This is a genomic window from Roseivirga spongicola, assembly GCF_034376045.1.
Classification (GTDB): Bacteria; Bacteroidota; Bacteroidia; order Cytophagales; family Cyclobacteriaceae; genus Roseivirga; species Roseivirga spongicola.
Genome location: NZ_CP139724.1, coordinates 4,408,162 through 4,465,832, shown reverse-complemented (window position 1 = coordinate 4,465,832; position 57,671 = coordinate 4,408,162). Strand labels below are relative to the sequence as shown.

General features: G+C 39.2%; 58 protein-coding genes and 1 tRNA gene (2 of these 59 only partly in view). 34 read left to right on the top strand and 25 right to left on the bottom strand.

The genetic code is table 11. From position 1 onward, the window contains the following. The 4 genes from T7867_RS19595 to T7867_RS19580 form a co-directional block, all read right to left on the bottom strand. A protein-coding gene (locus T7867_RS19595) for a UDP-2,3-diacylglucosamine diphosphatase (protein WP_068220178.1) crosses the window boundary here: on the bottom strand, nucleotides 1–409 show its 5' end (the start). 434 nt of this gene lie to the left of the window's left edge; the window shows 409 of its 843 coding nt (coding positions 1–409); its start codon is at nucleotides 407–409; the stop codon falls past the left edge of the window. A 134-nt stretch (nucleotides 410–543) separates the two neighbouring features. Beyond that, the gene (locus T7867_RS19590) at nucleotides 544–780 is read right to left on the bottom strand and encodes an acyl carrier protein (RefSeq protein WP_068220180.1); all 237 of its coding nucleotides are present in this window, start codon (nucleotides 778–780) and stop codon (nucleotides 544–546) included. Between the two features lie 49 nt (nucleotides 781–829). Then, nucleotides 830–2,179: a sensor histidine kinase gene (locus T7867_RS19585; protein ID WP_068220183.1), complete on the bottom strand. Its 1,350-nt coding sequence runs from the start codon at nucleotides 2,177–2,179 to the stop codon at nucleotides 830–832. Further along, entirely contained in the window at nucleotides 2,169–3,545 is a 1,377-nt protein-coding gene (locus tag T7867_RS19580) for a sigma-54-dependent transcriptional regulator (RefSeq protein WP_068220186.1), read from the bottom strand. Before T7867_RS19580 ends, T7867_RS19585 begins: the two co-directional genes overlap by 11 nt. Nucleotides 3,546–4,123: 578 nt before the next feature. Here T7867_RS19580 and T7867_RS19575 point away from each other — a divergent pair. The 3 genes from T7867_RS19575 to T7867_RS19565 all read left to right on the top strand — a co-directional run bounded on the left by T7867_RS19575 (nucleotide 4,124) and on the right by T7867_RS19565 (nucleotide 7,576). Next, complete coding sequence (locus tag T7867_RS19575) at nucleotides 4,124–5,371, top strand: efflux RND transporter periplasmic adaptor subunit (protein ID WP_273512507.1); 1,248 nt, start codon at nucleotides 4,124–4,126, stop codon at nucleotides 5,369–5,371. A 50-nt stretch (nucleotides 5,372–5,421) separates the two neighbouring features. Continuing rightward, a complete protein-coding gene (locus T7867_RS19570) occupies nucleotides 5,422–6,117 on the top strand; it encodes an ABC transporter ATP-binding protein (protein ID WP_221405990.1) in 696 nt (231 codons plus the stop codon). Nucleotides 6,118–6,229: 112 nt separating this feature from the next. After that, nucleotides 6,230–7,576, top strand: coding sequence for a TolC family protein (locus tag T7867_RS19565; RefSeq protein ID WP_322299703.1), 1,347 nt, complete (start codon nucleotides 6,230–6,232; stop codon nucleotides 7,574–7,576). Here T7867_RS19565 and T7867_RS19560 read toward each other — a convergent pair. The 4 genes from T7867_RS19560 to rsfS all read right to left on the bottom strand — a co-directional run bounded on the left by T7867_RS19560 (nucleotide 7,569) and on the right by rsfS (nucleotide 11,713). Then, a complete protein-coding gene (locus tag T7867_RS19560) occupies nucleotides 7,569–8,369 on the bottom strand; it encodes a hypothetical protein (protein WP_322299702.1) in 801 nt (266 codons plus the stop codon). The genes T7867_RS19565 and T7867_RS19560 overlap by 8 nt on opposite strands. Continuing rightward, a complete protein-coding gene (locus tag T7867_RS19555; protein ID WP_288341875.1) occupies nucleotides 8,359–9,120 on the bottom strand; it encodes a UDP-2,3-diacylglucosamine diphosphatase in 762 nt (253 codons plus the stop codon). The genes T7867_RS19560 and T7867_RS19555 overlap by 11 nt, the downstream gene beginning before the upstream one ends. 92 nt (nucleotides 9,121–9,212) lie before the next feature. Beyond that, nucleotides 9,213–11,297 (bottom strand): ATP-dependent zinc metalloprotease FtsH, encoded by a 2,085-nt coding sequence (ftsH, locus tag T7867_RS19550; protein WP_273275427.1) that lies wholly within the window; start codon nucleotides 11,295–11,297, stop codon nucleotides 9,213–9,215. A 62-nt stretch (nucleotides 11,298–11,359) separates the two neighbouring features. Beyond that, complete coding sequence (gene rsfS / locus T7867_RS19545) at nucleotides 11,360–11,713, bottom strand: ribosome silencing factor (RefSeq protein ID WP_068220813.1); 354 nt, start codon at nucleotides 11,711–11,713, stop codon at nucleotides 11,360–11,362. A gap of 55 nt (nucleotides 11,714–11,768) precedes the next feature. Between rsfS and T7867_RS19540 the strand changes: the two genes are divergently transcribed. The 3 genes from T7867_RS19540 (at nucleotide 11,769) to T7867_RS19530 (ending at nucleotide 14,854) form a co-directional block, all read left to right on the top strand. Then, complete coding sequence (locus T7867_RS19540) at nucleotides 11,769–12,530, top strand: biotin--[acetyl-CoA-carboxylase] ligase (RefSeq protein WP_322299701.1); 762 nt, start codon at nucleotides 11,769–11,771, stop codon at nucleotides 12,528–12,530. A gap of 62 nt (nucleotides 12,531–12,592) precedes the next feature. Further along, the gene (gene ahcY, locus T7867_RS19535) at nucleotides 12,593–13,900 is read left to right on the top strand and encodes an adenosylhomocysteinase (protein WP_273275432.1); all 1,308 of its coding nucleotides are present in this window, start codon (nucleotides 12,593–12,595) and stop codon (nucleotides 13,898–13,900) included. Between the two features lie 252 nt (nucleotides 13,901–14,152). Further along, the gene (locus tag T7867_RS19530; protein ID WP_322299700.1) at nucleotides 14,153–14,854 is read left to right on the top strand and encodes an O-methyltransferase; all 702 of its coding nucleotides are present in this window, start codon (nucleotides 14,153–14,155) and stop codon (nucleotides 14,852–14,854) included. Here T7867_RS19530 and T7867_RS19525 read toward each other — a convergent pair. After that, on the bottom strand, nucleotides 14,851–16,506 hold the full coding sequence (locus T7867_RS19525) for an ArnT family glycosyltransferase (protein WP_322299699.1): 1,656 nt from the start codon (nucleotides 16,504–16,506) through the stop codon (nucleotides 14,851–14,853). The genes T7867_RS19530 and T7867_RS19525 overlap by 4 nt on opposite strands. Before the next feature lie 57 nt (nucleotides 16,507–16,563). Between T7867_RS19525 and T7867_RS19520 the strand changes: the two genes are divergently transcribed. After that, entirely contained in the window at nucleotides 16,564–17,316 is a 753-nt protein-coding gene (locus T7867_RS19520; RefSeq protein WP_068220216.1) for a class I SAM-dependent methyltransferase, read from the top strand. Here T7867_RS19520 and T7867_RS19515 read toward each other — a convergent pair. Continuing rightward, the gene (locus T7867_RS19515; RefSeq protein ID WP_322299698.1) at nucleotides 17,305–18,384 is read right to left on the bottom strand and encodes a glycosyltransferase family 4 protein; all 1,080 of its coding nucleotides are present in this window, start codon (nucleotides 18,382–18,384) and stop codon (nucleotides 17,305–17,307) included. The genes T7867_RS19520 and T7867_RS19515 overlap by 12 nt on opposite strands. A 115-nt stretch (nucleotides 18,385–18,499) precedes the next feature. Here T7867_RS19515 and T7867_RS19510 point away from each other — a divergent pair, with 115 nt between their 5' ends. Further along, a complete protein-coding gene (locus T7867_RS19510; RefSeq protein WP_322299697.1) occupies nucleotides 18,500–19,285 on the top strand; it encodes a glycosyltransferase family 2 protein in 786 nt (261 codons plus the stop codon). Then, nucleotides 19,282–19,845, top strand: coding sequence for a DUF3109 family protein (locus T7867_RS19505; RefSeq protein WP_273275443.1), 564 nt, complete (start codon nucleotides 19,282–19,284; stop codon nucleotides 19,843–19,845). Before T7867_RS19510 ends, T7867_RS19505 begins: the two co-directional genes overlap by 4 nt. A gap of 29 nt (nucleotides 19,846–19,874) precedes the next feature. Here the strand turns inward: T7867_RS19505 and accC are convergent, their stop codons facing one another. The 10 genes from accC to pdxA all read right to left on the bottom strand — a co-directional run bounded on the left by accC (nucleotide 19,875) and on the right by pdxA (nucleotide 28,137). Beyond that, a complete protein-coding gene (gene accC, locus T7867_RS19500; protein ID WP_068220815.1) occupies nucleotides 19,875–21,218 on the bottom strand; it encodes an acetyl-CoA carboxylase biotin carboxylase subunit in 1,344 nt (447 codons plus the stop codon). A gap of 43 nt (nucleotides 21,219–21,261) precedes the next feature. Continuing rightward, entirely contained in the window at nucleotides 21,262–21,747 is a 486-nt protein-coding gene (gene accB, locus T7867_RS19495) for an acetyl-CoA carboxylase biotin carboxyl carrier protein (protein WP_068220227.1), read from the bottom strand. Between the two features lie 13 nt (nucleotides 21,748–21,760). Next, on the bottom strand, nucleotides 21,761–22,324 hold the full coding sequence (gene efp, locus T7867_RS19490) for an elongation factor P (RefSeq protein ID WP_273275449.1): 564 nt from the start codon (nucleotides 22,322–22,324) through the stop codon (nucleotides 21,761–21,763). Nucleotides 22,325–22,346: 22 nt separating this feature from the next. Next, complete coding sequence (locus tag T7867_RS19485) at nucleotides 22,347–23,345, bottom strand: beta-ketoacyl-ACP synthase III (protein ID WP_322299696.1); 999 nt, start codon at nucleotides 23,343–23,345, stop codon at nucleotides 22,347–22,349. A gap of 167 nt (nucleotides 23,346–23,512) precedes the next feature. Beyond that, entirely contained in the window at nucleotides 23,513–23,704 is a 192-nt protein-coding gene (gene rpmF, locus T7867_RS19480; RefSeq protein ID WP_068220236.1) for a 50S ribosomal protein L32, read from the bottom strand. A 23-nt stretch (nucleotides 23,705–23,727) separates the two neighbouring features. Then, on the bottom strand, nucleotides 23,728–24,270 hold the full coding sequence (locus T7867_RS19475) for a YceD family protein (protein WP_288341862.1): 543 nt from the start codon (nucleotides 24,268–24,270) through the stop codon (nucleotides 23,728–23,730). Nucleotides 24,271–24,373: 103 nt separating this feature from the next. Further along, nucleotides 24,374–25,003 (bottom strand): carbonic anhydrase, encoded by a 630-nt coding sequence (locus T7867_RS19470; protein ID WP_322299695.1) that lies wholly within the window; start codon nucleotides 25,001–25,003, stop codon nucleotides 24,374–24,376. A 1-nt stretch (nucleotide 25,004) separates the two neighbouring features. After that, entirely contained in the window at nucleotides 25,005–26,645 is a 1,641-nt protein-coding gene (locus T7867_RS19465) for a SulP family inorganic anion transporter (RefSeq protein ID WP_322299694.1), read from the bottom strand. An 83-nt stretch (nucleotides 26,646–26,728) separates the two neighbouring features. Beyond that, complete coding sequence (locus T7867_RS19460; protein ID WP_322299693.1) at nucleotides 26,729–27,022, bottom strand: hypothetical protein; 294 nt, start codon at nucleotides 27,020–27,022, stop codon at nucleotides 26,729–26,731. Between the two features lie 92 nt (nucleotides 27,023–27,114). After that, nucleotides 27,115–28,137, bottom strand: coding sequence for a 4-hydroxythreonine-4-phosphate dehydrogenase PdxA (gene pdxA, locus T7867_RS19455; RefSeq protein WP_322299692.1), 1,023 nt, complete (start codon nucleotides 28,135–28,137; stop codon nucleotides 27,115–27,117). A gap of 80 nt (nucleotides 28,138–28,217) precedes the next feature. Here pdxA and rsmA point away from each other — a divergent pair, with 80 nt between their 5' ends. The 11 genes from rsmA to T7867_RS19400 all read left to right on the top strand — a co-directional run bounded on the left by rsmA (nucleotide 28,218) and on the right by T7867_RS19400 (nucleotide 42,784). Then, complete coding sequence (gene rsmA / locus T7867_RS19450) at nucleotides 28,218–28,994, top strand: 16S rRNA (adenine(1518)-N(6)/adenine(1519)-N(6))-dimethyltransferase RsmA (RefSeq protein ID WP_288341855.1); 777 nt, start codon at nucleotides 28,218–28,220, stop codon at nucleotides 28,992–28,994. Next, complete coding sequence (gene mgtE, locus T7867_RS19445) at nucleotides 28,985–30,349, top strand: magnesium transporter (RefSeq protein WP_068220256.1); 1,365 nt, start codon at nucleotides 28,985–28,987, stop codon at nucleotides 30,347–30,349. The genes rsmA and mgtE overlap by 10 nt, the downstream gene beginning before the upstream one ends. 1 nt (nucleotide 30,350) lies before the next feature. Further along, nucleotides 30,351–31,298 (top strand): NAD(P)-dependent oxidoreductase, encoded by a 948-nt coding sequence (locus T7867_RS19440; RefSeq protein WP_068220259.1) that lies wholly within the window; start codon nucleotides 30,351–30,353, stop codon nucleotides 31,296–31,298. Between the two features lie 132 nt (nucleotides 31,299–31,430). Continuing rightward, a complete protein-coding gene (gene greA / locus T7867_RS19435; RefSeq protein WP_068220262.1) occupies nucleotides 31,431–31,907 on the top strand; it encodes a transcription elongation factor GreA in 477 nt (158 codons plus the stop codon). A 6-nt stretch (nucleotides 31,908–31,913) separates the two neighbouring features. Further along, nucleotides 31,914–32,309 carry an HIT family protein gene (locus T7867_RS19430; RefSeq protein WP_322299691.1) on the top strand — a complete coding sequence of 132 codons (396 nt, stop codon included), beginning with the start codon at nucleotides 31,914–31,916 and terminating at the stop codon, nucleotides 32,307–32,309. 89 nt (nucleotides 32,310–32,398) lie between these two features. Next, complete coding sequence (locus tag T7867_RS19425) at nucleotides 32,399–32,968, top strand: RNA polymerase sigma-70 factor (protein ID WP_322299690.1); 570 nt, start codon at nucleotides 32,399–32,401, stop codon at nucleotides 32,966–32,968. Nucleotides 32,969–33,139: 171 nt separating this feature from the next. Continuing rightward, a complete protein-coding gene (locus tag T7867_RS19420) occupies nucleotides 33,140–34,261 on the top strand; it encodes a FecR family protein (RefSeq protein ID WP_322299689.1) in 1,122 nt (373 codons plus the stop codon). A gap of 143 nt (nucleotides 34,262–34,404) precedes the next feature. Next, nucleotides 34,405–37,899: a TonB-dependent receptor gene (locus T7867_RS19415; RefSeq protein WP_322299688.1), complete on the top strand. Its 3,495-nt coding sequence runs from the start codon at nucleotides 34,405–34,407 to the stop codon at nucleotides 37,897–37,899. Between the two features lie 11 nt (nucleotides 37,900–37,910). Further along, nucleotides 37,911–39,284 carry a RagB/SusD family nutrient uptake outer membrane protein gene (locus T7867_RS19410; protein WP_322299687.1) on the top strand — a complete coding sequence of 458 codons (1,374 nt, stop codon included), beginning with the start codon at nucleotides 37,911–37,913 and terminating at the stop codon, nucleotides 39,282–39,284. Nucleotides 39,285–39,301: 17 nt separating this feature from the next. Then, a complete protein-coding gene (locus tag T7867_RS19405; protein WP_322299686.1) occupies nucleotides 39,302–40,828 on the top strand; it encodes a BspA family leucine-rich repeat surface protein in 1,527 nt (508 codons plus the stop codon). Between the two features lie 75 nt (nucleotides 40,829–40,903). Further along, a complete protein-coding gene (locus T7867_RS19400; RefSeq protein WP_322299685.1) occupies nucleotides 40,904–42,784 on the top strand; it encodes a PI-PLC domain-containing protein in 1,881 nt (626 codons plus the stop codon). A 200-nt stretch (nucleotides 42,785–42,984) separates the two neighbouring features. Here T7867_RS19400 and T7867_RS19395 read toward each other — a convergent pair whose 3' ends face one another. From T7867_RS19395 to T7867_RS19380, 4 genes are all read right to left on the bottom strand, one after another. Further along, a complete protein-coding gene (locus T7867_RS19395) occupies nucleotides 42,985–43,923 on the bottom strand; it encodes a fasciclin domain-containing protein (protein ID WP_322299684.1) in 939 nt (312 codons plus the stop codon). 244 nt (nucleotides 43,924–44,167) lie between these two features. Further along, entirely contained in the window at nucleotides 44,168–44,722 is a 555-nt protein-coding gene (ruvC, locus tag T7867_RS19390) for a crossover junction endodeoxyribonuclease RuvC (protein WP_068220311.1), read from the bottom strand. 22 nt (nucleotides 44,723–44,744) lie between these two features. Next, nucleotides 44,745–45,461: a CPBP family intramembrane glutamic endopeptidase gene (locus T7867_RS19385; RefSeq protein WP_322299683.1), complete on the bottom strand. Its 717-nt coding sequence runs from the start codon at nucleotides 45,459–45,461 to the stop codon at nucleotides 44,745–44,747. 17 nt (nucleotides 45,462–45,478) lie between these two features. Further along, nucleotides 45,479–45,901, bottom strand: a complete 423-nt coding sequence (locus T7867_RS19380; protein WP_068220317.1) for a helix-turn-helix domain-containing protein — start codon at nucleotides 45,899–45,901, stop codon at nucleotides 45,479–45,481. Between the two features lie 148 nt (nucleotides 45,902–46,049). Between T7867_RS19380 and T7867_RS19375 the strand changes: the two genes are divergently transcribed. The 13 genes from T7867_RS19375 (at nucleotide 46,050) to T7867_RS19315 (ending at nucleotide 56,179) form a co-directional block, all read left to right on the top strand. Beyond that, nucleotides 46,050–47,144 (top strand): glycosyltransferase, encoded by a 1,095-nt coding sequence (locus T7867_RS19375; RefSeq protein WP_322299682.1) that lies wholly within the window; start codon nucleotides 46,050–46,052, stop codon nucleotides 47,142–47,144. 8 nt (nucleotides 47,145–47,152) lie between these two features. Then, a complete protein-coding gene (locus T7867_RS19370) occupies nucleotides 47,153–47,407 on the top strand; it encodes a hypothetical protein (protein ID WP_068220818.1) in 255 nt (84 codons plus the stop codon). A 2-nt stretch (nucleotides 47,408–47,409) separates the two neighbouring features. After that, nucleotides 47,410–48,636: a GAF domain-containing SpoIIE family protein phosphatase gene (locus T7867_RS19365; RefSeq protein ID WP_068220326.1), complete on the top strand. Its 1,227-nt coding sequence runs from the start codon at nucleotides 47,410–47,412 to the stop codon at nucleotides 48,634–48,636. Beyond that, on the top strand, nucleotides 48,623–49,246 hold the full coding sequence (locus tag T7867_RS19360) for a polysaccharide deacetylase family protein (protein WP_322299681.1): 624 nt from the start codon (nucleotides 48,623–48,625) through the stop codon (nucleotides 49,244–49,246). Before T7867_RS19365 ends, T7867_RS19360 begins: the two co-directional genes overlap by 14 nt. After that, on the top strand, nucleotides 49,243–50,337 hold the full coding sequence (locus tag T7867_RS19355) for a glycosyltransferase (protein ID WP_322299680.1): 1,095 nt from the start codon (nucleotides 49,243–49,245) through the stop codon (nucleotides 50,335–50,337). Before T7867_RS19360 ends, T7867_RS19355 begins: the two co-directional genes overlap by 4 nt. A gap of 1 nt (nucleotide 50,338) precedes the next feature. After that, a complete protein-coding gene (locus T7867_RS19350; protein ID WP_322299679.1) occupies nucleotides 50,339–51,106 on the top strand; it encodes a TatD family hydrolase in 768 nt (255 codons plus the stop codon). Continuing rightward, nucleotides 51,099–52,160 (top strand): asparaginase, encoded by a 1,062-nt coding sequence (locus T7867_RS19345; RefSeq protein ID WP_068220337.1) that lies wholly within the window; start codon nucleotides 51,099–51,101, stop codon nucleotides 52,158–52,160. Before T7867_RS19350 ends, T7867_RS19345 begins: the two co-directional genes overlap by 8 nt. Nucleotides 52,161–52,252: 92 nt before the next feature. Beyond that, nucleotides 52,253–52,341, top strand: a tRNA-Ser gene (locus T7867_RS19340). 153 nt (nucleotides 52,342–52,494) lie between these two features. After that, entirely contained in the window at nucleotides 52,495–53,292 is a 798-nt protein-coding gene (locus T7867_RS19335; RefSeq protein WP_068220340.1) for a MotA/TolQ/ExbB proton channel family protein, read from the top strand. A 24-nt stretch (nucleotides 53,293–53,316) separates the two neighbouring features. After that, entirely contained in the window at nucleotides 53,317–53,679 is a 363-nt protein-coding gene (locus tag T7867_RS19330) for a hypothetical protein (protein ID WP_068220343.1), read from the top strand. Between the two features lie 4 nt (nucleotides 53,680–53,683). Then, nucleotides 53,684–54,346: an ExbD/TolR family protein gene (locus T7867_RS19325; protein ID WP_068220345.1), complete on the top strand. Its 663-nt coding sequence runs from the start codon at nucleotides 53,684–53,686 to the stop codon at nucleotides 54,344–54,346. A gap of 1 nt (nucleotide 54,347) precedes the next feature. Continuing rightward, on the top strand, nucleotides 54,348–54,809 hold the full coding sequence (locus T7867_RS19320) for an ExbD/TolR family protein (protein ID WP_068220348.1): 462 nt from the start codon (nucleotides 54,348–54,350) through the stop codon (nucleotides 54,807–54,809). A 77-nt stretch (nucleotides 54,810–54,886) separates the two neighbouring features. Further along, nucleotides 54,887–56,179 carry an MFS transporter gene (locus T7867_RS19315; RefSeq protein ID WP_068220821.1) on the top strand — a complete coding sequence of 431 codons (1,293 nt, stop codon included), beginning with the start codon at nucleotides 54,887–54,889 and terminating at the stop codon, nucleotides 56,177–56,179. 251 nt (nucleotides 56,180–56,430) lie between these two features. Here T7867_RS19315 and T7867_RS19310 read toward each other — a convergent pair whose 3' ends face one another. Beyond that, complete coding sequence (locus T7867_RS19310) at nucleotides 56,431–57,204, bottom strand: AMP nucleosidase (RefSeq protein WP_273512569.1); 774 nt, start codon at nucleotides 57,202–57,204, stop codon at nucleotides 56,431–56,433. A 32-nt stretch (nucleotides 57,205–57,236) separates the two neighbouring features. Here T7867_RS19310 and T7867_RS19305 point away from each other — a divergent pair, with 32 nt between their 5' ends. Beyond that, on the top strand, nucleotides 57,237–57,671 hold the 5' portion of the coding sequence (locus T7867_RS19305; protein ID WP_068220355.1) for a type I restriction enzyme HsdR N-terminal domain-containing protein. Its footprint extends 21 nt past the window's final position; 435 of the gene's 456 nt are visible here — the first part of the coding sequence; its start codon is at nucleotides 57,237–57,239; its stop codon lies beyond the right edge, outside the window.

The window sequence follows — 57,671 nt, the reverse complement described above, 5'->3', positions numbered from 1 at the left end:
CTCCTAACTTTGCAATCCACTTAAATTGAGAAGTTACCGAATCGAAAACATCGCCATGAGTAATGTAGTACTTCTTGCCGTTAGACTCATAAATCATGTCTCTGGCAATCTTCAAGTTGCCTACAGTGAAGGGTAGAACCTGATCTAGGAAGTCATCATGATTGCCTCGGATGTAAGTGATTTTGGTGCCGTCTTCCTCAATCATTTTGAGGATTTTGGTGAAGAAGCGCGTGTGCTTACGTTTCCACTTACCTGATTTACGAAGCTGCCATCCGTCTATGATGTCTCCGTTCAGGATAAGGTTTTTGCACCGATATTGCTTCAGAAACCTAACCAGCTCCTTGGCTTTGGAGCCTTTGGTTCCGAGGTGCACATCGGACACAATAATGGTTTTACACTCGTTCTTCACTGTCTGGGTATTTGGGGTTCGGGTTAATACAATATCACCCTTTTGTGTGACCCCTCTGTGACCAGTGAATTATTAGAATGTAATAATTAGGTAGAGTAAAAAATACTAAGGTAAAACTGGCTTAATACCAGAAATTATTTGGTTTGCTCTTCTATATATTTGACAGCCTGGCCAACGGTTTGAAGCTTCTCTGCATCACTATCGGGAATTCGTATATCAAAAGTTTGTTCAAACTCCATTACGATCTCCGCATAGTCTAGCGAATCAATTCCTAAGTCTTTTATAAAGTTGGCATCGAGGGTGGCCTCTGTAGGTGCAATTCCAATTTTTTCAACAAGTATTTGAGTAACCTTTTCTAGCGTATTGCTCATTCGATTAGTGGTCAATTAGATGGCGGAAGTTAAGCCATTTCAATAAAAACTAAAACCTTAAAGTAAATTCTGTCCCCTCTTGAAGTACTGAACGGACGGTGATTGCACCTCCATGCTTTCTCATTATTTGTTTAGATAATGACAAGCCAATCCCCGAACCTTGTTTTTTAGTAGTAAAGAATGGAATAAATATTTTGCCTAAAGCTTCTTCATCTATACCAGATCCATTGTCTCTGATTTTCATAGTTGGTCTTCCGTATTCGTTTACAAAAGCGTTAATAATGATCATTTTTTCCTCTTCATTCTCGTTTAAGGCATGCATAGCATTCTGTACTATATTTATTAATACCTGATCTATTAACTCTTTGTCTACATGAATTTTCAGGTCTTTCGGATTAATATTCACGACAAACTGAATACCTCGAGTTTCCATTTCATGAGCCAGAAGCACTTTGATATGGTCTATTACCTTACTGAATTCAATTTCCTGAATTTTAGGCTCTGGAATTCTGGTGAGATTTCTGAAGTCTGACACAAAACGGATTAGTCCTTCGCTTCTGCGCTTAATAGTTTGCACCGCTAGGTAAATATCTTCCAGTTCCTCTTTTTCTATAGGTACATCATCTTCAATGTTATCTACCAGATTTACTTCAACGGTATTTGCCAAAGAGGAGAGAGGGGTAACGGAATTCATGATCTCATGGGTCAGTACCCTAATCAGGTTCTGCCAAGCGTCCATTTCTTTTTCTTCCAGTTCTGACTGAATGTTTTGAATAGATACTAGTTTGAATTCCTCACCTCTTAAAACCAACTCTATCACATAAATGGAGAGCTGAGTTCGGGTACCTTCGTTGGTAAGTTCAATTAGCGCACTACCTCCAGTTTTAAGCTTAACTAGAGATTCAACGAGTTTAGGACTTACTTTGCTCAGCTCAAAGATGCTATTTAATGAGTCTACACCAATCAGTTTTTTGGCCGCACTGTTAATAATCTGAATTTCTCCTAGCTTATTGAATGTAACAAGACCAATGGCTACGTGTTGTACTATTGTTCTGAAATAGTGATAGTTAGCCTCTTTTTCGGCCCTGATTTCCCTAAACTTTCTAATTACTGTATTGAACTCATTATACAGCTCATTCATAGATTTACCTCTCCCTGAAGAGGGGTAAGTTGTTGTGAAGTCATCGTATTTGATTGAGCTCAAAAACGAGGCTATCTCTCTGTTCGTCTTATCCAGTGTTCTCACCAGAAAGTAAATCTGGACAATAATAAGGCCTGCAATAAAAACGGAGTTCACAGTATTAGGAACCTCATATATGATATAGGCCAAAAGAAAGATAGAGAGAACCAGTAGTGCTACTCTAATAAGAATGACAAATCTTAAGTTTTTAAAGCCCATGCTTTTCTAGTCTTCTATACAGAGAAGCTCTGGTTAGGCCCAATTCTTTGGCAGCTTTAGAAATGTTTCCTGAATGCTTGTTGATGGCTCTGAGAATTACATTTTTCTCAACATCATCTAGGTTTAAGTTGTCGGCTGCTTCATTCTGATTATCTGCTTTCTGAACCAAAAAGAAGAAGTCGTCAGGCATAAGTACATTGCCTTCACTCATGATAATGGCTCTTTCTATGGCATGCTGCAATTCTCGGATGTTTCCGGGCCACGAGTACTTAGAAAGCTTTTTATAAGTAGAAGGAGCTATTTTCTTCTGTGGCTTTCTGTATTTCTCTGAGTATATTTTTACGAAGTGGTCAGCCAACAGGTTAATGTCATCTTGACGCTCTCGTAAAGGAGGTAAATGAATTTCTACAGTATTAATTCTGTAAAGTAAATCTTGTCTGAAAGTGTTTTCAGCCACCATGTCGTATACAGGCATGTTAGTGGCGCAGATCAGTCTGATATTGACATCTATAGGTTTGTTAGTTCCTATTCGTGTTACTTGTCTGCCTTGTAATACCGTTAATAACTTGGATTGAAGCGGCATGCTCAGGTTTCCTATCTCATCTAGGAAGAGAGAGCCTCCTTGGGCTACTTCGAACCTTCCTGCTCGGTCTTCTTTAGCGTCAGTAAAGGCACCTTTTTTATGTCCGAATAGCTCCGATTCAAAGAGCGTTTCAGTAATAGCACCCATATCAACACCTACAAAAACATTGTCTTTTCGGAGCGATCGTTTATGAAGTGCTCTGGCCACTAGTTCCTTACCTGTTCCGTTTTCCCCTAGAATTAAGACGTTTGCATCTGTTTGAGCTACCTTATCTATAATGCTAAAGACATTCTTCATTGCAGGGCTATCACCAATGATATCACTGAACGGTTTGTTAATATCATCTTCTAACTGCTTTTTGGCACTCTTAAGCTTTTCTACCTCTTTATAGCTTTGTTTAAGTTTTATGGCCGATGAAAGTGTAGCTATTAACTTTTCGTTTTGCCAAGGCTTTAATACAAAGTCTGTAGCACCTTCCTTTAGTGCTTTAACTGCCATTTCTACATCTCCGAAAGCTGTGATTAGAATTACTACCGCTTTTGGGTCGGCTTCAAGAATTTGTTGCAACCAATAAAACCCTTCCTTACCACTAGTAGTATCATGGCTAAAATTCATATCTAAAAGAATAACATCGTAAGTTCCATTATTCATTAAGAATGGAATCTTCTTTGGGTTTTTCTCTATTATGACCTCTTTGGCATGCTTCTTCAATAGTAGTTTAGCCGCAATGAGTACATCTTCATCGTCATCGATGATCAAAATTTTTCCTAATTCTTTCTCCACAAGCTTGGGTTTTGCTGTTTATCAACTGAAATAGTGCCAATAGGCATTACGGCTCAATTTAGAAGATTCTGTCTAAAAACTGTCCGAATTAGTACATAAATAAGCACGATATCGTACAGCTAATTGCAGTGCTCATAAAGCCTTCTTCCTTTTTATATAAAGAATGATTTTGAATTAAATTAAGGAGAAGTTTGCTAAAAGTAAGTACAAACATATAAATATGACCCATTGTGTATTAAAGACACACTTATGTTGAAAATAGGTTTTGCAGATGAACTGAAAGTCATTATATTGCACTCGTTGTTTTGAATTAATTGTAAAGATTAATTCAGATATTTTGAGTTTTTGACCTTTGGGCTCAGTGCTGACCACGCTGAGCCTTTTTTTATGCTTAAGGTTTTCATGGAGACTCTAAAAGTGTTCGATTCCGTTCAATCCTTGTTTTAATACTGTACACTTGCTGGTAGTCTAATTAATGTCAGTTGAGTCTATTCTGTTGATTTTTAGTGGTTTATAAAAGTGGCATCCTTGTTGTCAACTGCAGGACGGATTAGAAAACACGACTAGACTAAATAGCAATGGACAGAAAGATTAAGAAAAAGACATGGACTACTAAACGAATAGTAACCATTCTTGGAAGTGGGGGTATCCTTTTTCTGATACTCTACGTGTTCGTCTTTGCAGACAATGCGTCAAAACTCAACGTAGACTTAGAAAAAATCAGTGTGGGTGATGTGGTTGAAGGCCCATTTCAAGAATACATTCCTTTAGAAGGTACCGTACAACCCAAGACAACTATTTTCCTCGATTCTAAAGTGAGTGGAAATGTAGAAGATAAGTTCCTTGAAGGAGGGGTTCAGGTTAAAAAAGGAGATACAATCTTAAAGTTGGAAAATAGAGCCTTGGAAATGAGTTACATTCAAGAGCAAACCCAGACCAATAGATTAAGGAATGACATTGAAAACACGAACAATAGGTTGCAACAACAGCTATTCACTTCTCGTGCTCAAGTAATCAATATCGATTTTGATATTGATGAAGCAAAAGATCAGTTTACTAGAAATGAGCAGCTTTGGAAGGATAAAGTAATTTCAGAACAAGACTACCTAAATTCTAAAAGAAGGTATAATAGACTTAAGGCATCAAGAGAGAATATAGTCAAGCAAATGGAATTCGATTCCATCAATGCTGTTAGTCAGGTAACACAAAACGAACAAAGGTTAATTACTTCAGAGGAGAGTTTGAAAATAGTTCAAGGTCAGCTACAAGATCTATGGGTCACTGCTCCAATTGATGGATTACTTTCTACGGTGAATGCTGAGATTGGTCAGTCTATTGGTCAGGGTACTACTATCGCCCAAATAGATGATTTAGATGGATTCAAAATTGCTGCTAATGTAGATCAGCACTATTTGCCTAGAGTTTATGAGGGCCTGGTAGGTACTTATGATTTCGCTGGCCAAGAATATAGATTGGAGATCAGAAAGAAGTTCCCTGAAATTAATAATGGAACATTCGTAGTAGAAATGGTAGGAGAGATTCCTGAAGGAGTAAGAAGAGGTCAAACCCTTTCAATCAGACTACAATTGAGCGAAGAAAAGAATGCTATTCAAATACCTAGAGGCAGCTTCTTCCAAACTACTGGTGGTAACTGGATTTTCGTTCTAAATGAAGATCAAACCGAAGCAACTAGAAGAAATATCCGCATTGGAAACCAGACTCCGAGGAACTATGAGGTGCTAGAAGGTTTACAACCTGGAGAAAAAGTGATATTTTCATCTTATGAAGGTTATGACGATAAGGATAAACTCGTCATCAAGAAATAATTAATTCAAACAACTAATTAACTTTTACAATTATGGGAAACAACAAAAGTATCATCACCACTAAAGGGCTGAAGAAGTTCTACTACACAGATGAAATTGAAACAACAGCGTTGAATAACGTAAATCTTCAGATCGCTGAAGGTGAGTTTGTTGCTATCATGGGACCTTCCGGTTGCGGAAAGTCTACTCTTCTAAACATCATTGGTCTATTAGATAATCCTTCTGAAGGTGAATTCTATTTCTACGATGAAGAGGTCTCAAAATATTCTGAAAGACAGAGAGCAGAGCTTAGAAAAAGAAACATTGGTTTCGTGTTTCAGAGCTTTAACCTCATTGACGAACTTACTGTATATGAAAATGTAGAGCTTCCTTTAATCTACTTGAAATATCCTGCTTCTGAAAGAAAGCAAAGAGTAGAAGAGGTGCTTGAGCACATGCAGATTATGCACAGAAAAGATCACTTCCCTCAACAACTTTCTGGTGGTCAGCAGCAAAGAGTTGCGGTAGCAAGAGCCGTTGTAGCTAAGCCAAACCTAATTCTAGCGGATGAGCCTACTGGTAACTTGGACTCAACTAATGGTCAAGAGGTAATGACTCTTTTGAGTGATTTGAATGCCAATGGTACAACTGTGATTATGGTAACTCACTCTGCTACCGATGCTGAGTATGCTCATAGAGTTGTGAACTTGTTCGATGGTCAGGTAGTATCTGAGAACATTAATTCAAAAGAGAACTCGCTAGTTTAAGCATTTGTAAAGGTTAAAAGTCCACTTGCCAAAAATGGTAGGTGGGCAAATATTGAAGAGCTTGGGACAGCTCTTCCAGAAAAATATTGCCCAAAGGATAGAAAACATTAGTATGAAACGATTATTCACAATAGCTCTGTTAGCATTGCTTTCCAGTTCAACGGTTTGGGCTCAGAGGGTGCTAACGTTAGAGGAATGTATAGACATAGCATTGCAGAGCAACTTGAGTATAAAAAGAGCTAAAAACCAAGCAGAAATAGCTAAAGCTCAATATACCCAAAGCAAGTTTAACTTTTTACCTTCTCTAAGTGCAGGAGCTTCTCACTCTTGGAGGGAGGGACTTCAGTTTGACCAGACTACTGGTAACTTAGTGAATACAACAGCATTAAGTGGAGGGATGTCCATTGATGCAAGTTTGACACTGTTTGATGGCTTCTCTAATTTATATGGTAAGCAACAAGCGAAAGCTAGTTATCAGGCATCAGAAGAGGCTGTGAGAGGAACTGTTCAGTCTATTCAAGCGCAAATAGTTGGTGCCTTTTTGCAGGTTATAACTATTAAAGAAGGTTTGAAAATGAATGAAGCAACGCTTTCTTTATTGAATGAGCAATTGGATAGAGAAAGGAAGCGAGAAAACGCAGGTGTTGGAAATATGGAGCAAGTCTATAACTTCCAATCTCAAGTTGCTCAACAGCAGCTCACTATTGTAAATCAAAATAATCAGCTTGAATCTGCCAAGCTGAGCCTTATTCAGCTGCTCCTTTTAGATCCTGCTGAAGATTATCAGTTTGAAGGAATTACTTCGAATGACGCTGAACTTAATAAGGAGTTAGAGGATTACAACACTGTTTATAGCAGTTCTATGGATTTCTCGCCTTCTGTTAAATCTGCTCAACTTAATTTAGATGCAGCAGAAAAAAATCTTCAAATATCAAAGTTTAACTGGATGCCTACTTTAGGCTTGAGGTCAGGATGGAGCACTGGGTGGAGTTCAAACCTAAGAAATCAGGGAGATGGTTCGGTTGTAGACTTGTCAACTCAGCTAGATAGAAATAGAGTAAAATCAGCTAGTTTAAGTTTAGGCATTCCTTTGTTCAGTAGGTTTCAAAATAGAACACAACTGCAGACCTCTAAAATTCAGGTCTTAAACTCTCAATTGGCTTTGGAGCAGGCTAAGAACGATCTCACAAATCAAGTCCAGCAAGCCTACTTAGATTTACTAAATGCTAAGACTTCTTATGCTGCAGCTAAAGAGAGTAAGTTGAGTTTGGATCAGTCATTTGATTTTGCCAAAAATAGATATGATAATGGCACAATAGACTTTGTGACTTATTTACAGAGTTTGACTGCTAAGAATCGTGGAGATTTGGAGCTTGTAAGAAGCAAGTATTCCATACTACTTAGGCAGTTCATTCTTGATATTTATAAGGGTGAGTTAATGGAGCCCGGAACTAATTAATACTCAGAATATCTACTCGTTTGCCTGAAATGGCAAACAAAAGGTCGTTTTCCATAAACACAAATTGATAAGGGAGATTAGCGTAGCTGATCTCCTTTGTTTTTTTAGAATAGATATCGGTCAAAACAATTTGCGCAGGAGATGAAGAAATTAGCCAGTTTTTACTGAAACTGAAGAACCCGTTATTTGCTGCATTAATTTCTTCAACGAAATTACCAAGATTGTCGAAAACAAGGATATAACCTTTAGAATCGCTTATAAAAAGCAAGTTCTGATATTCTCTGATGAAGCTAGGGTTGAGTTTCTTGTTTTCTAAGCTTAGACTGAGAATGTTCTCTAAGAGCAACTCACCGCTATTTACATCAATCTTACTGAGTGTTAAATTACCGGTGTTCAATAGCCACAGGTTATTGTCTGCTGATAGCGTAGCAATACCATTGATTTGTGAAATGTTGAATCTATTGAGGTTGTATCTTTCTGAGTTGGCTAAGAACCTATTCAAAAATAAATACTCCTGAAAGCCTTGGTAGTAAACAAAAACTCGCAAACCTTGCCAAGCTTCTAATAGACTAGGAGTAGCCTTTCTTTGAGGTGAAAAGTGGTACTGAAGCTGACCCTTTTTATCGTATTTCTCAATAACTCCATCAGATGATGCAAAGTAGAGGAATCCTTGCCTGTCAATTGATGCGGCTACAGGTTCGAATGGAATGGGAAAACTCTCTATAATCTTGGCTTCTTGGCTAAAAAGCAAGCAATGAAAGAATAAGGCTGTTATGGTTATTCTAGCCTTCAAATGTTTTTAGTTCTACTTTACCATCTGAATAAACCCCGTAAGTATAATAGTTCAGCCATTCACCTAAATTGATATACCTGCTGCTATAGCCAACTTCTAGATCTAGCGGAAGATGTCTGTGTCCAAATAGGTAATAATCGTGATGCTTTAGCTTTTCTTGTTCTTTAGCAAAAGTCCATAGCCATTCTTCCTCTCCTAAAAATCGTTGCTCTGTATTGTTGGCCTGAGCTCTACTCTTTCCTGACCAAAAATTGGCCAGGCCAATACCCACATTCGGATGTAACCAGTGAAAGCACCATTGAAAGAAGTTGTTTGTGAATACCTTCTTCAGAAACTTATAGCCATTGTCTCCTGGGCCAAGTCCATCGCCATGAGCAACAAAAAGCGAAGTTCCATTTATGTCTAATTCTAACGGCTCTTTATATACTTTGGCGTTGAACTCCTGCTCAAAATAGCCGAACATCCATAAATCATGATTGCCAGTAAAAACGTGTAGTTCAATACCTTCGTCAACCAACTCAGCTAGTTTGCCTTGAAAACGAGAAAAACCTTTCGGGATGGTGGTTTTGTATTCGAACCAGAAATCGAATAAGTCTCCAACTAGAAAGATGGCCTGCGCATCTTTTTTACACTCATCTAACCAGCGAACTATTTTTAATTCTCTTTCTCTACTCTTTTGAGCAGTTGGAACTCCAAGGTGGAAGTCTGAGGCGAAGTATACTTTTTTAGACGCTGCTATATTAAGCTTCATGCTTTCAATTGAATGGTGAAAGATAACCAATGACCAAAACAAAAAAAATCAGGTCGTTAAACCTGATTTTGTATTGTAGGCCTTATAGACGCTTACTCTTTATTTTCTTGTTCTTCTGAGGTTGTTCCTTCTGATTGTGGCTCAACTACCTCTTCTTGCTTAGTATCAGCATCTGGAGCGGTTTTTTCTTTAACTTTTCCATTACTGTTAGTGTAAGCTTGGTAGGTAGTCTCCTTTTCAAAAGGTCTTTTCCCAATTAGGTTTTCTAAGTCGGACTGGAAAATGATTTCCTTGTCAAGTAATTCTTTGGCCAGAATTTCTAATTGTTCCTTTTTATCTGTTAAGAGCTGCTTAGTTCTCTGGTAAGCTTGCTCTACCAGTTTTTTAACCTCTTGGTCAATAATTTTAGCTGTATCTTCTGAGTAAGGCTTGTTAAAGCTGTAATCATTCTGCTTAGAGTCGTAGAATGAAATGTTACCAATTTTATCGTTCATACCATAAACACTAACTATGCTGTAAGCCATTTTGGTAACACGTTCAAGATCACTTAATGCACCTGTAGAAATTTTACCGAAAATAATTTCTTCGGCAGCTCTACCACCTAAGGTCATGCACATTTCGTCCATCAACTGCTCAGTTTGGTATAAGAACTGTTCCTTTGGTAAGTACTGAGCATATCCTAATGCAGCAACACCTCTAGGTACAATCGATACCTTTACCAATGGGTCGGCATGCTCTAAGAACCAGCCAGCTACTGCGTGACCAGCCTCGTGGTATGCCACAATCTTTTTCTCTTCTGGAGAGATGATTTTGTTCTTCTTCTCAAGACCACCGATTACTCTATCAATAGCATCTTGGAAGTCTTGCATGTCTACTGCTTTCTTATCCCTACGGGCAGCGATTAGTGCAGCTTCATTACAAACATTGGCTATTTCTGCACCAGCAAAACCAGGAGTCTGAGCTGAAAGCTTCTTAGGATCAACATCTTTTTCTAGCTTAATAGGCTTAAGGTGAACTTTGAAAATGGCTTCTCTGCCCACAATATCTGGCTTATCGATACTGATTTGTCTATCGAATCTTCCCGGTCTCAATAGTGCACTATCAAGTACATCTGGTCGGTTGGTAGCCGCTAGGATAATTACACCTGAATCAGTAGCGAAACCGTCCATTTCAACCAAGAGAGAGTTCAACGTGTTTTCTCTTTCATCGTTAGATCCCGGCATTTGACCTTTGCCTCTAGATCTACCGATTGCATCGATCTCATCAATAAATACGATACAAGGAGCCTTTTCCTTCGCTTGCTTAAATAAGTCACGAACCCTGGCAGCACCTACACCCACAAACATTTCAACAAAGTCAGAACCAGAAAGCGAGAAGAAAGGAACAGCTGCTTCACCTGCTACGGCTTTCGCTAATAATGTTTTACCAGTACCTGGAGGGCCTACAAGCAAGGCGCCTTTAGGGATTTTTCCTCCTAGTTTGGTGAATTTTGAAGGGTTCTTTAGGAACTCAACAATCTCCGCAACTTCTTCTTTGGCTTCGTCAAGTCCTGCAACATTGTCGAAAGTGATTTTCACTTTGTTTTCAGTATCGAACAAGGCTGCTCTAGATTTTCCAATATTGAAAATCTGACCACCAGGGCCTGCATTACCTGTCATTCTACGCATCATAAGCCAGAAGAACAGAATAATTAAGATTAAGAAGCCCCAAGTGCTTAGGAATTCAATAATCGTTGTTCTGTTATCGAACTCAATAGATACTTGCTGGTTGCTCGGAATGTCAGTGTCGGTGACAAAATCTTGATAGTAGCCTCTAAAGTCTTCTGCTGAAAAGAATTGCTTTTCGATCTTGTAATGAGGGCCAGTTCCGAAACCTAAAAAGTTTTGGTTCTCTAATTCTGTTTTGTATTTCGCATTTTGAAGTGCTTCTGACTTCAAAGTAATTTCAACAATATTCTGATTTTCTACATAGAGAATTTTAGCAACATCGTTGCTTTTCACCATGTTTTCGAATCGAGCTTTGGTAATTGCTATTCCCCCTCCTGAGTTGGTGAAGAATGAAATTGCGAAAAACAGAATGATTAGGGAAACGAATATCCAAATTTGATTATTCGGTTTTTTGCCTCCTCCTGGAGCTGGTTTGCCCAGTATGTTTTTCTTTCTTGGACTATCTGGCATTATTAAATTTTTTGAGTCTTTTTAAAATCTACATTATAACGCTTTGCCACAATAAAGGTTAATTAAGCGTTGTGAGTTTTAGAAGTAATTATGGCATCGCCCCATAGATCTTCCAAGCCGTAATACTGTCGCTTGTCTTTTCTGAATATGTGGGCTACAACACTCACGTAGTCAATTAGAATCCATTCTCTATTAGTGAAACCCTCTTTTCGCCAGGGTTTTTCATCTTTTTTGTCAACCTCAGATTCAATTGACTTGGCAATTGCTTCAATTTGGGTGTCTGAGTTACCGGAACATATAACGAAAAAGTCACAGATAGAGCCTTTTACTTTACGGAGATCCATAACGACAATGTCTTCTGCCTTTCTCTCCTCCATTCCCTTAACAACTACATTGCTCAGTTCTTCCGAATTCATTAATGAGTTTAGTGAAGTATTTTTGATTTCTTTACGCGTAAAACTACGAAAACTGTTGTACAAAATTCCTGCTAATACCTTATTTGTCGGCAAGGTGGTGGAATATATGCCATCCTGTCACTCTACTAATGACAGTGCTAGAGAATTACTCCTTCAGCATGACACGTCAGAGGGCACTGTTGTCATAACCGATAATCAAACTGCTGGCAAAGGGCAAAGAGGTAACTCTTGGTTCAGTGCCGAGGGTGCTAACCTGACAATGTCGTTAATTATGAAGCCCAATTTCCTTACGCTTTCCAAGCAGTTCTATCTGAATATGATTAGTTCACTTGCTGTGAAACGTGTTCTGAATGATAGGTTGCCAGATGCTAATAGTCAAGTCAAATGGCCGAATGATGTTCTTTTAAATAACAGAAAGGTCTGCGGTATTTTGATTGAGAATGGCATAAAGCGACAGTTTCTAGAGCATTCCGTGGTAGGGATTGGCTTAAATGTGAATCAAAAGGCATTTGGCTTGGCCACGGCAACTTCTATGTCTAATGAGATAGGAATTGCCTTTTCTCTTCAATCTGTTTTTGAGAAGCTATTAGGTCAGTTTGAAGCATTGTATTTGAAATTGAAAGCCGAGAGATACTCCGAAATAAAAGATGAGTATTTACAAAACCTGATAGGATTTAATCAGTGGCGAAAATATAGGTCTGAATATGTATTTGATGGTCAAATCGTAGATGTTCTAGATTCTGGTCAACTGAAATTAGCAACACAGCAAGGAGATAAGCTTTTCGATTTCAAGGAGATAGAATTCATCTGGAATTGACTCAAATTATTGATTTGCAATGCTTGAGGTGTTACCTTTGCGCCTCGAAAAATTGACATTCAATGCAAGAAACAGGAGTAAAATTCAAGGTAAAAGATATAAACCTCGCTGAGTGGGGTAGAAAAGAAATACAATTGGCAGAGGCAGAAATGCCTGGTTTGATGTCTTTGAGAGAAGAGTATGGTGCTAGTAAGCCACTTAAAGGGGCTAGAATTGCAGGGTGTCTTCATATGACAATTCAAACTGCTGTGTTGATTGAAACATTGGTAGAGCTTGGTGCTGAGGTTACTTGGTCTTCTTGTAATATTTTCTCAACTCAAGATCATGCGGCTGCTGCAATAGCTAAAGCTGGAATTCCTGTTTTCGCATGGAAAGGAATGAACGAGGAAGAATTCGATTGGTGTATTGAGCAAACTCTTCATGCTTTTGAAGGTGGCGAGCCATTGAACATGATTCTAGATGATGGTGGTGATCTTACCAATATGGTGCTTGATAGGTTCCCAGAATTAGTACCTGCTATTAAAGGTCTCTCAGAAGAAACTACCACTGGTGTTCATAGACTTTACGAAAGAATGAAGAAAGGCACTCTTCCGATGCCAGCCATCAATGTGAATGATTCAGTTACTAAATCTAAGTTCGACAATAAATACGGCTGTAAAGAGTCTTTGGTAGATGCTATCAGAAGAGCAACCGATGTTATGTTAGCTGGTAAAGTTGCTGTTGTTGCTGGTTATGGCGATGTAGGGAAAGGTTCTGCTGCTTCTTTGAGAGGTGCTGGTGTTAGAGTAATCGTTACAGAGATAGATCCAATTTGTGCACTGCAAGCTGCTATGGACGGCTTCGAGGTGAAGAAAATGGATGATGCTGTAAAGAGAGCTGATATTGTTGTAACAGCTACAGGTAACAAAGATATCATTGCCGAAAGACACTTCAGAGCGATGAAGGATAAAACCATCGTTTGTAACATCGGTCACTTCGACAATGAAATTGACATGGCTTGGTTGAACGGAACGTTTGGTGATACTAAAGTAGAAATCAAACCTCAGGTTGATCTTTATAACATTGAAGGAAATGACATCATTGTTTTGGCTGAAGGTAGATTAGTAAACCTTGGTTGTGCTACAGGCCACCCTTCATTTGTAATGTCTAACTCTTTTGCTAACCAAACTTTGGCACAAATTGAGTTGTGGACAAATACGGATGCTTATGAGAATGCGGTTTACACACTTCCTAAGCACTTAGATGAGAAAGTAGCGGCTCTTCACTTGGCTAAGATTGGAGTGGAGTTAGATTCGCTTTCAGAAGATCAGGCAGAATATATTGGTGTAACTGTTGATGGACCTTACAAGCCAGAGCATTATAGATATTAAGTCTTACAAAAGATGATTAAGAGGCTCCAATTCGGAGCCTTTTTTTATGCAAGGGATTCACATAATTACTCTAGTTGTCTTTTTTATAAAAGATATGATGGTGACTTACTTAATGCTCCTTAAGTCAATTCTTACATTTGGCAAAGAGATAATCGAGCCCTGTTTCTCTTGATTGTTTAAATAGATTAGTTCTTTTGCTAATCCATTCTAAAGAGTGTTTTTTTAATCTATATCTTCGTCTTTAATTTTTTTATGGAAACACTAGCAAGCATTTACACTAAGGGGACATTAAGAAAGTTCCAGAAATTTTTGGGTATGGATTCTAAGGATCCATACATGAAATATAAAGAGATTGATTTCTTCAAAGAGCTATTTGCCAAGTTTCAACCAAATAAGTGTTTGGAGTATGGTTGCGGAACTAGCACTCCTTATTATATGAGTCATTTGCCAGATGGAGCTCGATGGGTTTCAATTGAACACCATAAAGGTTGGTTCGATAAGATTTCAAAAGTAATCGATAGACCTAATTTATCTTTACATTTTGTAGATGTTGATGGTAATGATCCCAAGGTTCCAGAAGATGATTTGTATGCCACTTTCCCTAAGCAATTCGCTCCTTATGATTTTATTCTGGTGGATGGAATAAGAAGAGAGAACTGCATAGAATTAGCGCATGAATTGTTAGCTAAGAATGGTATAGTTGTGGTTCATGATAGTAATCGTAAGGAATATCATGATCATATCAAGAAGTTCAAATATTGGTTTATTCTAGAAGATTTTAGAAAAACGGCAGGAGGATTAGGTCTGGCCTCGAATGATGTAGATGTGACTCAATTGGTGAGTCTAAAGCAGCATGCTGCTCTTTGGAAAAAGGATAGTGTGGTTTCAAACTTTTTCAAGTTCAAGTTTCTAATGGGTAAAAAAGCCAAGCCATTTAGGCTGCAAACGTCTTAAGGTTTGTGTATAAGTACGTAGGTTTCAAACTTTTCCGTATTGCCCTTTAATGCTTGATTTACGGCTACTGTAAATTTGAAGAACTGCGATTCTGAAGCGAAGCTGTAAATTAGACCCTCCCATAGTACGTCATGTTTAAAGTTAATTTCTTTAAGGTGGTCTTTAGGTAATAATGCCAGTGTTTCATTTCCTTCAGCATACTCATTTATCATCGCTGGAGAAAAATCTCTTAAATTCTTTCGTTCGGTATAGTAGGGTAAGTTTTGAATAAGCCAAGCATCTAGTAGCAATGGTGTGTTCTTGTCAATCTGTTCGTTTTTAGTTACAATTCTGCCTATTTCATCATAAGGCCTGAATGCCTCCATTCTCGGAAGAAAAGAAGTGAATACAATCATAAAACCAAACATGGTCCAAAACGGTAAAATTAGACTAAACCTAAATCCGTCTTTCTTCAATATAAATAATATGGTAACTACAACTAAGGTGAAAGGTATAAGATAGAATGCCAAAGATAGATTCAACTCAAAAATAAGGTAGGTCATTCCACTTGTCAGTAACGCTGAAATGATGAAATGAATAGTTTTGATTGCTAGTTTCGGTACTTTATCTCCAATGAACATTGGTACAATCATAAGAGCTAAGGCTGGATGTGCTTGTATAATGTAAGTTGGTATTTTACCTTTTGAAACGGTGAAAATCACAAACATTACAGTAATCCATGCAATTGGAAAAAGTACTTTTTTCGATTCCTTTCGGTTCATTATCCAATACACAATGGAATAAAAGAATGTCAACGAATATGGTATAATAGTCCAGCTCAGAACTCCTACGTAGAAGAAGGGCTTCATACCATTTGATTTCTTCTGAAGAGCTCGTCCGAATGTTTCGGTATAATAAATATCCCAAAATTCCTGACCATCTTTTACGTACATAAAAATCACCCAACTCAGGCCAATCACCCCAATAATTAATATTCCTAATGGCAGTTTTAGAAAAACTATATCTCTCCAGAGTTGCTTCCACTGCCCCCAGTTCTTTAGCAATATGTAGAACCCTACAATGCCACCAAGCACAATAATGTATGGAAACCCTTTAGTTAACACGGTGAGTCCTAGGGCAATGTAGCTGAGTATTAAATATTTCGTAGATCGGTCTTCATATCCTCTGTAAAACCAATACATAGTAAGTGTGAAAAAGTAGGTGAGAGGAACTTCTGGTGAGGCATACTGCTTTACTGCAAGGAGTTGTAAACCCAAAGCCATTATTATCATGGCATAATAACCACCAGACTGGCCATACATACGTTTTCCCAGTAAATAAGTAAGCCAGATAGAGCCAAGGGCCATCAAAACAATTGGCAGGCGAATACCAAACTCATTGAGTCCGAAAATGGCACTGCTGGCGGCAATCGCCCAATAGGTGAGAGGAGGTTTGTTATATCGAGGTTCGTAGTTGTATTTAATATCAACAAAATTGCCAGACTCAAACATTTCACGAACAGCTTCTGCATAAAAACTCTCGTTCGGAGTCCATATATCATTAACATGAAAGTTATAGAAGTATAGGAGAGATATGAGTGCAAATATCAGATACGAAGCAGAACGTGAATGAGTCCACTGAAATTCAACTATCTCTTTTTTATTAAGAATCATATCTATTACTTACTATTTTTGGAGGCTTCAGAAAGAACACCCAAATTTAGTTTATATATGCCTGACTCGTACAAGGGAATATTTATAAATACCACAAAAGGTACCCATAAAGAGGTTTATAATTTAATAAAACATGATACAGAGAAATCTGTTGTTGATATTCCATCTGGACGTGGTGCATTTATTCTTCGGTTAAAGGATAATGGCTTTAGCAATGTAACTGGGGTGGATATCGAAGATATTTCACAAATAGAACATGACGATTTTGTTCTAGGTGATATGACTAAAAGATTGCCTTTAGAATCGGCTAGTAAAGACATTGTCGTCTGCATAGATGGAATTGAACACATCTATGGTCAAGCCTCTTTTGTGGAGGAGGTAAACAGGAGTCTTAAAGTTGGAGGTTCAGTTATAATATCAACCCCAAATATATCAAGCATTCGTTCTAGGTGGAGGTGGTTCTGGACAGGGCATCATTATAAATGCAGTTCGCCTTTAGATGAAAGAAATCCGACACCTCTTCATCATGTAGGAATGATATCATTCCATGAGCTTAGGTATCTATTACATACTCGAGGCTTTGAAATTGAGCAGATTTCGACAAATAGAATTAAACTTATTAGTTGGCTATACATGGTCTTTGTTCCTTGGGTTTATTTATCAACAATTTGGATTTATAAAAAAACAGGGCCAAGAGAAGGAACGGTAGAAGTTAACAGGAGTATGCTCTCCCAAGTGTTCAATAAGAACGTTCTTTTTGGAGAAACTTTGATTGTAAAGGCGGTTAAAAGGAGAGATTTAGGAGGCTAATTGCTCTTCAAATTGATCAATTATGTTGTCAAGGCTAAAGTTCTCTTGAACAAATTTGCAGCCTTGGGAGCCTAGTGTTTCTCTTATTTCTTTGTTCTTCGTTAATTCAGCCAGCTTTTCTGAAAATAGTTCTAAATCCTCAAAAGGTACCAGATATCCATTGAAACCTGTTTTTACCAACTCAGGATTACTCGTGATGTTAAACGCAACTACTGGTTTTCTGGCAAACATTGCCTCCGCAATGACATAGCCAAAGCCTTCCCATTCAGAAGTGAGTGCAAAAATATCAATGGATTCCATGAATGAACTCATATCTTCCACAAAGCCGAGTAGTTCAACTTCATTTTGAAGTTCATTTATTTTTATTTCTTTCAATAGTTGCTCTTCTAACTCTCCAGTTCCAGCAATCACAATTTTGAAATTGACTGATTTCTTTTTTAGGATTTTGGCTATTTCTATGAAATGATGTTGCCCTTTTTGAATTGTCAACCGACCAGCATTGCCAATAATGATTTTTTCACTGTCAAATGAATGCCTATTTATCTTTCTGTTACTCATTTCTTCAAAGTCTAAACCTTGGTAAATGATCTGGATGTTTCGTTTCAGCCTATTGCCAAAATTCATCGACATTGTGCGTTTTGTTTCTAAAGAGTTGGCTATCAGATGAGTTATTACATTATTGTACAAATACTGATTAATTTTACTTGCTTTAACGGGTGCTGCCAAAGCCCTGTATAGAACTATCCTTTTTAACCCTGCTAATTTGGCTGTTAAGACACCAACCTTTGTGTCGTGTGACGTAGAAATAATAACTGTATCTATTTTGCTCTTTTTAAAGAACCTATAGAGTCGAATGTATTTAAATGGGTTTAGAAATGATAGGTTTTTAAGCCTAAGGGCAAAAGTGTCAATATCAGCTTTATTTGCCCTAGAGTATAGTTCGTTACGCTTATCTGCTGCAATAAAGACTGTATAGCCTCTTTCTTTAAATTTGCTAGCGTAATCAAAGTGTATCTTTTCTCCACCACCCCAAAAGCTCGTAGTATTTAGAAAACAAATGTTTTTCATTGAACCTGACTTAATCATTTGGCTGGCAAAAGTATGAAATCGAGAGTGTTTGTTGCTCAGAGATCGTTGTTATTTAAGTCTTTTGCTAATTTTGACTGTCATAATTCATTGTACCATGACTTCAACAAGAAATAAAGTAACAGCGATAATACCTACATATAACGAAGAGGTCAATATTGGACAGGCTATTGAATCGGTTTTGTGGGCGGATGAAATTATTGTGGTTGATTCTTTTAGCAATGATAAAACGGTGGAGATAGCGGAGAGTTATGATAATGTGAATGTTATTCAACATGAGTATGTGAATTCAGCAACTCAAAAGAATTGGATAATTCCTCAGGCTAAGCATGAATGGGTTTTTATTCTAGATGCTGATGAAGTAGTAACTTCTGAATTAGAGCAAGAAATATTAAATACATTGAGGAACCCGAATAAAACAGCCTACTGGATTAAGAGAAGGACTGTTTTTATGGGGGAAGAGGTGAAATATGGGAGTTGGAGAAGTGATAAAGTTGTGAGGTTGTTTTTGAGGGATGAATGCAGGTATCAGGACAAAAAGGTTCATTCAGAGATTGAAACGGAAGGGGAAATTGGAATACTCAATAACCATCTGAGGCACTACACGTGGAAAGGAATCAATGAGTTTATTGTAAAGGTAAATTGGTATTCTACCTGGAAGGCCTATGACAAAATAGAAAAAGGGAAGCCAACCGGATTCTTTGTTACGACAGTGATAAAGCCATTTTGGCGTTTTTTTTATGAGTACCTAGTGAGGTTTGGGTTTCTAAATGGGAAGGTTGGTTTTCATATCGCAATTTTAAGCGCATATGATGTCTACTCAAGAGGCTTGAAGATTCAGTTGATTAAAAATGGAGAAGCCATAGCGAAGGATAGGATATGATTTTAGTTGATAATGCAGTAATAAGTGACGACATAAAAGAGCAATTCTTTGTTTGCGACTTAGAGAAGTGTAAAGGTGCCTGCTGTGTGGAAGGTGATTTAGGTGCCCCTTTAGAGGAGCATGAGTTAAAAGAGTTGGAAAATGCATACGAAGTAGTAAAACCTTATTTGTCAGCAGAAGGAATTGCTGCTATTGAGAAAGAGGGTACTTATTTAATGGACTTTGAAGGCGATTATTCAACCACAACCATTGGCGGTAAGGAATGTGCTTTTGCTATTTATGATGAAAAGGGTATTCTGAAATGTGGTATAGAACAGGCCTATAGGGATGGAAAGACTACTTTCAAGAAGCCAATTTCATGTGAGCTTTACCCAATCAGAATTTCAAAATACGACCACTATGAGGCGCTAAACTACGATCGTTGGGATATCTGTTCTGCTGCCTGTACATTGGGAGAAAAGCTTGGGGTACCAGTTTACAAATTTCTGAAAGACGCTCTGATTCGAAAATATGGAGAGGCTTGGTATGAGGAGTTATGTAATGAGATTGAAGGGAAATAAAAAAGCCGGCTTTTGCCGGCTTTTTTATTTTATAATTTCGAGAAATCGAAGGTTTCTAAGTATTTCGTTGTGAAGTTACCCGATTTGAAGCCTTCATCTTCCATTAATTTAATATGGAATGGAATAGTTGTTTTAATTCCTTCAATAACAAATTCCTCTAAAGCTCTTTTCATTCTCACAATCACTTCTTCTCTAGATTGACCGCTTACAATCAGCTTAGCAATCATTGAATCATAATTTGGAGGAATAGAGTAACCAGCATATACATGGCTATCTACACGAACTCCATGACCACCTGGTAAGTGAAGGTTAGTGATTTTTCCTGGAGAAGGTCTGAACCCATGAGATGGATCTTCCGCATTTATTCTACACTCCATAGCGAAAAGCTTAGGATAGTAGTTTTTACCTGATATCGGCTCACCTGCGGCTACCTTAATTTGCTCTTTAATCAGGTCGAAATCTGTTACTTCTTCAGTAATAGGGTGCTCAACTTGAATACGAGTATTCATCTCCATAAAGAAGAAGTCGCCATGCTTATCTAGTAAAAATTCTACCGTTCCAGCACCTTCATATCCAATGGCTTCTGCGGCTTTTACTGCGGCCTCACCCATTCTGTCTCTTAGCTCTTGATTTAGGGCAGGAGATGGAGTTTCCTCTACAAGTTTCTGATGCCTTCTCTGAATAGAACAATCTCTTTCTGAAAGGTGACAAGCTCTACCTGTGCTATCTCCAACTACCTGGATTTCTACGTGACGAGGCTCTTCAACGAATTTTTCTAGGTAAAGGCCATCGTTTCCGAAAGCTGCGGCAGATTCCATTCTGGCATCGTCCCAAGCTTTTTGAAATTCTTTGTCAGATTTCACAATCCTCATTCCTCGGCCACCACCACCGGCAGTTGCTTTAAGAATTACAGGGTAGCCCATTTCATTGGAAAGCTTAATGCCTTGCTCAACAGAGTCTAGTAGGCCATCAGAACCAGGGATAGTTGGTACACCTGCTTCTTTCATGGTAGCTTTAGCAGTAGCCTTATCACCCATTTTATCGATCATATCGGGAGAAGCTCCAATGAATTTGATGCCATATTCGGCACAAACCCTAGAGAATTCAGCATTCTCAGAAAGGAAACCATACCCTGGGTGAATCGCATCGGCATTAGTGATTTCTGCAGCCGAAATGAGATGAGGTATTTTTAAATAAGACTGATTTGATGGGGCAGGGCCAATGTTTACAGCTTCATCCGCAAAGCGAACATGTAAACTGTCTTTATCTGCAGCAGAATAAACGGCTACAGTTTTAATACCCATTTCCTTACATGTTCTAATAACACGCAAGGCAATTTCCCCTCTATTGGCGATTAATATTTTCTTAAACACGTTTGCTCTTTTAGGTTGAAAACTCAATAAGCGGTAAGGCTATTTAAGCCGGGTCTACCAAGAACAAAGGCTGATCGTACTCAACAGGAGAAGAGTTATCAACCAATACTTTTACGATTGTACCTGAAACTTCAGACTCAATTTCGTTGAATAACTTCATTGCTTCAACGATACAAACTTTGTCTCCTGCAGAAATAGTGTCTCCAACATTTACGAATGCAGGATCTTCTGGCTTAGGAGATCTGTAGAAAGTACCGATCATAGGAGATTTAATCTCAACGTATTTGCTCGAATCATCTTTAGCAGCTGCTTTTTCAGGAGCTGGAGCAGCTTCAGTTGCTGCTGAAGCAGGAGCAGTCGGTGCAGGAGCCGCTACTGGGGCAGGGGCAGCTGCAGGAGCAGAAGCAATAACTTGTGCTTCAGTGTCTCTTTTTACCTTAATTTTGAATTCTTCCGTTTCAATATTGACTTCTGCTAAACCAGATTTAGCAATAAAGTCTATCATGTTTTTAATTTCCTTCGGGTTCATAATGAGTTAAGGTTTATTTTACACGCTCTCCATAAGAGCGAGTTCTAGTGTCAACTTTAATTTTATCTCCTAAGTTAATGAATAATGGTACTTGAATTTCAGCACCAGTTTCTAATGTAGCTGGTTTGCTGGCATTCGTTGCAGTATCTCCTTTAAGCCCAGGTTCCGTGTAAGTAATTTCTAGCTCAACGTAAGCAGGTAACTCGCATGTGAGAGGCTGCTCAGTCTCGGCATGGAAAAGAATGTCTGCTTCCTGTCCGTCTTTAATTAAGTCGGCATTTTCAATCATCTCTTCAGGTATCATAACCTGCTCAAAAGTAGATGTGTTCATGAAATGAAAGCCGAATTCATCTTTAAACAGAAATTGGTGAGTTCTTTTCTCAACTCTGGCGGTTTCAATTTTATGTCCGGCAGAGAAAGTGTTGTCTACCACTTTACCGGTTTTAATGTTTTTCAACCTTGTTCTAACAAAAGCAGGTCCTTTGCCTGGCTTTACATGTTGGAACTCTGTGATCATCCACAGGTCATTGTTTATTACAATACAAAGACCGTTTTTAATATCTGCTGTAGTAGCCATGAATAATTTAGGTTAGTCTTTCTTATTTAGGATCGTAAGCCCACTTTAACCAAATAGAACCCCAAGTAAAACCACCACCAAAGGCGGCTAAAATAAGGTTGTCTCCCTTTTTGAGTTTAGATTCATAATCCCAAAGGCAAAGAGGGATGGTTCCACTAGTAGTGTTGCCGTATCTGTGAATGTTGAGCATTACTTTGTCTTCTCCAACATTCATTCTTCTGGCGGTAGCGTCAATAATTCTTTTGTTGGCCTGATGAGGAACAAGATAGGAGATGTCATCTCCAGATAGATTGTTCTTGTCCATAATTTCAGCAGCCACGTCTGCCATGTTTGTAACGGCAAACTTAAATACTGCAGAGCCTTCTTGGTAAGCGTAGTGCTCTCGGTTGGCCACTGTTTCTTGTGTGGCTGGCTTTCTACTTCCTCCAGCTTTCATGTGTAAGTGAGGAGCCCCTGAACCATCTGATCTCAGGATGGAATCCATAATTCCATGTTCTTCAGTAGTAGGTTCAAGCAGTACGGCACCGCCTCCATCACCAAAAATTATACAGGTGGTTCTGTCAGTATAATCTACTATAGAAGACATTTTATCTGCACCTACAACAATTACCTTCTTGTATTTGCCAGTTTCAATGTACTGCGAGCCCGTAGCTAGGCCATAAATAAAGCCTGAGCAAGCTGCCTGTAGGTCGAAGCCAAAAGCATTTTTGGCACCAATAGCATCACCGATTAGGTTGGCCGTTGCCGGAAAAACCATGTCGGGGGTTGTGGTACAGCAGATGATTAAGTCTATTTCTTCAGGTGTAGTATTGGTCTTGGCAAGTAGGCCCTGAATCGCTTTGATTCCCATGACCGAGGTGCCCTGATTCTCACCTTTTAAGATTCTTCTTTCTTTGATTCCTGTTCTGGTGGTGATCCACTCATCTGTGGTGTCCACCATGGTTTCCAATTCTTGATTGGTTAGTACATATTCTGGAACATAACCTTGGACACCGGAAATTTGAGCTCTTAGCTGACTCATGCTTATTTTTTAGTTAGACATGCAGAGTTGAGATGCAAACATCTGCCAATATAAGGGGAATGCCTACAGAATCATAATAGATTGTTATGAGAAAGGAGCTGCACCCTTATAAATGAAAATGCTCCTGAATATCTTAATCCAGGAGCAAATATTGTCAAAGGTAAGCCTTAGGCTAAAACCTCTTTTTCCATCACAACTTTACCTTTATAGTAAAGTTTACCTTCATGCCAGAACGCTCTGTGAGGCATGTGCAATTCACCAGTTGTAGGACAAACCACTAAAGTCTTCGCAGAAAGTTTTTTGTGAGTTCTTCCTTTGTCTCTTCTGGTTCTCGAGGTTTTTCGTTTAGGATGCGCCATTATTATTCTGTTTTAAGCTTTCGCTAATTTTTATTCTTTAAATTCTTTAATGCTGCCCAACGTGGGTCAATGTCTTCTTCTTTTTGTTCGATGTCTTCTTCTGCTTCTGAAGTGTAAATCATACTGCCTTCCGACTCATCGTCTTCATCTTCCTCTTCTTGAAACTTCGGATGAAGCTTCTTCATAGGAATTTCTAAGCCAATGAATTCGTACATAATACCCGCTACGTTAAGTGTTTGGGTATTTTTCTCAATCACAAATACATCTTCAGATAGCTCTTTATCTTCTTCTCCATACTTATAAATCATGTTCTGATCAATATGTATAGGGAAGTCGAATTTCTCCAAGCTTCTATCACATTCTAGTTCCAAAGAACCTTCAATGTTGAAGTCTACCTGAATCATAGAGTCTGACTTGTTGAGACTGACAACTGCATTGAGTTGGCCATTTTCAACTAAGTCTCCATCAAACATTTCAAAGAACTCTTTCCCAATTTCAAACTGGTACTCGTGAACGCCATTTGAAAGTTTGTAGATATGTATATCGTATTTCTTTCTGGCTCTCATAGATACCGCCCAAAATTCAGGAGTGCAAAGGTATGGAATTCATTTCGAATAGTAAAAGCATAGCGCATCCTTATTTTGGATAATTAGCTTAAGGTTCAAATATTTAATTGTAACGATAGATTTCTTCTAGCTGATCTTTAGAATCTATGCTATAATTTAGGTCTAACACCTTGCCTTCTTTTAGGCTGAATACCCATCCGTGAATAGATGGGGTGTTTCCTGCAGCCCACTCTTCTTGTATGAAAGCAATTTTTGCCATGTTTTGAACTTGCTCTTTTACATTCAGCTCTACAAAAGTATCAAAACGTTTATTCTCATCTGAAATAGCTTCTAGTTCCTTTGCATGCTTTTGATACACATTTTTGATGTTTACTAACCAGCTATCAATCATGCCAATGCTATCATTACCCATGGCAGCTTTAACACCACCACAACCATAATGGCCGCAAATAACAATGTGCTTAACTTTTAGCGCTTTCACTGCATAAAATACTACACTTAGTAAGTTAGTATCGGTGTTAACTACCATATTGGCAATGTTTCTTTGAACAAAGATAGAGCCAGGCATAGCACCGGTTACTTGATTTACAGGAACTCTAGAATCTGAGCAGCCAATCCATAACACTTCTGGTGCTTGGCCTTCTGCTAGTCTATCAAAAAATTCAGGGTCAGACTTTTTAATTTCTGCTACCCATTCTTCGTTACCTTGTTTTAGTTTATCTAAAGCTGTCATATTATTTGTCTATAGAGGTAATAACTTTTAATTGTTTTGCGGTTGAAATTTGCTGCACCTCATCTGTGCCAACCACTAATTGTTCTAGCGATTGTGTAAATCCATTAAGGTCTAAATGACTCAGTGGGCTTATTTTGATATCAATATTTCTGTACTTGGCATTTTCTTTAAAGTCAGCAATGATTTCTAGAACATCGTGCTCGATGAAAACAGTTTTAGAGGCATCAATATAAAGCTCAGCACCATCAGGAACCTTGTTTAGTTCTCTTAATATTTGGGCCTTATTTAAGAATGTAACCTGTTCTGAAAGCGCAATTTGATAGTGCTTGTCGGCTGTATCGTGTGTAGTTTTCAGAATGTAAGGGTTCTTCAAGTTGGTAACCAAAATGTTGAATACAGCAACAGCCATACCTATTCCGATACCTACTAATAAGTCTGTAAATACAATGGCTAAAACCGTTACCACAAATGGTACAAACTGCAGTAAGCCTTTTTTGTACATATCTTTAAACAATGCAGGCTTGGCTAATTTGTAACCAACTACCAACAGAATTGCTGCTAAACTCGCCAGCGGAATCATGTTCATTACGTTTGGTATGGCTAGTGCAGCTAGAAAAATTAAAATACCATGTATGAGTGCAGACATTCTAGTTTGACCACCAGACTGAATGTTGGCTGAGCTACGCACAATTACCTGGGTAACAGGCAAGCCACCGATAAGGCCAGATACAATGTTTCCAATACCTTGTGCTCTTAGTTCTTTGTTGGTAGGAGTAACTCTTTTCTGAGGGTCGAGCTTATCTGTTGCTTCTACACATAGTAAGGTTTCTAAACTGGCTACAATGGCCATAGTAATACCAATAATCCATACTTCCGGGTTTGTAATTGCAGAAAAGTCTGGTAAAGAGAATTGACCGATAAATCCGCTGAAATCATCAGAGACAGGGATGCTCACCATGTGGTCATTGGTTATTTCAAAGTTGCCACCTGCGAATATTTTGCCGAAAACTATACCTAGAATAACTACTACTAGTGGCCCTTGAACAATCTGGAATATTTTCACCTTTTTCATGAACTTCTGTTCCCAAAGGATAAGAATTGCCAAAGAGACAAACGATATGATTACAGCACCAGGAGTGATGAAATCTAACATGTTAATTAGCTCAGAAAAAGTATTTTCTCCATCTGCCTGAACGAAACCAAGGTCTCCTTCTGGGTCAGCATCATAGCCAAAAGCATGAGGTATCTGCTTTAAGAAGATGATTATGCCAATGGCAGAGAGCATTCCTTTAATTACTGATGTAGGGAAGTAGTATCCGATAATACCAGCCCTTAGAATGCCAAGTACTATCTGTATTACACCGGCAATTACTACAGCTACTAGAAATATTTCGAATGAGCCAAGGTCTTCTATTGCTGCAAGTACAATAACGGCAAGTCCTGCCGCAGGGCCTGATACACCTAGGCTCGAACCACTAAAAGTGGTTACAATTATACCACCAACCATACCGGCAATAATTCCGGAAAATAGCGGTGCGCCAGATGCCAGCGCAATTCCTAGACAGAGCGGTACTGCCACTAAGAACACTACCAGTCCGGCTGGGGCATCTGCTTTAAGGTTTTTAAATAAGTCTTTATTCATAGTTATATGTTTTAAGCCAATGGAGCTGGCTCAAATTAAGGTTTGAAAAAAAAATGAAGTAATCTTGATGGAAAAGTGTAGGGTTATACCATTGGAGGCCGCAGCAGTATTTGCTGAACATCCAGTTTCCATACGTATTGTCTTTCAGAGAACTGAAGGTCGATCAGATTCGACAGAAAGTCTAAGCTTTCTAGGTAGCTGAAGTATTCGTCTTTTTTAAATTCTTCTTTAGAATCTTCTTCTTCAGAGTCTTGATCTTCTTCAACATCCATTAGTTCATAATTGACTGTATAATCAAAGCTTGTCTTGGCGTAGACATCTAGTGATAAGGTGCTTGTAAAAAGCATAAGAAGTAAGATTGTTATAAATCCTTTCACTGTACTCTGATTAACCAAAATAAACGGTCGATGCTGCTTAAGGGTTAAGTATATCGATAAAAATAGTATAAACTATGCTGAACAGCATAAAACTAGTCCAAAACTCCTCTAGATGCTAAAATATCTTTGGCCATGTATATAGCCGATCTCATACTCTGCTCATTGGCTAATCCTTTGCCTGCAATATTGTATGCAGTCCCATGGTCTGGAGATGTTCTGACAATTGGTAGGCCTGCAGTAAAGTTTACGCCTTCTTCAAAAGCCAGGGTTTTAAATGGTATAAGCCCTTGATCGTGATACATAGCTAAAATACCATCGAACTTGGTTTGGCTGGCCATTCCGAAAAATCCATCTGCAGGATATGGGCCAAAAGTTAACTCACCTTTTTCTTTAAAATCGTTTATAAGAGGTCGGATAATTTCTATCTCTTCATTCCCCAAAAGGCCATTTTCTCCAGCATGTGGGTTTAGTCCTAATACGGCCACTTTGGGTTTTTGAAGGCCAAAATCCTTCTTCAAAGATTGTAACATCAAATCGAGTTTCTTCCTGATAAGGTCAGCGTTCAGTTTTTCCTGAATTTGAGCTACCGAGATATGTCCTGTAGCTACTCCAATTCTTATTTGTTCACCACATAGAAACATTAGACTGTCTTGCTTGCCAAATGCCTCTGTGAAAAATTCAGTGTGTCCAGGGAATTTAAAATCATCACTCTGAATGTTGTTTTTATTGATAGGAGCTGTCACTACTCCATGAATCTTACCATCCTTAAGATCTTGCGTGGCTCTTCTAAGTGCAGCAAGAGCTAGAGCACCTGCTTCTTTTGTTTCTTCACCTGGGGCAACTTCCACATCTTCTACACAATTGATGACATTCAGTCTATTATGTCTGATCTGGTCTGGCGAATTGGTTTGGTTGAATGAGAATTTGTCAACACCTAAAAGGTTTTTGTAATGAGAGAAAACCTTTCCGTGACCGTAAACCACCAAGTTTACTAGATCGAAAATTCTCTGATTCAATACAGATTTTATAATTACTTCAGGGCCTATTCCATTCATATCGCCAATGGTAATGCCTAAAGTGGGTATAAGTTTGGTCTCTCTGCTATTCTCCTGCATATCAAAAGCCGATTTCGCTTTTCTTATTATTGAAGTTCTAACTTTGGGCGCAAATTACGCTTTTTTAAATATTTGTGAGCATGTCATCAGTAAGACCCAAAAAACATTTAGGCCAACATTTCTTAAAAGATTTGTCAATTGCCGAGCGAATAGCTAAAGCACTCACTGGCCATGGAGAGTACAATTCGGTGCTAGAAGTTGGGCCTGGTACTGGTGTACTCACTCAATTCTTACTTAAAGAGGCCTACGAAACTTGGGTGGTTGATATAGATAAGGAGTCTATAGCCTATCTTCAAGAGAATTTCAAAGCATTGGAGGGCAGAATTATTGATGGTGATTTTTTGAAATACGATATTTTAAAAGATACTGGGGCTCCATTGGCCATTATTGGCAACTTTCCTTACAACATCTCTTCTCAGATTTTCTTTAGAATATTGGAGCTCAGAAATGAAGTACCGGAAGTAGTTTGTATGATTCAAAAGGAGGTAGCCGACCGGATTGCCGAACCTCCCGGATCTAAAACTTACGGTATCTTAAGTGTATTGCTTCAGGCTTATTATGACATCGAATACTTATTCACCGTAAAGCCAGGTGTGTTCAACCCTCCACCTAAAGTCAACTCTGGTGTAATTAGGCTAAAGAGAAATAATGTTGAAAGGCTAGACTGCGATGAAAAGCTCTTTAAACAAGTAGTTAAAGCAGGTTTTCAAATGAGGCGAAAAACGTTGCGGAATGCACTAAAACCAATAAATTTGCCTGAAGCATTGGCAGATGATCCAATCCTTAACCTGCGGGCAGAAACACTTTCAGTTAAACAATTTGTAGACCTAACTAATAAAATCTCAGCGTGTCGTTAGAGAGAGTACCATTTGAGCTTTCTAAAGAGTATTTAGACCTCGTTTTACGGGCTGTTGAACAGCGCGATGCTGGGTTTATCAGGGATACTATGGAAGGTGTGAATCCTGCTGATATTTCTGCTTTGCTCGATGAGGTAGAAACTGATGAAGCTCGCTATGTACTCGATGTACTGAATAATGAAGTTGGTGCAGAGGTAATTGAGGAGTTAGAGGAAGATACAAGAAAAGAGTTTCTAGAAGAGTTAGAGCCCCAAGAGATTGCTCAATACATTGTAGAAATGGAGTCTGATGATGCGGTAGATATCATCAACGACCTTCCCGTGAAGACTCGAGAAGAGGTAATTGCCGCAATAGATGATCCTGAAAGCGCAGCTCACATTCAGGAGCTCATGCGCTATGATGAAGACTGTGCCGGTGGTTTGATGGCCAAAGAGATGATTGTGGCCAACATTAACTGGACGGTTATTCAAACCATAGATGAAATCAGGCGTCAGGTAGAAAATGTTGAGAAGATCTACTCTGTTTACGTTGTAGACGATAAAAATAAGCTGCAAGGCAAAGTTTCAGTTAAGAAAATTATCCTCTCAAGAGATAATACGCGAATTCTAGATATTTACGATAGTGACATCATTCATGTAGAAACCTATATGGATGAAGAAGAGGTGGCAGACATTATGCGTAAGTATGATTTAGATGCTGTTCCCGTTGTAAACCTGCAAGGCAAGTTGGTAGGTAGAATTACCATCGATGATATTGTAGATGTTATCACTGAGCAGGCAGAAGAGGAGAGAGCCTTAATGTCTGGTATATCTGGAGACGTGGAAGAAGATGATTCCATCTGGGCTATTTCTAAAGCGCGTTTGCCTTGGTTACTCATTGGCCTAGTAGGAGGGACTCTTGGTGCTTGGGCTATTGGTTTTTTTGAAGGAAGCTTAGAGAGAAATGCTGCGTTGGCCTTCTTTATTCCTTTGGTTATGGCTACTGGCGGTAATGTGGGGATTCAATCTTCAACCCTTGTTGTTCAAAGTTTAGCCAATCGTTCTGCATTCGAAGACTCAATCAGTAAGAGAATTGGTAGAATGTTCTTGGTGGCTATTTTTACGGGAGTTGTTCTAGCTATTATTAGTTTCTTGATTGTTTTTCTCTGGAAAGACGATCAAACTCTTGGTACTGTAGTGGCTGTATCGCTGGTCTGTGTAGTTATGCTGGCGTCTTTTATGGGTACTGCTACACCACTTGCTCTCGATAAACTAGGTATTAACCCTGCTTTGGCCTCTGGTCCATTTATTACAACCACAAACGATATTTTAGGTATTATCGTTTATCTGGCAATTGCTAATTTGTTACTTCCCTGAAATGAATAAAAAGTGTCTAATTATAGATGATATGCACGAAAGCATAGTGTCGCTACTTGCCGAAATTGGTATAGAAGCTACTTATGCGCCTGGCATGACCCGAGCTGAAATTCTCAACACCGTTGGTGATTATGAAGGAATTCTGGTTCGATCCAAAACTACTATAGATAAAGAGTTTATAGACCATGCCCAAAAGCTCGAATTTATAGGTAGAGCTGGTGCAGGCTTAGATAAGATCGATGTTGAATATGTGGAAAGTAAAAACATTGAAATACTGAATGCGCCAGAAGGGAATAGAGATGCTTTGGCTGAACATGCCGTAGGTTTGTTGCTCAGTATGCTGAACAATATCAATGCAGCAGACCAGCAGGTGAGAAACTGGATTTGGGACAGGGAAGGAAACAGAGGAGTAGAACTTTCCGACAAAACCGTGGGTATTGTTGGCTACGGATACATGGGGCAGGCATTTGTTCAAAGGTTGCGCGCTTTCGACTGTAGAATTCTTGTTTACGATAAGTATAAGAAGGGTTTCGGAACAAAAAAGGTAGAAGAGGTTAGTTTGGAAAAGCTCTTTAGTAAGACAGACATTCTGAGTCTTCATGTGCCTTTGACACCAGAAACTAGAAGTTGGATAAACAAAGATTTCATTCAGCAGTTTAGAAAAGATATTCATGTATTGAACACAGCGAGAGGAGAGATTTTGCCCATCAAAGATCTATTGGAATTACTTGATGACGGCAAAGTTTTAGGCGCTGCTTTAGATGTGTTGGAGAAAGAGAAATTCAATCAATTATCTGATGAAGAAAAGACTCGATTCGAAGACTTATTCAGTAGAAAGAACGTTGTGCTTTCGCCACATGTGGCAGGTTGGACTTTTGCTTCGTACAAGAGAATTAATGAAGTATTGGTGAGCAAAATAGCGACTCACTACCGCATAGAGGCTAATTAGGGTGGTTTCCAGTTATCCGAAAAATAGCTTAACTTTGTGGCTACTTAATCGCTCACGAGGCGATTTTATTTGTTTTAAGCGGTTTCGTTTCGAGACCGTTGTTTTTTTGTAGAAACACTAAATAATAGAGATATGTCAAGTGTAAGTTATTACACCGAAGAAGGTTTGAAGAAGTTGAAAGATGAACTTCAAGAGCTAAAGACAAAAGGAAGAGCCGATATGGCCAAGCAAATTGCTGAAGCCAGAGATAAAGGCGACTTGAGTGAAAACGCTGAATATGATGCGGCCAAAGACGCTCAAGGTCTTATGGAAATGCGTATTTCTGAACTAGAAGGCTTAGTAGGAAATGCTAGAATTAAGAAACAAGAAGATGTAGATCTTTCTAAGGTGTCAATTCTTTCTACCGTTAAAATCAAGAACTTGAAAAACGGCATGGAAGTAAAATATACGCTAGTATCTGAAAAAGAGGCTGACCTTAAATCTGGCAAGATTTCTTACGAATCTCCAATCGGAAAGGGACTTTTGAATAAAAAAGTAGGAGAGGTAGCAGAAGTAAAAGCACCTGCAGGCGTAATGGAATTTGAAGTTCTAGACATCACGCTAGACTAAGTTATTATGGCAAGTATCTTCACCCGAATTATTAACAGAGAAATTCCTGGTTACATAGTAGCTGAGAATGAGGATGCTATTGCTTTTTTGGATATCAACCCTCTAAATGAGGGACATACTTTAGTAGTACCCAAAAAAGAAGTGGATAAGCTCTTTGATTTGGATGAAGATACTTACCTCAAATTACAAGCATTCACACACAAGGTTGCACAGGCCATTGAAAAGGCCATCCCTTGCCTAAGGGTTGGAGTAGCTGTTATTGGGCTCGAAGTGCCTCATGCACACATACACCTTATACCGCTCCATGGTATGCATGATATTGATTTCGGTAGACCTAAACTGAAGTTGAGCCAAGAAGAGTTCGAAACTATTGCTCAGAAGATCTCGGCAAATATGGCATAGCCGTCAGGGCCTGAATAAATAATTCAATCTTAATACGCTATTGGCGTCTTTTATAGTGCCATGTTTTACTTTCGGGCAAAACATTCTTGGTGAAACAAGAGCAAGCTAAATCAGTATCGGATCAGGAATTAATCCATTTAATTCAATCTGGAAATAGAATGGCCTTTAACTTATTGTATGATAAGTTTTGGGAAGAGCTCTTCTATTATGCATTCAATGTTTTGAATGACAGGTCTTTGGCAGAAGATGTACTGCATGATGTGTTCACCAATCTGTGGGTTAAGCGTGAATCTCTAGAGATATCTAGTCTCAAAGGTTATCTTCTTGTTTCTGTTAGAAACAAAAGCATTTCTCAGCTCTCCAAAGTCACCTTTACAGCTATAGATGAAGTAATAATTGACGGACTTTCTAGCGCTCCCGATGGAGAAAATCAGCTCAATGAAGAAGATTTAAGAGCCGTTATAGAAAGTGCAGCAGCATCTTTACCTGAACGCTGCAAAGAAATTTTTCTCATGAGTAGGTTCAAAGAATTGAGCAACTCTGAAATAGCTGAGTATTACAATATTTCCGTTCGCACAGTAGAGAATCAAATCTCTCTAGCACTAAAACACATTAGAAAGTCGGTACGCGATGTGGGTTTTATAGTGCTTTTTCTATAACTCTTATTATTAGTAGTCACTTCTTGGTATTTCACTCTGAGTTAACATTTAGAGGCTTAAGTGACCGATTCATATCCCAAAAGTTACCCTAATATTAAATAGCAAAAACCTTCAAAACATCTGTGTGAGTTCTTGTCGCTAGCCTAGTCCTTATTCTGAAAAGCAGAAGAAATGACCAAGCGGCAATTTTTAGAATTGGTAAAAAAGTATGATGAGGGCAAGTGCTCTCCGCAAGAAGAGGCACATCTAATTGCATACTGTGAGAAGGTGCAAGTTAAGCAGAGGCTCAAGATCAGTTCTACCTTAAGTGAATCAGAGAAAGATAAGCTGAGAGTTAATCTCTTAAAGCGAATTGATAAATCTATAGACCAAATTGATTCGAAAAATGAGTTTGGTTGGCTAAAGTGGGGTTACGCTGCAGCATTATTCCTAGTGCTTGCTACTGCAGTATTTTTAGTTAGGCAGTATTCGCAGCCTACATTGTCCGATTTCTCAAATCAGATTACCCTTAAAATGGGAGCCGAAGACTACCTAGTCTTGAATAACTCAAACGAAAAGCAACTTATTGAAGTCAACGGAGAGCTTATAGCTTCTGTAGAAGATGGGGTGCTGGTTTATGAAAACAACAGTTTGCCAATCGAGACCCATCAACTAAATGTCCCTTACGGTAAAACATTTCAGGTCAAATTATCAGAAGGTTCCCAGGTTCACCTTAATGCAGGAACATCTTTTAGCTATCAAACTAGTTACTTGCCTAGTCCGAACCGATTGGTATCCGTCAACGGAGAAGCATTTTTAGAGGTAAGCAAGAATGCCGATCAACCCTTTGTAGTTCAAGCAAATGGTTTCAAAGTAAGAGTACTGGGTACAGCTTTCAATATCAATACCTATGAGGAAAATGAGGTTGACGAGGTTGTTTTGGTAGAAGGAGAAGTGGGTTTGTATACTGAAGCTAATTTTTCTAGAGATAGAAGCACCATTCTAAAGCCAGGGTTCAAAGCCAGTTTCAATAAAGATAGCCTACTATTTTCTACAGCACCTACGGTAACCGCTCCTTACACCGCCTGGACGAATGGTGAGTTGGTCATCAGAAACATGGCATTTAGTGGCTTGCTCAAAATTCTTGAGCGCAGGTTCAACATAGAAATAGAAAATACTAATGCGCAATTAAACGGAGAGCTTATTAGTGCCAATTTCGGCCAAAATCCGTCTCTAGAGCAAGTAATGAATGATTTAGCTGTGCTCTATGAATTATCATTCGAAATCAACGAAAACCAAATAACGATCCAATAACCAAAATGAAATATGCCTATGTAAAATCAGGAAGACCATCAGACAGCATAGCCCTAAAAAACAAATCGGAAAATGTGGGGACATCTTCCGACTCAGGGATGTGAAGAAATTTCTTTCAACCACCAATTACGAATTATAAAACTATGAAAAAAATCAACTCATATTGTAAGATTAGGCCAAAATTCGCTTCAGGCCTGCTTTTACAAATACTAGCAATGTTCTTGATTCTTGGCTTTTCTAAGACCAATGTATCAGGAATGACTTGGCAAGGAACCAAGGTTACTCTGCATTTAGAAAGTATACAAGTAAACAAGCTTTTAGATATTCTAGAAGACTCAACAGATTACAGGTTTATTTATAAGGTGAGCGATGTAGACCTACAGAGAAAAGTGTCGGTCAATGTTCAAGATGAGCCAATCGATAAGGTTTTGAAGGCCGTTTTTAAAGACACTGATACCGTTTTTAGAATTGTAGAAAACAGGGTTTATCTAACCAAATCAAAACAAACGAATGATAATCTTAAATCTGAAGCGCTAGCCGTAACTATTAGCGGTAAAGTGAGAGATACAGAGAATAACCCTCTTCCAGGTGCTTCGGTTCTTCAAAAGGGAACAACCAATGGTGTTATTGCCGATGCTGATGGAAGCTATAGACTTACTGTACCAGTAGATTCGTTCACCGTAAGGGTGTCATTTGTGGGTTATACCACGGTAGAGCGAACTATTACCTCATCCGCTAACAATCTAGATTTTGCTTTGCAAGAGGAAAGCTTGGGGTTAGAAGATGTTGTAGTTATTGGTTACGGAACCAACTCTAAAGAAAAAATAACTGGTGCTGTTTCTAGTGTAGACGCTACTGCCATTGAACAGTATACTAGTACAAGTGTTGATCAAGCGATTGTAGGTCGTGTTGCAGGTGTAGATATTCTAACCAACGCCAGAAACCCAGGAGATGGTAACACCATTACCATTAGAGGAGCAGGTTCTATCACAAGAGAAACCAACCCACTAGTGGTGGTAGATGGCTTTCCCTTAGCGGAAGGAAGTTCATTGAACATAATCAATACCAATGATATTGAGCGAGTTGATGTGCTAAAAGATGCTGCCTCTACGGCCATTTATGGTTCTCGTGCTGCCAATGGGCTTATTATGATTACCACTAAAAAAGGTAAGAAAAGAGGACCAACCATTAATTTTAGTTCTGTTTTTGGTGTGCAAGAGCGTTCTGGTTCTTATGACTTGCTCAATGCTTATGATGCGGCCAAGTTTTTTGCCGATGGCCGAAACAATGCATATCTAAAAAACCACCCTGATGCTGACATCAACGATACAGAAGCTGAGCGTCTGGCAAAAGGAGCCAATGTAAGAGAGCTTTTACTCGATTATACTTTGCCATACTTGAATGGAGAACAAGGGCTTACCGATTTCGATTGGGAAGATGCTGTTTACAGAACTGGTAATATTCAGAACCATTACTTAAACATTTCTGGAGCAAATGATGGTACCGATTACTCGGTTTCCTTAGGCTACAGCGATGAGGAGGGTATAGTAATTACTGCAGATCAGAAGCGATATACACTTAATCTTAAAACCAATACAGACATCAGTGATCAAGTGAGGTTTGGTGTGAACGTAAATGGTATGTACGCAGAAAGAGGACTTACCAACGGAAGCAACAACTATCGTTTTCCGATAGACCCTGCCGGCAGAGCCATGGTTTATATGTTCCCATTCTTTTCGGCTTACGATGCGGAAAACGGAGCTGCTCATGGTTATAGTGTAGAAGAGCAAATACTGGCCAACCGTCCTTACAATGCTAATATGCAGGAGAACCCGGTAGCTATGGCAGAGCTCTCTAAATACAAGCGCGAAGAGTTTAATACTTTTGGAAATGCCTATGTAGAGTTTGAGCCTATCAACAACCTAAAGTTGAAGTCGTCTTTGGGCTATCTTTATAATAACAAGTTTACAGATCAATTTGCGCCAATGCTTACAGGTTCTTACCGTAGGCTAATCAGCGAGAGAGATACCCGCCAAGGCTCCGAATCTAGAAATGACAGGTTAGATATACTTTGGGAGAATACCTTAGACTATAAGTTCGATGTTAAGGAGCATTCATTTAACGTGCTTCTCGGACAGAGTTACCAAAGTAGCGCATACAAATCCTTGAGCGTAACAGGTGCGGATTACCCGAACGATATCATTCAAAATATTGATGGTTCAACGGTGCAGACTGCTGATGCTTCAAGAAGCAAGTGGGTGCAAATCTCCTATTTCTCCAGATTGCTCTATAACTTTAGAAACACTTACTTTCTAACAGGTTCTATTAGAACAGATGGTTCTTCTCGTTTTGGAGAGGATAACCGTTTTGGAACTTTTGGATCATTCTCTGCTGGTTGGGTGTTCACCAACGAGAGTTTTTTCCCTCAAAACGACATCTTAACGTTTGGTAAGCTGCGCTATAGCTGGGGTACAACGGGTAATAACCAGATCGGGAATTACGCTCAGTACGCGTCAATCGGAACTGGTCGCGATTATCCTTTTAATGGAACACTTCATCCAGGAGCAAGTCCATCTAGTGCGCCATCTCCTGGTTTAACATGGGAAACCAATACTTCGCACAATTTTGGGGTAGACTTCAGTATTTATGATGTGCTAGATGTAGAGGTGAATCATTACATCGCCAACATTAGTAATCTTTTGCTAGATAGACCTGTACCTACACATACCGGTTTTGGTAGCTCACTTCAAAATGTTGGTGAGATGGAAAATAAAGGTTGGGAGTTTATCCTAAACACAGCGGGGCTTAAAGTTGGTGAGCTAGAGATTGGTTTGAATGCTAACCTTTCAACCAACCAAAATGAAATTATTTCGTTGGGTGGTGCCGAAGAACTGTATGAAGGTGGAAGCCAAAGATTTATTACGCAAGTAGGAGGCTCTTTAGCCAACCTTTACGGGTACAAAATAATTGGCCTTTTAAAGTCGCAAGAAGAGGTAGACCAATATTTATCTAGAAAGTCTACTACACTTTCGGCCGAAGTAGGAGACTACATTTTCCAAGATACCGATGGTAATGATGTAATTAACGCTGATGATAGAGTCTCACTAGGCGATTATAATGCTGAAGTAAGCTATGGCTTCGGTTTAGACCTTGCCTACAAAGGTTTTGACTTTAACATGACCTTTAATGGAACGCTAGGTAGAGTGGCTTTCGATGAAATGACTTCTCGCTATTTAGAGTATGGAGAGGCATTCTCAAACACAAACTACCATTACTTCAATAATTATTGGGACCCGGTTACCAATCCTGACGGCTTTTTAGCTGCACCAGACGCATACGGAAATACTGAAACAAGAAAAACTAGCCGTAATCCAACAAACTACAATGTGCTAGATGCAGATTATTTCAGAATTAGAGGACTGCAAGTTGGCTACACTTTCCCAGTTAACCTATTAGACAGAGTTGGACTAAAACAAGCCAGAATTTATTTCTCAGTAAATAACCTGCACACTTGGACAGACTATAGGGGAATGAACCCTGATGGCGGAGATAATGGAAACCCATTGAACAGAGGCCATATTCACGGAACTACTTCCGTACCGCGCATTTATTCTACCGGAATTAACCTCACATTCTAACAGAAGAAATCATGTTAAAAAGACTATTCGCATTTACAATGGCGGTATGCTTATGCCTATCGTGCCACGATGATTTAGATCAATTTCCTGAAACAGGAATACTAACCGAAAACTACTACAATACTCCAGAAAGCGTGGAGTCTACAGTTACAGCAAGCTACAACAACCTGCAAGGACTTTATAGCTACTATATGATTCTTTGGGGAGAAGTAACTTCAGATAACGCTTATGTGCAAGCTCCAAACTCAAATGGTGGAGTTAGCTCTTTAGAAGACTTTTCATGGAGTACCACTACTGGGTTTGTTAACAGTATATGGAACAGTTCCTATGACGGAATTTTCCATACTAACATGGTCTTAGAGGTAATTGATGAAATTCAGTTTAATAGTTCGGAAGTAAAGAATGTTAGAAGAGGCGAGGTGTTATTTATTAGAAGCTTCTTGTACGACAACCTGACTACCATTTATGGTGATGTGCCTTTACTGACAAAAGTGACGGATCCATCGTATGCTTTTGATGATACAAGAACTCCTAAGGCTGAAGTTTATGCTCAAATTGAAGCGGATTTATTGGAGGCTATAGACTTATTGCCTGTAACAAATGCTGCGGGTAGGGCAGATAAACAGGCCGCAAGAGCTATTCTCGCTAAAAACTATATGAAGCGAGGTATGTTTGCTCAGGCAGCTCAGCAATTACAGCAGATTGTTGGTAGCGGCAAATATTCGCTAGTAGACCTAGACGACCTTTACGGGGTAGAAAATGAAGGCAATGCTGAAGAGGTATTTAGCATTCAGTATGCTTCGGAATTGGATGGGAACAGTGAAGGAAGTGCTTATTACTACAATTTCACACAACCAGATAATCAGGGAGGTAGAGGGGCAATGGCCATGGAACCTGCCTTCTATAATTTGTTCGATGCTGCTGATAAAAGAAGAGACCTAATCAATGTTTCGGATAACGCCTACTATGCCAATAAATGGACCCCTTCTCCCAATAACAATACTGGTGATGGTGGCGATAACCATTATGTGGTAAGGTATGCTGATGTGCTATTAATGCTTGCTGAAGCACTGAACGAAACAGGCGGTTCTGCCGAGGCATTAACTCACTTGAACGCGGTCAGAACTAGAGCTGGTTTATCGGGTATTGCCTCTACCAATCAAGCTGTTTTAAGAGATGCCATTGCACTAGAAAGAAGATTCGAGCTTTTTGGTGAAGGCCATCGATGGGCAGACCTATTGCGTAGCGGTAATGCCGTTAGCATTATGAATAACTTCTTTGCTAGTGAGGGAAAAAACATTGTTGTGCAAGACTTTAGGGTTTTGGCTCCTATTCCTCAGTCTCAAGTAGATATTACTGCTATGCAGCAGAATCCAGGCTATTAATCTCTAAACCGAAACTCATGAAAAACTTAAATAGAATATATCAATTCATTTTGTTTACCGTGGCCTTGGCGTTTTTTGGCTGCGATGTAGATAGTACCGATTTCGATATTGATGATCGCGATGTATACATCGAGTCGATATTGATTGAAGCTAAGAATAATAGCTTTTTAGAAGCCGATATCGAAGCGGCAGTGGTTAACCCTTCAAGATTAATCACGGCTTCTTTACCACCAGAGGCAGAAGGTCAACAAGTGGTGTTAACCATCAATTTGCCTAGTGGAATTGAAAGTACTCCAGCTTCAGGCCAAAGTGTAGCTGCTGGTGAGTCTACTCTTTTGGCCTATGGTTTTGGTCTGGAAGAAGAGTTCGATATTCAGTTAAACGTGCTAGCTCCATTTCAATCGGATAAAGAGTTTGTTTCTGTTTGGAGGGTAGATGCTGGGGGAGAGATAACCCTGCCACTTGAAGAAGATGGCGAGTATAACTTTAAAGTGTTTTGGGGAGATGGTGAAGAAGATATCGTAGCTGGCTACGATCTGTCTTCTGCCTCTCATACTTACGCTGAAGCTGGAGATTACCAAGTAGTTATTTGGGGAGATATCAACGGTTTTAATTTTGATGCTACTAAAGCAAGTAGAGATAATATCATTGATATTACAGACTGGGGTCAGTTAAAGTTAGGTAACAATGGAGGCTACTTTAGAGGCTGTTCTAATCTACAGATTTCTGCCACCAACGCCCCTGACTTAAGCGAGACCACTAACTTCCGAACCATGTTTAGAGAAGCTAGCTCTTTCAATAGCAACATTAATCATTGGGATGTTAGCGGAGTAACTAGCATGTGGGACATGTTCTATAAGGCAACAAACTTTGATCAGCCTTTGGATAATTGGGATGTTAGCAATGTTGAGACTTTCGAAACTATGTTTAGAGAGTCAGCTTTTAATCAAGATATCTCCTCTTGGGATGTAAGCAGTGCTACAACCATGAAAAACATGTTCAGAAAGTCACCTTTCAACCAACCAATTGGTAATTGGAATGTGGCTAATGTTACTTCTTTCCAGTCTACTTTCAGAGATAACAAAGTCTTTGACCAAGACCTTTCAGGATGGGGAGATAAACTCGGTAATGTAGTTACCATGAGAGAGATGTTCCGTGGCTCTAGCTACAATGGCGACCTTAGTGCTTGGGACATGTCTAAAGTGGAAAGTATGTGGGACATGTTCAAAGATGCCGAGTTTAACAATGCATCTATTGCCAATTGGGACCTGAGTAGCATGGACAATATGGAAACCATGTTTGGTGGAAAGAACTGTAAGTTTAACCAAGACATTAGCTCGTGGGATGTAAGCAATGTGGTTAACATGCAAAACTTGTTCAAAGAGAACCAGGTGTTTAATCAAGACCTTTCTGGTTGGGACGTAAGCAACGTGAAGTGTAACCTAGACTTCGATACAGATTCACCTAACTGGGACGATGCTCACAAGCCACAATTCTTAGTGAGTAAATTCGATAATAACTCCTTCTGTAGCAGACCAAATTAGATTAGTTGTTTTTGAGAAGAGGGCTTTTTTACCCTCTTCTCTTTTTTGCTTCCAATTTTTATGAAAAGTCTAACCATGAAAATCCTTGTAGTATTTCACTTACTCTCTTGTTTGTTGGGAGCGTCTTCTTGCGATTCTGAGGACGTGAATCCAGACACTGAGCCAGATCCGACAACTCCTGTAGATACAAGAGACTCAACCAACGCCATCTATCGACAATTCTTTTTTACAGGAACTCATAACTCATACTCTGGTAACCAAAATGGATTGAAGAGGGAGGGAATTAAAACTCAGTTGGCCAAAGGGCTTCGGTTTTTTGAATTCGATATGTTCTCTTTTTATACCGAAGAATTACTTTCCACGGAAACCACATCAAACCTTAAGCACCTAACACTAGAGCACAATGAGAAAGCATACCTCTTTTCGCTAGATAAAACCAATGGCCTAGTAAGCATAGAAGACATAGCAACTGGTCAGCAGGTTTATGAGAATGCTAGTGCCCTATGGACCGCAGGTGAAGCGGACCTTACTGTTTACAATTTTCAAGGCAGAACTTATTTGGTAGTTTATTATAGTCAGTCGGGAGAGTTGATAGCTTATGACTTTTCTGGCAACGGTTTAAACCTGGTGAAACAGCAGCGTTTAACTCCTTCAGATGCTGAATTAAAATTGTTCTCCTTTCAAAATGAGCTTTACTTATCTCTTCACAATCAAGATGATCAAACTGTTTCCGTTTATCCGTTCAGTACTGAGGGAGCAGAGCCGCTAATAGGAAATCGGAAGCTCATTATCGATGGAGTAAGTGCAGATATGACAGTTACTCCTTTCGTACAAAATGAGCAGCTGCATCTATTTAAGCACAACCAAAAGTATGTTTCGAGCTTTAGTATTACCTCGGTTGAAACATCTACTTCTAATTGGTCACAAAAAGGCGAAATAAATGGTAATTCTTCTAAGCTAGTAGGTAAAGTAAATACTATTTATTCCGGTGAAAAGCTGTTTTTGAATACGTATTTGGCGAGCGGGCAAATGAATAGCTTTCAGCTTATTCTTGATAATGGAAAGCCTAATGTTGTGGAGGAATATAATGGGGAGATAGACTTTTTAGCTGGAGCTAATGTTGAACTTTTTGCTGCTAAGGGTGGCTTCTACGCACAGTTAAAACAGTCGAACAAAATGCAACTAGCAAAATTGAACATTGGAGATTTAGCTTTGGGTCACGATGCCCCAGGAGATGAGGTAGACCTTACCGTAGATAACCCAAATTCAATTTTACTGAAAGATTGGATCAGCTATATGGCCAATTGGAGCGATGAAAACCCTAATCATGAGCCGCTCTTCATTATGACAGAGCTGAAAGAATATGAACACTGGATGGCCGATGCCAAATGGCAGAATATTATAAAGTTAATGCAAGAACAGTTTGGTGAGAGGTTGAGGTATCATAGTTCAAGCGGTTTTTACAATGAAGAGCTAGTGGAAGCCAGTAAGATAGTAGATGGAAAGACTTTGTATTATATGGATGAGAACGGGTCGAAAGAAGGTGGACTACTGGGGAAAGTGATTCTATACATTCAGCCGAATAACAACATCACTAAAAGTGATCATACCAATGATTTTGAGCCTTTTAATACTACGGACGGCATCTTACAATCCAACTTTATTCAACTTAAAAATTATAGGGTGAATAATAAGCTGGTTTCACCAGATTGGAGAAAGCCAGGTAACTATGGGAATGATGTCGGTAGATTTATTGATGCTAAAGATGACAGCTATATCAGCAGAATCTTTCACATGCAAAGCGCAGATGGCAACAGCCAGTATGCTAACATTAGATGTACAGATGTAATGTTTGCTGTAAGTGATCGGCCTTTCGACTCTGGTCCCTATGCTAATTATGTGAAAGAACAGAAAGCAAAGAACTCAATGCAGCCTTTGGTTGGTTGTAGTAAATGATATTTATCTCGTTGAGCAGGTACATGACATCGCAACTCTTAAAGAGTAATTAGATTAGGTTTAGGATAGTAATTCTATAGCGATGTTATGTGCTCTGTTCTCTTATAACTACACTTTGTATTTAGTTAATTGACTCAACTAAAACAAAAACAGGGCTATTTCTGTAGCCCTGTTTCCTTTAACAATAACGTCTAATCTGATTACTCTTGGAGCAATACTTTGTTGATTACGTGTACAACACCATTTTTACCTTGTACATCTGTAACTACAATTGTAGCCACTGCACCAGATGCGTCTAAAATTTGTGGGTTAGCACCACTCAAATCTATGGTGAAAGTGTTTTCGTTAAGAGCCTCTATAGACATATCGTCTGATAGTTGAGACGATTGAAAGTTTCCTTCCACAACATGATAGGTTAGCACGTTAGCCAATTCAGCAGCGCTTAACTGTGCAGTTACACCAGCAATGGCCTCAAAAGCATCGTTAGTCGGAGCGAATACTGTAAAAGGACCATCAGTTTGAAGAGTAGCTACTAAGTTACCCTCAGCTGCTTGAAGTGCACCAACTAATTCGCTGAAGTTAGAGTTTTGCATAGCAATATCTACAACGTCTACATCGGCACTGATCACGTTATCAATTACGTGAATCACTCCATTACTAGCCATTAAATTTGGAGTGGTAACAGTTGCGTTATTGTTCACAACAACTTGATCACCATTATTAATATATAATGATAGCTTAGTTTCATTAGGGCCAGTGGCATTCTCTGAACTCACATAGTTGTCACCAGCTTGTAAATCGGTAGATAAAATAGTGCCAGCCACCACATGGTTCAATAAGATCGGTCTTAAATCTTCAGCGCTTAGATTATCTAGGTTGGTAATGCCTGCTTGCTCAAAGGCATCATCGGTTGGGGCAAATACTGTAAAAGAACCGCTTCCATCAAGTACTCCGTCAAGGTCTGCTTTGATCAATGCAGAAGTTAATATGGTGAAGTCATCGTTCGATGCTGCAATTTCTGTAATGGTCTGTGATTCTGAACCTGGATTAGACGGGTCATCATCGTCACAGGCGGCTACAGTGAACACTAGAGCTAAAAGGAAAGACCATATTTTAATATTCATTTTACTTGTTTTCATAATAATGCATTTAGTTTTATAGATGCCCTGTCAACAAGATGTATGTACATATGTTTGGCTTTTTTAGCACATTTTTTTCGCAATGAATAGTTTGTAGTTGAAACCGTTAATTCTGTTTTTCGAAGCAGACGGAGCTATTTCGCTTTTAGAGAATCTTAAACAAAAAAGTTTTTAGGGGGGAATAGAGCGATCAAGTTAAGAGCACAGAGATTGACAAATGACCAATCAACTAATGACCAATTTCCTACTTCACCCTCCCCGGATTTTCGCTGATAAAGCTTTTCCAACTAGCGGAACGAGATTGAGCATTTCCGTTCTGAAAGTGATGACAAATAGCAACGCCTAGCGCATCGGTAGCATCGAGCATTTTCGGGAGCTCTTTAATGTTGAGCAAGGTTTGAAGCATGGCTGCTACTTGCTCTTTTGAGGCATTTCCATTTCCGGTAACTGATTGCTTTACCTTCTTAGGAGCATATTCAGTAATAGGAATGTCTCTGGCCAAAGCGGCTGTCATGGCAACTCCTTGCGCTCTGCCTAGCTTCAGCATAGACTGAATGTTTTTTCCGTAGAAAGGTGCTTCCAGAGCTACTTCATCCGGGTGAAATTCTTCTATAATGGAAGTGACACGCTCAAAAATCTTCTTGAGTTTGAGTTCATGGCCAACGTATTTCTTCAGGTGAATGACGCCAAATTGAAGCAGTGAAAGCTTTTTTCCTTCCACTTTAATCACTCCATAACCCATTACACTAGTACCGGGGTCAATACCTAGAATAATCTTTTCCTGAATCGCTTTTGCCATTGGTGGCAATATAAGCAAAAGCCTAGGTCAATGCTTTTTCCGAGTCATTGAACTTCTTTTCCATCTTTAAGTAAAGCTTAATGGCAAAAAACATAAGGATTGAAGGACCTAACCCAGAAAACAGTGCCACATATAGTTGGTTCCACTCCGAGAGTTCTGACACTCCAGTAATGCTATAAAGCAACTCACCATAAGGTTGGTTGGGCAGAAAAAGGCTAAGGAAGAAATTGGATCCTAAATGCATGCCAATGGCCATTGTCATAGAATTGGTTTTGTGATAGGCGTAGGCCCAAACAAAGCCAGCAACTCCCGTGATAAGCAAGATGTAAATCATCGGTACAATAGCGCCACCAAACATATTGTAGGAAAACCAGTGATAGACTCCAAAGATCAATGAGGTAATCCAAATGGCTTTTTTAGGACCTATCCGCTGTATTAGTATGTATAGAAGGGCTCCTCTATACATTAGTTCTTCTGTTAAAGCCGACTTGAAATGATACCAAAATGAGCTGAATAACTCTTCTGGATTAAAAACTGGGTTAGCGGTAAACTCAAAGGACTTGAACTGCGCTTCAAAAAAGAGAATTATTGCGCGAATAAGCATGACCGAAGCCAGTCCATAGCTAAACTGTATTAGAGCTTTCTTAAGCGGAATAAAACCTAAAACCGATAAACCCTTTTCTTGAATGAAGACGAGTAGAACCCAAGAGACTCCCAGAATCACCACAATACCAATCATTGTCAGAATATTTTAAGCTACTGTTTTTTTCTCCACAGAAAGAGTAAGCCAAGGCTTAAGACAATTAGTATTCCGGTATAGAAAAGATAGAGTTCAAAGTTCGTTTCTGGAAACTGACTCGATTGCGCTAAAAAAGCAGCCGATAAAAGGATTGTGCCAAGTACAAAAGCTAAGCTGATTATCCTTTTTTTAGCCAGATTTCCTTTAGCACTAGGTTCAACAGGCTTTTCCTTCGAGCTTAAAATATCTAAAGAGAAGTTTAGGTTTTTAGCCAGTTCATTTAAAGTGTACTGTCTCGGATAAACCTCCCCATTTTCAATTCTCTGAATAGACCTAAGGCTAACCTTGCATAAATCGGCCAGCTCTTGTTGCGTGTAATTAAGGTCTGTTCTCTTTTCTTTTACTACAGAAGCAATCATCTTATGTTTTTCTGTCTGCATTGTAAAAGTATCTAGTAAGCTCTTTAATTAGGGTTTTCTCTGCACGACATTCATATGACATTTGCTTGTCATGCTTCATTCTGAACTGAAAAGCGAATATACAAACTGACGAATTTTCAATTTGGTATTGAAAGCTCTTTCTTCGCACATGCTTCTTATTTATTCGGTTTTATTCCTTTGGTCGGTGCTACTCATTGTAGTACTTATGCTATGGACTAAGCAGAAAAATAAGTTCGAATTTGTAGATAAGCCTTGTTCGGTAATTATTCCTTTTCGAAATGAGGAAGCTACACTCGTCAAGCTGGTAAAAGCATTTTCAAGGCAGTCAGTTAAAAGTGCCGAATTCATTTTTGTGAATGACCATTCGGAAGATAGGAGTGTGAGGGTGCTTCGCGAAGCACTCAAGAAGTATTCTCTACAAGCGAAAGTTTTGGAAGTAACCGAAGTTGAAGGGAAAAAAGCAGCGCTTAGTTTAGGTATTAGCGAAGCTTCGAACGAGTTCATAATAACTACCGATGCAGACTGCCAAATGAATGAGCATTGGTTGGCTTCACTCTTAAACCAGTTTGAGGTGGAGGAAGTCAAGATGGTTTTGGGACCTGTAGTTTTAACTGGTGAAGGCTTTTGGCAAAAGTTTCAAAGCCTTGAAATGTCTGCCTTAATGGGAGTGACAGCTGTAAGCGCATTTTTGGAAAAGCCTACCATGGCCAACGGAGCTAATTTAGCTTTCCGAAAATCAGTTTTTGAAGAGCTGGAAGGCTATAGAGGGATAGATCAGATTCCAACGGGTGATGATGAACTTTTCATGCACAAGATTCAGCTTAAATACCCGGGGTCGATTCTTTTTACTAAAGATTCTCGGGCGGTGGTTTTGACAGCTGGGGCTGAAGGATTGAGCTCAATGATCAATCAAAAAAAACGCTGGGCTAGTAAATGGAAATTCAATAAGAGATGGAGTACAATTTTGTTGGCCTTGTTTATTCTGCTGGTCAACTTGGCTCAATGCTTCTTGATTTATGACTTTTTAACAGACCCGATGGCTTCAAGGGTGAGTATTTGGGTACTTTGGCTCAAGTTTATGTCGGAGATGTTTTTGCTGCTTCAAGTAAGGCACGATTTAGGGCAGCGAACTAATTTTTTGTCGTTCATAATTTCCTTTTTATTCTATCCCCTTTATGCCATTTATATAGGTATAGCTGCTAACTTTGGTTCATATCAATGGAAGGGTAGAAAGTATTCTTGACTATGACAATGACGGATCAGGAATTCGATGTGTTAGATGAACTTTACTTTGTTCAGCCATTTTCATTTTTAATTGAGGAGTTAGAAATGGAAGAGGAAGAATTGAAGCAGGTGCTGTTTTCACTTCTCCAGAAAGGCTATATCAAATGCTTATTCAATATGAATGATGAAGTGTTTGAAGATAAACTGAACTTTGAGGTGGAGTTTAAAGACTACTATTATCTGGCAAGTAAGAAGGGTTTGTTGGCGCATAACGGGAGATAAGAATGGATCAGAATTCATTACAGACTAAGTTTTTTCAGAAGGAGCTCGAAGTAAATGCTTTGATGGAGATCACTCAGGCGGTGAATAATAATTTACCGGAAGAGGATCTTTATAAAATCTTTGAATTTACTCTAAGGGCGAATCTTCAAATGGAAAAGCTCTCTCTGTTTGTAATGGAAGAAGATTGGGAGTGTAAGGTGCAGTTCGGTACTTCCCAAGATTTTACGCAAGTAAAGATGGGGCAAACTTGCTTGAGTGCTCGCAAAATCACTTACATAGATCAGATGGACTTAGATGTTTCTTGCTTCGAAGAGTTCGAGATAATCATTCCCGTGTTGCACAAAGACAGGCTTTTGGCTTTCGTTTTTGTGAAGTCTAAAGGCCCTGAAATCAATGTAGATACTACCTTTATTCAGGCCTTGAGTAACATCATGTTGGTGGCCATTGAGAATAAACGATTAGCCAGAAAGCAGTTGGAGCAGCAGGCGCTTCAGCGCGATATGGAGATTGCTAAAAACGTTCAGAATTACCTCTTCCCTAAAGATCTCCCTAATAATGATAAGATTCATATTGAGGCTTACTATCAGCCGTGCCGTACGGTAGGGGGCGATTATTATGATTATATAACGCTAGAGCAAGACGATCAGTTTGTAGTCTGTATTGCTGATGTATCCGGTAAAGGTATTCCTGCTGCTATTTTGATGTCTAACTTTCAGGCCGTTTTAAGAACCATTTCAAGAACAGCCGATAATCCTGTTTCTGTTGTTAATGAGCTGAACTATCACCTTTGTAAAAATGCCAACAGGGAAAATTTTATTACTTTCTTTTTGGCAGTTTACGACTACAAAAAGAAAGACCTGAGGTACATCAACGCAGGTCATAACCCTCCATTGTTAATGAATGGCAAGCCAGAAGTTGAAAAACTCACGGTGGGTACAACGGTACTTGGCGCCTTTGAACCACTTCCATTTATAGAAATGGGAAGGGTAGAAGACTTAGATAAATTCTCACTTTTCTTGTTTACTGATGGTCTTACCGAAACCTTTAATAAGGCGGAAGAAGAGTTTGGTAGTGAAAGATTAGAAGAGTTTTTACAGGCTAATTATAATACTCCATTATCAGAGCTACACTCTAAGCTTTTGGCTGAGCTTTATAACTTCTCTGAAGAGCGCAACTTTACTGACGACCTGACTTTCTTATCTTGCAGGGTCAATAATGCTTCCGTTTAAAACTCCATTTGTAGCCAAGTACATTTACCCCAGACTTCTCTGGAAAGTGAAAACTACTGAAAAAGTAATTTACCTCACTTTCGATGATGGCCCTATTCCTAATCTAACTGAATGGGTTTTAGACCTACTCAAAGAGTATGATGCTAAGGCTACCTTTTTTTGTGTTGGAGAGAATGTACTAAGAAATCGCTCTATATATAATAGAATGCTGGCTGAGGGTCATAAAGTGGGAAATCATACTCAGCATCATATTAATGGTAAGCGAAGCAAAGCAGAAGCATATCTGGCAGATGTTTTGGCTTGTGATGAAGCTTTGGATACTGATAAGTCATATTCTAGTTTGTTCAGACCACCTTATGGTAGACTTACAAATACTCAACGTAAAGAGCTACTGAAAAATAAGACAATTGTAATGTGGGATGTGCTCACTCAAGACTATGATCAAACCATCGATCCAAGTATAATTCTCAGAAAATCCATTGCGGCCACTTCAAAGGGGTCGATTGTAGTTTTTCACGACAATGTAAAGGCAGAGGCAAACCTGAAAGCCGTTCTGCCTGCCTATCTGAGACATTTTGAAAAAGCGGGTTATCGATTCGAAGCATTATGAGCGTGGTAGGAGGTGTTTTAGTTTCAGTTTATTCAGTACTGTTTACAGTTGAGCTAATCCTTATGCTGTTCTTTAGGTTTAAGTTTAACACTTCGACAAAAGCTGAAAATGAACTCCCTAAAGTGAGCGTTTTAGTCTGTGCTAGAAACGAAGAACATAACCTTAGGCGTTGTCTCGATTCAATATTAACACTCAATTACCCACAAGAAACGATGCAGGTTTTGGTGGGAGATGATAATTCCGAAGATGGCACTTGGAATATAATTGAGCATTTCGAAAAAAGGCACAACCATATAAAAGGAGTAAAGGTTGAAAATGAAAAGGAAGGACTGATTGCCAAGGCCAATGTGTTAAATCAGTTGATCGATCTGAGTAATGACGAGTTTCAGGTAATCATAGATGCAGATATGGAGGTTCAGCCTGACTGGTTAAGGACTATGGTTGGTGCCCTAAAAGAGAGTCAGTTAATTAGTGGTTACACTCAAATTGCCTCGGTTGGTCGTTATAGTCATCTTCAGTTTTTCGATTGGCAAATTGTGTTGCACAGCATGAAAGCTATGGCCGATGCCATTAGGCCTATTTCAATTCTTGGTAACAACATGGGCTTTCGCAAGTCGGCCTATGATCAAGTTGGTGGCTTTCGAGCTTTAGGCCCAACCGATGTGGAGGATTTAGGCTTGCTGCAGCGGTTTCAAAAGGCTGGACTACAAACCAGTCAAGTGATAGAACAAACAGGGTTTGCGGAAACCCGGCCACAACTCACTTTTTCGGAAATGATTACGCAACGCTGCCGATGGATGAATGGAGTTTTTACTCACCACTGGATATTGGCCGTTCCAGCCTTCTTCGCAAGGCTTTGGGTAGTACCTTTTTTACTGACTCTATTTGTTGCTTATATCGACCTAGCCTTATTCATTTTGAGCTATGCCTACTTTACAACTTGCCTTAAATATTGGCAGATGCACAAACACACCAATAGAAAGTTCAAACTCTTTTTGTACGAACCTTTTTTTATCAGCCTTTTAGATACTTTTGCGTTGCTGAGAATAATATTTAAAGGAAAAGTAAGCTGGAAAGGAAGGAAGTTCTGATATGATTGAAACTCACGCCCATATTTATGCAGAGCAATTTAAGGAAGATATAGACCACGTTTTGGAGCGGTCTCAAGAGGCTGGCATAGAGAAAATTGTTATGCCTAACATAGATCACACTTCTATAGATGGAATGATGGAGCTGGAAGAGAGAAACCCTAGTTTCTGCTACGCTACCATGGGGCTTCACCCTTGTTCGGTTAAAAAGGACTTTGAAAAAGAGCTATATATAATAGAGGAGTGGCTTGGCAAAAGAGAATTCGTAGCCATTGGTGAAATGGGTACCGATCTTTATTGGGATAAAACATTTCAAGATCAGCAGGTTGAAGCCTTTAAGATTCAGGTAGAGTGGGCAAAGCAATTTAAAAAGCCCATTATTATTCATTGTAGAGAGTCACTAGACTTAACTATTGACCTGATAGAGTCTCTTAAGACCGATGAGCTTACAGGGGTTTTTCACTGTTTTAATGGTTCAGCAGAGCAAGCCGAGCGAATTGTTGGGTTAGATTTCTACTTGGGTCTAGGTGGGGTGACTACATTTAAGAATGCAGGAATGGATAAAGTAGTGCCCGAGTTAGATTTAGAAAGAATAGTACTCGAAACCGATAGTCCTTATTTGGCACCAACACCAAACAGAGGCAAAAGAAACGAGCCCGCGTTTTTAGAGTTGATTGCTCAGAAAATTGCCGACTACCGACAAATGTCATTAGAAGACCTAAAGACACAGACAACATCTAACGCCATTAAACTTTTTCAATTCAATGATTGATGTAAAACCAATTGAGCATTTCGACTTCCATAAAAGTCCCAAAGGCAGAGTTTTAACAATCTATACTGGTGGTACTTTAGGAATGGACTTCAATGACTCAGGATCTTTGGTGCCTTGTGGCTTCGAGCAAATTCTAGAGAGAGTTCCTGTTCTAAAAGAGCTTCAAGTCAATATTTCTGTAATCAGTTTTCAGGAGCCAATAGATTCTTCTAATGTACATATAGAGCATTGGCAGCTTTTAGCGTCATTGATTTATGACCATTACGATCAATTCGATGGTTTTCTTATTCTTCACGGAACCGATACTATGGCTTATTCTGCTTCAGCGCTGAGCTTTATGTTAGAAGGAGTGAACAAGCCAATAATTTTTACAGGAGCTCAATTGCCAATTGCTTCGCCACGCTCAGATGCCACTGAGAATTTGGTAACCTCACTAGAAATTGCTGCAGATAAGAAGAATGGCAAACCAATTATTACAGAGGTATGCATTTTTTTCAACCATGTATTGCTAAGAGGGAACCGTGCAAAGAAGGTTGAGAGTCAACATTTCGATGCATTTGAATCTGAAAATTACCCGATTTTAGCAGAAGCTGGTATTTCAATAGATTATCAATGGTCGTATTTAAAGCCATACGCCAAAGACTTTGTAAGGGTAAATCCTGAAATGGACAATAATGTTGTGGTGTTAAAACTGTTTCCAGGATTAAATAAAATTACCGCTGCTAGTATTCTTTTAGCCGATGCTGTAAAGGGTGTTATTATTGAGAGCTACGGATCTGGCAATGTGCCAAATGAAAAATGGTTTCTGGATTTGCTAAGAGAAAGTGCCAAAATGGGCAAGCTTATACTCAATGTTTCTCAGTGTAACGGGGGTAGAGTTATGCATGGTAAGTATGAGACAAGCAGTGAGTTAGATAAAATTGGAGTAGTAAGTGGACACGATCTTACCTCTGAAGCAGCCACCGCAAAGATGATGTATGTGCTGGCTAGGTTCTCTAATCTGCGCGATGCAAAAAAATGCCTGAGGACTCCCATAAGGGGCGAAATGAACTGATTTTTTGTGTCTTACAAAAACAAAAATGGGCTTGCATGGACAGATAATTATTAATTTATTTGTTCCCCTGCGAGAAGCGTCAGAAGATTAAGGGAGAGGTGTCCGAGTGGTTGAAGGAGCACGCCTGGAAAGTGTGTATACCCTCTAAAGGGTATCGAGGGTTCGAATCCCTCTCTCTCCGCAATTAGAGGAGAATTGGCGGACAAGGTGATAAAGCAGATGTTTTTGGAGCCTTCCCCTCAGTTATCAACTAAAGTTTTAAGTATAATTTCTTTTAATAATAATTATTAATAATTTAGAAACCGTTTTAACCTTTATTAATCAAAACTAGACTATGAAAAAGTTATTCTCTTTACTGATGATCCTGGGTATCTTCGCCTTCGGATTTAATGCAGTTGCTCAAGACGATGCGGACACTACTGCTACTGAAGCTGCTGTTGAGGACACCTACCCAGAATCTCCTAGTTATGACATGGAGTCAGACATGGAAGAGGAAAAATCATTCGATCAAATCGTTAAAGACAAATTCATTGAAGGTGACCCTGCGTTCATGGTTTACCCTCTAATCTGTTTGATTCTTGGTTTAGCAATCGCTATTGAAAGAATCATCAGCTTAAACCTTTCAACTACTAATACTTCTAAGCTTTTGAGCAAAGTTGAAGACGCTCTTGAGTCAGGAGGAGTAGAAGCTGCTAAAGAAGTAACTAAGAGCACTAGAGGCCCAGTTGCATCTATCTTTACTCAAGGTTTGATGAGAATGTCTGAAGGTATTGAAATGGTTGAGAAATCAGTTATTGCCTACGGATCTGTAGAAATGGGTAGACTAGAAAGAGGTCTTGTATGGATTTCCCTATTCATCTCTCTTGCTCCAATGCTTGGTTTCATGGGTACTGTAATTGGTATGATCGATGCCTTCGATGCTATTCAAGCAGCTGGAGATATTTCTCCTTCATTGGTTGCTGGTGGTATTAAAGTAGCCCTTTTAACAACAGTTGCTGGTTTGATCGTTGCGATTATCCTTCAGTTGTTCTATAACTACTGTGTTTCTAAAATCGACTCTATTGTTAACTCAATGGAAGATGCATCTATCTCTTTGGTAGACCTTTTAGTGAAGCACAACCTTTCTAAATAATTTCCATCTTAAAAGACATTAAATATGGATCAGGAACAGTGGATTGATATAGGGCTATATGCGGCTTACATCCTTATTGGAGTAGCCATTGTAGCAGCTATAGTAATGAACCTGGTCAATGCCTTTGGAAATCCTAAGTCATTGATCAAAGGTGGAATTGGAGTATTAGTTTTAGTAGCTATTTTCTTCATCGGGTACAGCATGGCTCCGGCCGAGTTTGGTTCTTCTACAGCAAGTGTTATGGAAGCAGCCAAAATTGATCCGACTAGCGAAAAAGCTGCTTCTGTCTACAAGCTTGTAGGCGGTGCAATGACAACTACTTTGGCACTTATTGTAATTGCCGTAGTTGGTCTCGTATATTCATCAATTGCAAGAATTGTAAGATAAAATTATGGCTAGAAGTAAAAACAAAGGAAGTCAAGAGGTGAATGCCGGCTCAATGGCCGATATTGCATTCCTACTTTTGATCTTCTTCCTTGTAACTACGCAAATTGCCACAAATAAAGGTTTGACTCTTTTGCTTCCTCCGAAAAATGAGGACGATGAGCCATTGGAGATCAAGCAAAATCAGAAAAACGTATTCAAAATTCAGATTAACTCTGCCGACTTACTTCTAGTAGAAGATGAGCCTTTAGATGATGTTACTCTGATCAGAGATATGGTGTATGATTTTGTGTTGAACTTCGGTAACCCAAGCAGTACCAAAAAAGGTAGTGATAATGTAAGTGATGTAGATGTTTACAATTCTTTGCCAGCATCTATGAAGTCTTACATTACAAGAAGCCTTGGCAAAGATGATTCATCTGATGGCCCTGGTGCAGCGATTGTGTCCCTTAAGGCCGACCGTGGTAGTAGTTACGAGATATTCATACAGATTCTAGATGAGCTGAATGCGGCTTATAACAGAATTTACGGTGAAAGAGTAGGTATAACTGATGAAGAATTCAGGAAGTTAAACCGAACCGATCCTAAGGAAAAGGAAATGTACGACAGAGCCCGTATGGGTATTCCTAAGGCAATTTCCATTGCAGAACCGTCAAGTCAAGGAGGTTAATATGTCAAAGTTTAAGAAAAAGAGCGAATCGAGTCAGGATATCCCTACTGCGGCATTGCCTGATATTATCTTCATGCTTTTGTTCTTCTTTATGGTAACAACCGTATTGAGAGAAACAGAGATTAAGGTAGAACAAAGGATTCCTAGAGCTGAACAATTAGTGAAGCTTGAAAAGAAGAAACTTGTGACTTACCTCTATGTTGGTAAACCAAAAGATAAATCAATGGGTACTGAAGCCCTCATTCAAGCGAATGATGCATTTATCGGTATTGATGGTATCATTAACTGGATTAACCAAGAGAAGTCTAACTTGAGTGAAGCAGAAAGAGATCAGATTACTGTCTCTATGAAAGTAGACAATGAAACCAAAATGGGTATTATTGTAGACATTCAGACAGAGTTAAGAGATGCAAATGCTCGTAAGATCATGTATGCGACACCTCAAAAGTCAGAAGATAACTAAACTAAGCGAATAACTTACTTAACTGTTAAAGAGAGACTGTAACTACAGTCTCTTTTTTTATGCCTATTTTTCTGATTATGCAGAAGACTGTACACCTTAATGATAAACGAGTTACCACTGGTTGGTGTATGTACGATTGGGCCAATTCAGTGTATTCACTAACCATTACCACAGCCGTATTTCCTATTTACTATGAGGCAGTGACTACTTCTGAGAGTGGGAATAAGACGGTAGAGTTCTTCGGGTTAACACTACCCAATACAGTACTCTATTCTTATGCATTAAGCGCATCTTTTTTGATTACGGCATTACTCATTCCGTTGCTGTCTGGAATAGCCGACTACTCTGGTAAAAAGAAGCTTTTCTTAAGGGCCTTTGCTTATTTTGGTGCACTGTCATGTGGGGGTATGTATTTCTTCATTGGAGATAATGTTGAATTTGGAATATTGATGGCAGTTTTGGCTAGTATCGGTTACTCAGGTAGCTTGGTGTTCTACGATGCCTTCTTGCCAGAAATTGCTACTGTAGACCAATATGATAAGTTGAGTGCCAAAGGCTATTCTCTTGGCTATATCGGTAGCGTTATTCTTTTAATCTTAAACCTCTTAATGATTGAGAAACCCGAGTGGTTCGGAATACCTGAAGGCTCTTTACCAGCTCGAATTGCCTTTGTTACCGTGGCAGCTTGGTGGATAGGTTTTTCCAATTTTGCGCTAAGGAGACTTCCTACCAATCCTTATAATAAGAAGACTGAAGGGAGGTGGATCTATAATGGGTATCGAGAGCTCAAGGAGGTTTATAGACAAATTAGGCAACTACCAGATATGCAAAGGTTTGTTGTCGGGTTCTTCTTTTACAACGCGGGAGTACAGGCGGTGATGTATTTAGCTTCACTTTTTGGAGCTAAGGAGTTGGAGATGGCTACTGGAGAATTAATATTGACAGTGCTCATTATTCAATTAGTTGCTATAGGTGGCGCCTATGGCTTTGCGTTTCTTTCTAAAAAGAGAGGGAATATTTATTCAATTGCTACCATGATTATAATTTGGGTGGTAGTCTGTTTGCTAGCCTTCTTCGTTTCTACAAGTGTTGAGTTTTACGGATTAGCCTTTTTAGTCGGACTAATCATGGGAGGCATTCAATCTTTGTCTAGGGCTACTTTTTCTAAGCTCATTCCGGCTGATACAACAGATCATGCTTCGTTCTTTAGTTTTTATGATGTAACATTCAACGTGTCTATCGTCTTCGGTACGCTAGCCTATGGAATCATAGAACACCTAACTGGCAGTATGCGATATAGTGCATTAGGTCTCAGTGTCTTTTTTATACTGGGCTTTCTCCTCGTTCGAAGAACAAGGGTTTCCAGATGAAACCCTAAACATGCTGTTTCAGGAGCTTTATAAACGTGCCGCATTAGTAGCTTCTAATGACATTATGCTCACTGCTAGCTAATACCAAACACTTGTATAAGCGCAATTTGAGCCTTTATATAGAAACATCGTTTACTCTGGTGGCTTCAGTGAGTGAACTTCCAGTTGGAAAGATATCTCATCACTACCTTCAAGAATATGTTTCATGAAGGTAGTAACGGATCAGATCTTTAAAGTATTGAAGAGTTAAATCACTCGAACCTCATGTGCTTAACTGAGTCCCCGGAGTCTCTTAATTCACGCAGTGCATCGATACCAATTTCTAGGTGAGCATTGACGTAATCTGAAGAAACTTTTTTGTCGCTGGCCTCGGTTTTCACACCCTCAGGAATCATTGGGTTATCTGAAACCAGTAGGAGGGCACCTCTTGGAATTTCATTCACAAAACCTACGGTAAAAAGCGTAGCCGTTTCCATGTCAACTGCCATGGCTCTGATCTTTCTAAGATACTTTTTAAAAGCTTTGTCATGCTCCCAAACCCTGCGGTTGGTGGTATAGCAAGTGCCTGTCCAGTAGTCTCGTGCATGCTTTTTAATCATGGAAGAAACAGATCTTTGCAGGCGGAAAGAAGGAAGTGCAGGAATCTCTGCTGGCATATACTCGTTGCTTGTTCCTTCACCTCTAATAGCCGCGATAGGTAGAATGAGATCACCCAGCTGAGTTTTCTTTTTCAACCCACCACACTTTCCTAAAAAGAGTACCGCTTTAGGATGAATACTAGAGAGTAGGTCCATTACGGTTGCTGCCATGGCGCTACCCATACCAAAGTTGATAATGGTGATATTCTCTGCAGTAGCACTTTGCATTGGCCGGTCCTCACCTTTTACCTCCACGCCAAATTGGTCTGCAAACATGTGTACATACGAGATGAAATTGGTTAGGAGAATATACTCGCCAAATTCATCAAGGGCTACACCAGTGTATCTGGGGAGCCAGTTTTCTACGATTTCTTGCTTGTTCTTCATTAATAAATGTTTGGTCTCATTAGATTTGCGGAATGCTGAAACTCAACCTGCCGACTTTTCAATACCGACTTGAGAATAGAGCTGGCAAGTTATTCATTTTCGACCCCATTCGGAAGAAGTTCATTCAATTGACACCTGAAGAATGGGTAAGGCAACATATTCTTAATCATTTGATTAATAACCTTGGCTACCCCGCGTCTAGAACAAAGGTAGAATCGGGGCTTAAATATAATGAGCTTCAGAAGCGAAGTGATATTCTTATTTACGATCAACAATTGAATCCTTCAGTACTGATAGAATGTAAGGCACCAAACGTGAAATTAGGTTATGGCGTTGTAGAACAAATTGGTTCTTATAATCAAGTTTGTAAAGCTCCATTGATTATAGTTACCAACGGAGTGAACACGTATGCCGGAATTTGTAGAGAAGGACAAAAAGTGGAAATGTTAGATCAAATTCCTACCCAT

Bases quoted from the DNA above. Each gene is read 5' to 3' on its own strand.
- T7867_RS19345 (WP_068220337.1), top strand. From the start codon at position 51,099: ATGATTGATGTAAAACCAATTGAGCATTTCGACTTCCATAAAAGTCCC.
- accB (WP_068220227.1), bottom strand. From the start codon at position 21,747: ATGAACCCGAAGGAAATTAAAAACATGATAGACTTTATTGCTAAATCT.
- T7867_RS19485 (WP_322299696.1), bottom strand. From the start codon at position 23,345: ATGAGTCAGCTAAGAGCTCAAATTTCCGGTGTCCAAGGTTATGTTCCA.
- T7867_RS19370 (WP_068220818.1), top strand. From the start codon at position 47,153: ATGACGGATCAGGAATTCGATGTGTTAGATGAACTTTACTTTGTTCAG.
- T7867_RS19520 (WP_068220216.1), top strand. From the start codon at position 16,564: ATGCCTGACTCGTACAAGGGAATATTTATAAATACCACAAAAGGTACC.
- T7867_RS19525 (WP_322299699.1), bottom strand. From the start codon at position 16,506: ATGATTCTTAATAAAAAAGAGATAGTTGAATTTCAGTGGACTCATTCA.
- T7867_RS19470 (WP_322299695.1), bottom strand. From the start codon at position 25,003: ATGACAGCTTTAGATAAACTAAAACAAGGTAACGAAGAATGGGTAGCA.
- T7867_RS19330 (WP_068220343.1), top strand. From the start codon at position 53,317: ATGGATCAGGAACAGTGGATTGATATAGGGCTATATGCGGCTTACATC.
- rsmA (WP_288341855.1), top strand. From the start codon at position 28,218: ATGTCATCAGTAAGACCCAAAAAACATTTAGGCCAACATTTCTTAAAA.
- T7867_RS19355 (WP_322299680.1), top strand. From the start codon at position 49,243: ATGAGCGTGGTAGGAGGTGTTTTAGTTTCAGTTTATTCAGTACTGTTT.
- T7867_RS19385 (WP_322299683.1), bottom strand. From the start codon at position 45,461: ATGATTGGTATTGTGGTGATTCTGGGAGTCTCTTGGGTTCTACTCGTC.
- T7867_RS19325 (WP_068220345.1), top strand. From the start codon at position 53,684: ATGGCTAGAAGTAAAAACAAAGGAAGTCAAGAGGTGAATGCCGGCTCA.
- T7867_RS19420 (WP_322299689.1), top strand. From the start codon at position 33,140: ATGACCAAGCGGCAATTTTTAGAATTGGTAAAAAAGTATGATGAGGGC.
- pdxA (WP_322299692.1), bottom strand. From the start codon at position 28,137: ATGCAGGAGAATAGCAGAGAGACCAAACTTATACCCACTTTAGGCATT.
- T7867_RS19405 (WP_322299686.1), top strand. From the start codon at position 39,302: ATGAAAAACTTAAATAGAATATATCAATTCATTTTGTTTACCGTGGCC.
- T7867_RS19415 (WP_322299688.1), top strand. From the start codon at position 34,405: ATGAAAAAAATCAACTCATATTGTAAGATTAGGCCAAAATTCGCTTCA.
- T7867_RS19505 (WP_273275443.1), top strand. From the start codon at position 19,282: ATGATTTTAGTTGATAATGCAGTAATAAGTGACGACATAAAAGAGCAA.
- T7867_RS19380 (WP_068220317.1), bottom strand. From the start codon at position 45,901: ATGCAGACAGAAAAACATAAGATGATTGCTTCTGTAGTAAAAGAAAAG.
- T7867_RS19410 (WP_322299687.1), top strand. From the start codon at position 37,911: ATGTTAAAAAGACTATTCGCATTTACAATGGCGGTATGCTTATGCCTA.
- rsfS (WP_068220813.1), bottom strand. From the start codon at position 11,713: ATGAATTCGGAAGAACTGAGCAATGTAGTTGTTAAGGGAATGGAGGAG.
- T7867_RS19310 (WP_273512569.1), bottom strand. From the start codon at position 57,204: ATGAAGAACAAGCAAGAAATCGTAGAAAACTGGCTCCCCAGATACACT.
- T7867_RS19530 (WP_322299700.1), top strand. From the start codon at position 14,153: ATGGAAACACTAGCAAGCATTTACACTAAGGGGACATTAAGAAAGTTC.
- T7867_RS19590 (WP_068220180.1), bottom strand. From the start codon at position 780: ATGAGCAATACGCTAGAAAAGGTTACTCAAATACTTGTTGAAAAAATT.
- T7867_RS19350 (WP_322299679.1), top strand. From the start codon at position 50,339: ATGATTGAAACTCACGCCCATATTTATGCAGAGCAATTTAAGGAAGAT.
- T7867_RS19320 (WP_068220348.1), top strand. From the start codon at position 54,348: ATGTCAAAGTTTAAGAAAAAGAGCGAATCGAGTCAGGATATCCCTACT.
- T7867_RS19360 (WP_322299681.1), top strand. From the start codon at position 48,623: ATGCTTCCGTTTAAAACTCCATTTGTAGCCAAGTACATTTACCCCAGA.
- T7867_RS19515 (WP_322299698.1), bottom strand. From the start codon at position 18,384: ATGAAAAACATTTGTTTTCTAAATACTACGAGCTTTTGGGGTGGTGGA.
- T7867_RS19565 (WP_322299703.1), top strand. From the start codon at position 6,230: ATGAAACGATTATTCACAATAGCTCTGTTAGCATTGCTTTCCAGTTCA.
- ahcY (WP_273275432.1), top strand. From the start codon at position 12,593: ATGCAAGAAACAGGAGTAAAATTCAAGGTAAAAGATATAAACCTCGCT.
- greA (WP_068220262.1), top strand. From the start codon at position 31,431: ATGTCAAGTGTAAGTTATTACACCGAAGAAGGTTTGAAGAAGTTGAAA.
- ftsH (WP_273275427.1), bottom strand. From the start codon at position 11,297: ATGCCAGATAGTCCAAGAAAGAAAAACATACTGGGCAAACCAGCTCCA.
- T7867_RS19365 (WP_068220326.1), top strand. From the start codon at position 47,410: ATGGATCAGAATTCATTACAGACTAAGTTTTTTCAGAAGGAGCTCGAA.
- T7867_RS19575 (WP_273512507.1), top strand. From the start codon at position 4,124: ATGGACAGAAAGATTAAGAAAAAGACATGGACTACTAAACGAATAGTA.
- rpmF (WP_068220236.1), bottom strand. From the start codon at position 23,704: ATGGCGCATCCTAAACGAAAAACCTCGAGAACCAGAAGAGACAAAGGA.
- T7867_RS19375 (WP_322299682.1), top strand. From the start codon at position 46,050: ATGCTTCTTATTTATTCGGTTTTATTCCTTTGGTCGGTGCTACTCATT.
- T7867_RS19400 (WP_322299685.1), top strand. From the start codon at position 40,904: ATGAAAATCCTTGTAGTATTTCACTTACTCTCTTGTTTGTTGGGAGCG.
- T7867_RS19585 (WP_068220183.1), bottom strand. From the start codon at position 2,179: ATGGGCTTTAAAAACTTAAGATTTGTCATTCTTATTAGAGTAGCACTA.
- T7867_RS19335 (WP_068220340.1), top strand. From the start codon at position 52,495: ATGAAAAAGTTATTCTCTTTACTGATGATCCTGGGTATCTTCGCCTTC.
- T7867_RS19440 (WP_068220259.1), top strand. From the start codon at position 30,351: ATGAATAAAAAGTGTCTAATTATAGATGATATGCACGAAAGCATAGTG.
- T7867_RS19395 (WP_322299684.1), bottom strand. From the start codon at position 43,923: ATGAAAACAAGTAAAATGAATATTAAAATATGGTCTTTCCTTTTAGCT.
- ruvC (WP_068220311.1), bottom strand. From the start codon at position 44,722: ATGGCAAAAGCGATTCAGGAAAAGATTATTCTAGGTATTGACCCCGGT.
- T7867_RS19510 (WP_322299697.1), top strand. From the start codon at position 18,500: ATGACTTCAACAAGAAATAAAGTAACAGCGATAATACCTACATATAAC.
- efp (WP_273275449.1), bottom strand. From the start codon at position 22,324: ATGGCTACTACAGCAGATATTAAAAACGGTCTTTGTATTGTAATAAAC.
- T7867_RS19475 (WP_288341862.1), bottom strand. From the start codon at position 24,270: ATGAGAGCCAGAAAGAAATACGATATACATATCTACAAACTTTCAAAT.
- T7867_RS19465 (WP_322299694.1), bottom strand. From the start codon at position 26,645: ATGAATAAAGACTTATTTAAAAACCTTAAAGCAGATGCCCCAGCCGGA.
- T7867_RS19315 (WP_068220821.1), top strand. From the start codon at position 54,887: ATGCAGAAGACTGTACACCTTAATGATAAACGAGTTACCACTGGTTGG.
- T7867_RS19555 (WP_288341875.1), bottom strand. From the start codon at position 9,120: ATGAAGCTTAATATAGCAGCGTCTAAAAAAGTATACTTCGCCTCAGAC.
- T7867_RS19430 (WP_322299691.1), top strand. From the start codon at position 31,914: ATGGCAAGTATCTTCACCCGAATTATTAACAGAGAAATTCCTGGTTAC.